Raw genomic sequence first — 57671 nt, forward strand, 5'->3', positions numbered from 1 at the left:
ACCCTCAAACTTGGGGCGCCCGTTATTTTTTTTTTCACGCCCCCGCCGGCGGGGGGGGGGGCGGCCCCGGGGGGGGGGGCGCCGCCCCGGGCCCCCCCCCCCCTCGGGGTCTGTGCGCTCGTGGGTGGAGGAAGGAGCCGCCCGGCTACTTCTTCTTGTCCTTGTCGCCGAACGGCAGCGCGGCCAGGCCGCCGATGATCACGAAGGCCGCGATCGGGATCAGCACGTAAAGGCCGAGGGTCTGGGCGACGCTCAGGCCGCTACCCGGGTCGTCGCCGTCGTCCCGGGTGAGGGCCATGGCGGGCGACGACAGCAGCATCATCAGCGTGACCGTTGCGGTGACCGCGCCGGCTCGCAAAGCGTTCCTCTTGTCCACGATGCCAACTTACCCGTCACTTACGCCGGGCCGCTCGGCGGGGTCGGCCTTTGGGGCATGTCCGGCGATTCCCCGCCCGGCGCCCACCGGGCGCAGCAGGTCCGCGAGGACGCGGACGTCCGGGGCCGCCGCCAGGGTGTCCAGGGTGACCGGCGTCCCGGAGCCGTCGGCGACCGGCAGGCGCCAGTTCGGGTACTGGTCCCAGGTGCCCGGGAGGTTCTGCGGGCGCGGGTCGCCGACCACGTCCGGCAGCCAGACGCCGACCAGTCCGGCCGGGGTGGCGGCCAGGAAGCGGTGCAGCGCGAGGGCCGACAGCGGCTCGTCCGCGCCCAGCAGGCCCAGCCGGACCAGCTCGGCCCGCCAGTCGGCCAGCTCGGCGGCGGCCTGCGCCTGCTCCTCGGCCAGCGGGCGGGCCAGCAGGCCCAGCCGGTGGCGCAGCTCCACGTGCTCACCGGAGAGCCGGGCGGCGGTGGACGGCAGGTCGTGGGTGGTCAGGGTGGCGAGGCTGCCCGCGCGCCACCGCGGCGGCGGCAGGATCCCGCCCCCGGCCTGCCAGTCCCGCTCGAACCAGAGCACGGAGGTGCCCAGCACGCCGCGCTCCGCCAGCTCCTCACGGACGCCGGGCTCCACGGTGCCGAGGTCCTCGCCGATCACCGCGGCGCCGGCCCGGTGCGCCTCCAGGGCGAGCACGGCGAGCATCGCCTCGGCGTCGTAGCGGACGTACACGCCCTCGGTCGGGGCGTGCCCGGCCGGCACCCACCAGAGCCGGAAGAGGCCCATCACGTGGTCGATGCGCAGCGCGCCGGCGTGCCGGGCGGCCGAGCGGATCAGTTCGGCGAACGGCGCGTAGCCGGCGGCGGCCAGCGCGTCCGGGCGCCAGGGCGGCAGGCCCCAGTCCTGGCCATGCGCGTTGAAGGCGTCCGGGGGCGCGCCGACCGAGATGCCGGCGGCCAGGACGTCCTGCAGCGCCCAGGCGTCGGCGCCGTCCGGGTGGACGCCGACCGCGAGGTCGTGCACCAGGCCGAGCGGCATTCCGGCGGTGCGGGCGGCCCGCTGGGCCCGGTCGAGCTGGCGGTCGGTCTGCCAGGCCAGCCAGCGGTGCAGGTCGACCCGGTCGGCGAGCTCGGCGGCCTGCTGCCGGACGTGCGGGGAGCCGGGGTGGCGCAGGCCCTTCGGCCAGTGGTGGTGGTCGGCGCCGTGCCGTTCGGCCAGCGCGTTCCAGACCGCGTACCGCTCCAGCCACTCGCCCTCGCGCTCCCGGTAGGCGTCGAACGCGGCGGTGCGGACGGCGCCGTGCCGGGCCGCGTGGCGCCGGTACTCGGCGTGCAGCAGCTCCAGGGCGCGGCGCTTGAGGGCCCACACCTCGTCGCGGTCGATCAGGCCGTCGTGCTCCAGCACCTCGGAGCGCAGCCGGGCGGCGCGGGCCAGCAGCTCGTCCGCCTCGGCGCGCGGGGCTCCGGTCAGGTAGGCGTACTCGGGCACCTCCTCGACCCGCAGGTGGACCGGGTCGGCGAAGCGGCGGGAGGAGGGGCGGTAGGGGGACGGGTCGGAGGGGACGGCGGGCAGGGCGGCGTGCAGCGGGTTGATCTGGAGGAAACCGGCACCCAGCGAGCCCGCCCAGGTGGCGAGGTCGGCGAGGTCGGCGAGGTCGCCCATGCCCCAGGAGCGGTCGGAGAGGACGGAGTAGAGCTGGGCGAGGAAGCCCCAGCTCCGGCCGGGGAGGGCGGGCAGGCGGTCGGGGGCGACGATCAGGTGGGCGGTGGCGGCGGGGCGGCCGGGGAGGTCGGCGTGCAGGGTGTGCCGGCCGGGCGGGAGGTCGGCGGGCAGCCAGTGGGCGTGGCCGCGCGGCAGCTCCCATCGGCCGCCCTGCTCCAGGGCGACGGCGAGCCGGGTGTCGGCGGGCAGGTCGAGCGCGGTGCGGCGGCCGGCCCGGGCCACCACGGTGGGGGGCAGCAGGCGGGCGCGCTGCTCGGCCCGGTGCCGGGCGAGCGCCGCGCGGGCGGCCTCGGGGGCGGCGGCGTCCACGCCGAGCGCGGCGAGCACGGCGACCAGGGTGCGGGCGCCGGCCGGCACGCCGCCGGGGCCGCAGCGGGTGTCCACCCCGTGGGCCTGCGCCAGGGCCACCAGCTCGGGCGGGGGCGGCGGCGCGTCCTGCGCCGGCACGTCCAGGCCGTCGGCTCCGTCACGGTCGAGATAAGCGGCCACTCGCGGCTCCTGCGATGTCTCGGCAACGCCCAGTCAGGACAGCCACAGTCCTACCCGGGTGACGGCCCGGTGACCCGGTGGACACACGCGGCCGAAGGGGTGGGAGACGGCGGAGGGGAGCGGTCCGGGAGGGCGGAGGGCCCTCTTTAAAGAGGCCTTAAGTCCGACGTAAATCGGACAAAGTCGGCATACCCGTCGACGGCGTTGACACCGGGAAACGTAGCTGGTGGGCTTTGGCGCGATGTGGTTCCGGCCTGGCGAGGAGGCTCCTGTGCAAGCCCGAGTGTCCGAGGTGGCCGGGCGGCGGCTCCGTCAGCAACTGGAGCAGAGCCCGTCGCTGCGCGAGGTGCTCCAGCACCCCGCCGCCCTCGCGGCACGGCGGGCCACCGCGCGGACGTGCCGTCAACTCGCGCCCAGGACGGCGGACCGGCTGATCGCGGACCTCAAGGGCACCGAACCGCTGCTCCGCTCCGTGCGGGTCGAGCGCGAGCTGGCCGCCCGTCCCGGGGCGCCGAGCCGGCGCACCCTCCAGGTGGCGGCCACCCTGTCGGCGGCGGCCGTGGTCGGCGGCCTGCTGGTGAGCGGACCGGCCGCGTACGCGCAGGTCCCCGGGTTCGCCCCCGGGCCGGACGTGGTGAGCAGCGCGCCGCAGACCCCGCTCGGCAGCGTGAGCGACCCCCAGGTCTTCCCCCGCCCGCAGGAGCAGCGGGTGGCCGGCAAGCCGGTCACCGTGCCGGGCTCCGTCACCCTGGTCGCCGCGCCCCGGGCGGACCGCGGCGCGGTCGCCGCGGTGCACGAGGTGCTGGGTGTCGCCGGGGCGGCGGCCGTGACCCCGCTGCCGCCGCCCGCCGCGCCGGTCGCCGGCTCGCTGGTGGTGTACGTCGGCGGCCCCGGCGAGGGCGCGGGCGGCGAGACCGACCGGATCCTGCGCGAGCTCACGGCGGCGGCCGGCGGCAAGGAGGGCACGGCGCCGAGCACCGCCGGAATGCCGGCCGGGGGCTACGTGCTGGCGGCCGGTCAGCTGCCGGTGGCCGGCGGCGGCAGCTACGGCGCGGTCGTCCTGGCCGGTGCCGACGCGGCCGGCACCTTCTACGCGGCGCAGTCGCTGCGCCAGCTGCTGGCCGCCGTCCCGGCCGAGCAGGGCCAGGCGCCGGGCGCGGCCGGTCTCGGCCTGCCCGGGATCACGCTGCGCGACTGGCCCTCCGGCTCCCCGGTGCGCGGCACCGCCGAGGCGTTCTACGGCACTCCGTGGACCCAGCAGCAGCGGTTGGACCAGCTGGACTTCCTCGGCCGCTCCAAGCAGAACCTCTACCTCTACGCCCCGGGCGACGACCCGTACCGCACCTCCCGCTGGCGGGACGCCTACCCGCGGGCGAAGGCCGACGACCTGCGCGCGCTGGCGGACCGCGCCACGCGCAACCACGTCGCGCTCGGCTACGCGATCGACCCCGGGCAGTCGTTCTGCTACAGCTCCGGCAAGGACGCGGACGCGCTGGTCGCCAAGCTGGACGGGCTGCGCGGGCTCGGCTTCACCGCGTTCCAGCTGCAGTTCCTGGACGTCTCCTACGACGAGTGGCACTGCTCCGACGACCGGGCCAGGTACGGCACCGGCCCGGCCGCCGCCGCCAAGGCGCAGGCCGAGCTGATCGCCAAGGTGCAGGACCGGCTGATCACCGCGAACCCGGGCCTGGCGCCGCTGTCGGTGGTCCCCACCGAGTACCACCAGCAGGGCGCCACCCCGTACCGCACGACGCTGGCCGACGCGCTGCCGACGGCCGTCCAGGTGGCCTGGAGCGGGGTCGGGGTGATCCCGGAGCGGATCACCGGCACGCAGATCGGCGACACCTCGGAGCTGTACCGGCACCCGCTGGTCACGATGGACAACTACCCGGTCAACGACGCCACCCCGGACCGGCTCTTCCTCGGCGCCTACACCGGCCGCGACTCCGAGGTGGCCACGCGCTCGGCCGTCATGCTGACCGGCGCGATGCAGCAGCCGGTCGCCTCCCGGATCGCGCTCGCCACGGCCGGGGACTTCGCCTGGAACCCGGTCGCCTACAAGCCGGAGGACTCCTGGCGGGCGGCGCTGCGGTCGCTGGCCGGCCCGACCGGCGCGACGGCGACGCCCACCGGGGAGACCCTGCCGGCGGTCACCGCGCTGGCCGGGAACAGCGTCTCCTCGCCGCTGGCCAAGCAGGAGTCCGGCTACCTGCTGCCGCTGCTGGACCGGTTCTGGGCCACCGCCGAGCCGACCTCGGGCACCGCGCCCGACCTGGCCAGGCTGATCGAGGCGGCCGCCCCGCTGCGGGAGGCGTTCACCGCGATGGCGGGCGCCCAGCAGACCCTGGCCGCCGCCCCGGCGACCGCCCAGCTGGCCACCGAGGCCGCGTCCTGGCTGGCGCCGCTGCGCGACTACGGCCTCGGCGGGAACGCCGCCCTGGACATGCTGCTGGCGCAGCGCGGCGGGGACGGCGGGGCCGCCTGGAAGGCCCGGGTGGAGCTGACCAAGCTGCGCGAGCAGCTGGGCCAGAGCCCGGCGACGGTCGGCGCGGGCGTGCTCGGCCCGTTCCTGGAACGCGCGCTGCGCGCCGCCGACACCTGGGCCGGTGTGCAGGGCGGCGGCATCACCGCGACCACCACGCTGGGCTCCGCGAGCGACCACCTGCCGGCGCTGATGGCCGACGGCCTCGCGGACACCTTCTACTGGAGCTCGGCGCCGCCCCAGGCGGGCGACTCGGTGGGCCTGGACCTCGGCGGCGGGCGTCCGGTGGGCAACGTGACCGTGCTGATGGGCTCCTGGGGCAGCGGTCCGGACGGCCCGAGCGCGAACGACGACTACATCCGCGACGGCGTGCTGGAGTACTCCACCGGCGAGGGCGGCTGGAAGAAGCTGGCCTCGGTGAAGAACCAGAAGTCGGTCTCGGCGCAGCTGCCGGCCGGGACGGTCGTCCGGGCGCTCCGGCTGCGGGCCACGGCCGCGCAGAAGACCGCGGTCGCGGTGCGCGAGTTCTCGGTGACCGCGCCGGACGAGCTGCCGGCCAGTGTCAGCGGCGGTCCGGCCGCGCTGCCCGGCTCGTCGGCCGCCGCGGTGCTGGACGGCAACCCGGACACCGCCTACCGGGCGGCCACCGCGCCGACCGCGCTGGACGAGCCGCTCACCGTCGAGCTGGGCGCCGCCCGGCCGCTGGACCGGCTCACCGTCCTCACCGATCCGGGCGTCCGGGCCTCGGCCACCGTCTCGGTGCGCCACCCGGACGGCTCCTGGACGGAGATCGGCACGGTGCAGCCGGGCTGGAACGAGCTGTCGGCCGGCGGTCTGCCCGCCGACGCGTTCCGGCTGGCCTGGAAGCCGGGCGGGGAGCCGCCCGTGGTCAACCAGGTGATCCCCTGGTACGCGGACGCCCCGGCGGCCCGGCTGAGCCTGACCGACGCCTCGGTGGACGCGGTGACCGGGGAGGCCGAGCCGGTGCAGGCCCGGGCGGTCGTCGAGGCCGGGCGGCCGGAGGGTGTCACCGGGGAGCTGCGCACCGAGGTGCCGGCGGTCGCCAAGGGGCTGGCCGTGGCGCCGGTCACCGGGGTGAGCGTGCCGCGCGGCGGGAAGGTCGGCGTGCCGCTGATGGTCACCGCCGGGCCGGAGACGCCGACGGGGACGTACCAGGTGCCGGTGGTGTTCGTGGCCGGGCAGACCACCGTCCGCCAGGTGCTCCAGGTGCACGTGGTGCCGCCGACCGGCGGCCCGGACCTGGCGATCACCGCGCACGCCACCTCGTCGGCCGACGAGACGGCGGGCTTCCCGGCCGCGGCGGTGGCCGACCAGGACCCGAAGAGCCGCTGGTCCTCGCCGCCCGCCGACGACGCCTGGGTGCAGCTGGAGCTGCCGCAGCCCACCCACCTGGGCTCGGCGGTGCTGCACTGGCAGACCGCGTACGCCGCGTCGTACAAGCTCCAGGCCTCGGCGGACGGCCGTTCCTGGACCACGGTCGCGACGGTGGACAACGGCGCGGGCGGCAACGAGACGGTGCGGTTCGATGCGCCGGGCGCCAAGTTCCTGCGGATGCAGGGCGTGGCCCGGGGCACCAAGTACGGCTACTCGCTGTGGGGCATCGAGCTGTACGCCGTCGCCGGTGCGGGCGGGGCGGTGCCGCCGTCCGTGCCCCTGCCGGTCGTCCCGTTGCCGACGGTTCCGGTGACGCCGCCGACCGGGACCCCGGGCGGCGGGCAGCAGTCGGGCGGCCAGGCCGGCGGCCCGGCGCCGACCGCCCCGCCGGCCGTGCCGACGCCCTCCGCCACCCCGAGCGGCACCCCGGCAGGCCCGACGCCCGGCCCGAGCGGCACCCCGTCCAAGCAGCCGTAACGGGCCTCAACGGCGGGCCGCCGCGCTCCCCGGCTGGGGTGCGCGGCGGCCCATGAGGCGTACCGATGGTTTGACGGGCAAGCCCTTGTGGTGCGGAGGTCAGGCGGAGAGCGGTTCGGGCTGCTCGCCGCGGCGGACGGGTGCGGGGTGGCCGGCATGTGCCCGGCCGAGCGGCACGGGGTGGACGGCGTCGGTATGGTCGTGGTGTTCGTACTCGCCCCACTGCGGGGCGCGCAGCTGGTCGCCGCCGCCGTACGGCTCCAGGTAGGGCCGCCAGCGCGGGTCCTTGATGCCGGTGCCGATGATCCGCCAGGCCAGTCCGGTCGGCGGCGCCGGTGGTCGCTTCATCCGCCAGCCGAGTTCGGTGAGGTGGCGGTCGGCCTTGGTGTGGTTGCAGCGGCGGCAGGCCGCCACCACGTTGTCCCACCGGTGCTGGCCTCCCCGGCTGCGCGGGATGACGTGGTCGACGCTGGTGGCGGCGGCCCCGCAGTAGACGCATCGGCCGTGGTCGCGGGCGAACAGCGCCCGGCGGGTGAGCGGGACGGGCCCGCAGAACGGGACCCGCACGAAGCGGGTCAGACGGACGACGGACGGCGCCGGAAGGGCGCTGGTTGCGCTGTGCAGAGTGACACCCGAGTCCTCCAGGCTGACCGCCTTGTGGTTGAGGACGAGGATGAGCGCGCGGCGCATCGATACGACGCCGAGTGGCTCGTACGACGCGTTGAGGACCAGGACATGCGGCACGGATGCCTCCTTGGACGCCTGCGGCGCGTGGCTCGCGCCGGGACGAGCGGTTGGATCGCGCAACGGGTGCGTGATCTCCCCCAGTGTCGCCTTACGCCTTCGTGCGGCGCCACCACTCCTGTGTAACGGACCTGACGTGAACTCCGGGTGTGGCTTCTGTCATACCCGGTATGCCCGGGGAAGGAGCGGGTTGCACGCCGGTACCCCGGTGGGGTGGCGCTGGGCCGGTCGGAGCAGTGCGGAAAACGGCGCGCAGGCGCTCGAACGGGGCGTTCGCGCGGATTCGCACGCCCTCCGGACAGCCGATCGGCGTGTCAAGGTGCGGGCCGGGCGGCGGCTAGGGTAGTGCGGACGGTCCGCAGGCCATGGGGCGTGCCACCCGGGTGTGCCCGGTGTCGGCGGGCCGTGCCACGACCCCAGCAGGAAGGTCCCGCACGTGTTCCGGTCCGGTGCCGCCGGCCTCCTCGCCGACGCGTCCGCCACGACGCCGGCCTCGACGCCCGTCCCGTCCCCGACTCCCACGGCCCCGCAGTCGCCGCTCGACCTGAGAATCCCGACGAGCGCGCAGGAGGTCTCCGACACCACCCGGCAGGCCGCCGGCTGGTTCGACGAGCACTGGCAGGACTGGCTCGCGAGCGGGATCCGGATCGTCTTCATCATCGTGCTGGCCCTGGTGCTGCGGGCGATGGTGCGCAAGGTGATCACCCAGCTGATCACCCGGATGCTCCCGGACGAGGGCGAGGAGGAGCCGAGCCGCCTCGGCGGACTGCTGGCCAACACCGGGGTGGTCAACCCCGAGCGGCGCCGGCAGCGCGCGGAGGCGATCGGCTCGGTGCTGCGCAGCGTCGCCTCGTTCACGATCCTGGGCACGGCGGCGCTGATGGTGCTGTCGGCGCTCGGGATGAACCTGGCGCCGCTGCTGGCGAGCGCCGGTGTGGCCGGTGTGGCGATCGGTTTCGGCGCCCGCAACCTGGTCACCGACTTCCTCTCCGGGGTCTTCATGATCATGGAGGACCAGTACGGCGTCGGCGACGAGATCGACACCGGGGTGGCCACCGGCACGGTGCTGGAGGTCGGCCTGCGGGTGACCAAGCTGCGCGGCGCGGGCGGCGAGATCTGGTACATCCGCAACGGCGAGGTGAAGCGGATCGCCAACATGAGCCAGGGCTGGTCGACCGCCTCGGTGGACGTCCAGGTCGGCTACAAGGAGGACCTGGAGCGGGTCGAGGCGCTGATCACGGAGACCGCCGAGGCGATGGCCAAGGAGGCGCCGTACGACGAGCTGGTCTGGGCGCCGTTCAAGATCCTCGGCGTGGAGTCGGTCGCGGCGGACTCGGTGGTGCTGCGGATCGAGGCGCGGACCGCCCCCGGCAAGTCGCTGAGCGTGGCGCGGGCGCTGCGCCAGCGGGTCAAGCGGGTGCTCGACGAGGCCGGCATCAAGGTCAAGGAGGAGGTCCCGCTCGCCGCCGCCGTGGCTGCCGGCACCGGGACCACCACCGCCGCGACCGTGCTGGCCACCGCCGCGGTCCCGGGCACCGACGCAGCCCCGCCGTCCGCGCTGTCCGACCCCTCCTCGGCGGGCTACAAGGCCGCGACGCCGATACCGGCCCCGGTCCGCCCGGCCGACGACGCCGCCAAGGCGCCCTGACCTTCGTTCACCGCTCACCGGCCCCGTCTCCGCGCCACTCGGAGACGGGGCCTTCGCGTTGTACGGGTACCGGACCGCCCGAATGCACCTTCCCTACCGGGGGACCGACGGGAGGTTCGTGAGCGTGCGACGAGCCCGATCATGTGGGCGGAAGCCGAAGCTGACGAGGGTGACGCTCTCTCCGGCACCGAGCGGCGTCCGGCCGTGCGGCGTGAGCGCGCCATCGAATACGACACAGTCACCCTCGCCGAGATCGCATTCGAGATAGCCGTTGGCGTTGATGAACACCGTGGTGCTCACCGTGGGCGCACCGGTGACGCGAGCGCGCTTGAGGCAGAGGATCAGGTTGGCCTCACCGAAGCCGGACTCGTCGAGGTGGAAGTCGAGGAACTGCCCTTCCTCGTAGCCGATGTAAACGCCGGTGTGCGGCGGTTCGACCTCCAGGCCGGTGGACCGTGCTACGACTGCGGCCAGATCGACCTGTGCGGCGAACCGGTTCGCGACGTCGCCGACGGGCGCGTTCCACTTGCCGTTGTGGAGGTATCCGTCAGCGGTTACGGCCTTCTCGGCCTCCTCCGCCATGGCGACGATCAGCTCGACGGGAATTGACTGATCACGCAGGTGGCGCGGGCTTACACGTTGGTGTGCGGTGAGCTCGCGCACAGCGTCCCGGAGAACAGCGAAGTCCTCTGCCCACCGGGCCGACGCCCGGACCGTGGTGCAGGCCTGGAGCCATCCGGTCCACCTACGGCTCCACTCGCTCGGTGCCTCGCCGAGCAGCAGCTCGACCCGGACGAGTGCGGCCTGCGTGGACTCGACCAGCTCGGTGTTCCCCTTGGCGATCCGCAGCCTGAGGGCCTCTTGCAGAAGAGTCCGGGCCTCCGCGAGGTCGCCGCGTTCCATCAGGTGCTTGCCGGTGTGCTGGAGGGCGAAGTCGACGAGTTCCGGGTGCCGGCTTCGCGCGGTGTTCAGCGCGCTGCGGTAAAGCGCGTCCGCGGTCTGTACGTCACCGGCGTAGCGGTGGGCGTCCCCGAGGTTGAGCCCGGTGGCGACGACCGCCCGGGTGTTGCCGCTGGCTTCGGCCAGGTCGAGCGACTGCCGGAGGAACATACGCGCTTCATCGTGGTGGCCCAGGCACATCTGGCCGATACCGATCCACCTGGCGAGGACCCGAGTACGACCGGGGTCGGTCTCCTCGGGCAGGGCCCATAGTTCCTCATGGAGGTGCCCGACCGCGCTGGTCAGCTCGTTCCGATCGGTGGGGACCATCCGCAGGTTGTCGTCCTGTGTGATGAGGTGCTGGAGCACGTGACCCTTCCCTCGTTCAGTTCTGCTCAGTGGGTGCTACAGCTGGTCGGTCTGGTGACGCAGGTCCGCCAGTAGCTCCGCCCCGTGGGGGGAGAAGTGCTGACGCAGGAGTTCGAGTTCGCGCATGAGGTAGCGGACGGCCGGCAGGCCCTCGTCGTAGGCGGACTGCAAGCTCGCGCGCTCGTTGGGCGTCAGATCGTCGCGGTTCAGTTCGGTCTGGCGGAACCGCAACAGTTGGTTGTAGACGCAGGTCGCGTGGAAGGCCCGGTCAATCTCCCAGAACTGGTTGCGGGCCACTCCCTGCGCGGCGCGCCACGCAATTTCGATCTTGGGCGAGGTCTGGGACGAGTATCCGTCGGCGAAGACCTGGTTCTGGAGGATGTGGAAGCTGATCGACTGGTGCGTCCCCTCGTGCAGCAGGTTCTCTGCCAGGAAGAGGGAGGACGGCTGCTCGCTGACGGTGTTCGGCGGGATGTGGTGCCGCGCCTTCTCGGAGAACACGATGACGTACGGGAGCGCCGGGTCGCTGGAGCTGGTCAGCGAGGAGGTGCGGACGCCGGACTTGAGGCCCACCCACAGGAGCCCACGGACGAATTCGCGCATGCGGGCGAACCCCTCGGGGTGGACCAGCGACAGGCGGTCCAGTGCCCGGGTCAGCGCCTCGCGGCGCTCGTCGCTGTGGTCGATGATCTCGTAGTCCGTCAGGTTGATCTCGTCGGCAATCTCGTCGGGAAGCTCGGCGTCGAACCAGTCGAAGCTCACCCCGGCCACGGTCACCTTGTCGCTACGCAGGGACCGGGCATACTCGGCGTAGGGGGTACCGGACTTGACGAGGCGCTCCATCAAGGCGAACGGCAGCGCGCACTCCGCGCCTTCCTCGCGCAGACGGATCAGGTCCGGGTCCCTCCGGTCGAGGTCGAAGAAGGAGCCGGCGGGGACGCGAGTGGCGATGGTGGTCTTCAACGCGGACTCTCCTTGGTTGGGGTATGTGCCCTGCCGAGCTGCGGGTCGGCTCGGCAGGGCACGGAGCCGACCCGCCATGCCGGCATTCAAACGGCGACGGTTCGGGACTGCGGTCAGGCCTCGGTAGCCACCGGGGCGAAGTCACCGTCCGGGACCGAGTGGTCCAGGCGGCGGGTCAACGACTCGGCGGGCGCCGCCGGGGCGAAGTCACCGTCCGGGACCGAGTGGTCCAGGCGGCGGGTCAGGTTGGTGACCTCCAGGTCACCGGACTCGATGGTGGTGTCGCTCACGTGCCTCTCCAATCGGGTTGGCTTCAGCTCGCCCGGGAGTGGACGAGCAGTTGTGCCGGGTAGTACGGACCAGCCCGGCAGACACATTTGGAGACGGTAGGAAGCAACGGGATACGCGGTCGACGAACTTGCTTGAGCTTGCTCGCATTCACCCGAGTGCGTTGATGGCTCCAGTGATCAGCGATCTTGCCTTGGCGCCATAGACAGCGATGCTGGCCAGCTCCGCGAATGCCTGACCGTATCCGGAAATCTCGGCCGGCTGGGTGATGGTGAGGTGGGCGGAGACGAGCTCGACGTTCACCTGTGCCTCGTCGTAGATGGTGAAGGACTCAACCGGCCAGCCGGCGCCTCTGGTCGAACCGAGGGGAATCACCCCGAGGCTCACCGATGGAAGAGAGCCGACGGTGATGAGGTGGCCGAGCTGACCGACCAGGATGTCCGGAGTGCCGATGACGGTTCGCAGCACCCACTCCTCGATCAGGATGGCGAACCGGTGGTGGCCCGCGTACAGCACCTTCTGCCGCTCCATTCGCACAGCGACAGCGTCGTCAACATCGTCGAGAGTGCCACGCAATGAAACGATCGTGTTCAGCACTGCCCGCGTGTAGGCCGCTGTCTGGAGCAGGCCGGGGATGACCCACGACTGGTACATCCGAAATCGACGCGTGCGCTCGAAGAGGGGGCGTACGGACTCCTGAGCCAGTTTGAGGCCTGCACGTTCAAGGCGCCGCCACTCAACGTACATTCCTTCAATGTTCCGGGCCGTTGCGATGAGGTCTGCCGCCTGCTCCGGGACGCCGCAGATGGCCGTCCAGGCGCGTAGGTCCGCCTCCGAGGGCATCACCCGGCCGCTCTGGATCTTGGAGCACTTCGATTCATGCCACCCAGCAGCTTCGGCCAGCGCCCGCGCGCTGAGTCCGGAGTCTCGCCGGATGTCGCGCAGACGCTGGCCGAGGGCCTTCCTGGCTTGCTGAACACTGGAAGACTCGGACACGGGTCAGCTCAGCCGGAAGTCCTCGTGTGGGACGGCCCGTTCCCAGACAGTCTCGAAGGCGGAGGCGCAGAGCTTCACGGCCTGCGGATCGGTGGTGACCTCGTCGTCCATGAAGTCACCGTCACCGCTGAAGTGGTGAACCACGAGGGCCTGTCCGTCGATGAGCCAGAAGTCGTTGCCCGGGAGCGCCAGGCCGGACGCCTGTCGACGGGGAAGCCACCTGACCTGCTCGCCGGAGGCGACGTTCCGGAACGTGATCTCGTGCTCGAACCGGATGTACTCACTCACCGGCTCCGAGACCACCCGCGCGCGCCGCACCTCAACGCCGCGGCTCGTGGTCTCCTGGATGAGCTGCAACCAGGGGCTCCACCACGAGGAGTGATCGGCAGGGTCGTCGCGCTGTCCACTAAGCCAGCGGAGGAACAGCGGGTCGTCTCGCATGTAGCCGTCGCGCATCTCCAGATGCAGAGCCGAGCGCGTACACGTCCGCAGCAGATCCTCAAGCGATGGGACTGCTGCCACCGTTCACCTCCGGGAAGAAGCGCATCATTCGCCTGGGGAATTCGATCACGGTCTCGTGCCCGGGAATGTCCATCTGCGCCAGACGTTCCGGGTCGAGCACCTTCCAGCCCTGGAGGACGTAGTTGCCCGTCGCGTCGTCGAAGTAGACCGTCGGGGACTTGCCTTCGGGGCTGTCGGGATCTTGTCCGAGCTTGTGCAGCGCCACGGTGAGCCTCCTAGCAGGTCGGAGCCGATCGCCTTGAACGATCTTGCCGCGCAAGTCGCCACTCGCGCCATGTACTTGCTTGAACTTGCTTAAACTGCCCTGTCACCTTCCTTGAGGCTTCGCGCTTTCATCACGGAGACCGGCAAGGGACCTCCGGACGGATGCACCCCGAACTCCGCCTTCTCGCCTGCACAGGAAGTCGGCTGGGCCGACTTCCTGTGCAGGCGAGATTCCGTCGCCGCTTCGGCCCCGCCGAAGCGGCGACGGGATGACAGCCCACGCGGCAAGGGCCGGCCCTTCTTCGGAGCGGCGGCCTCCTCGCCGGAGGAGGCCGCCACGCCTGTATTCAGAAGTGGCCGATCCGCCCCGCGGTCCCGCCCGGATCGCCGTTCGGGGGAGGCGGGCGGGACCAGTCGTGCGGTGGTGGGATCGGGGCCGCCTGCGGGCCGGTAACGAGTCGGCATCCTCCGGTGTAAGGACCATTGACACCCCGCTGACGGGGCCCGTACGGTCCTGTCCCGAAGCGACTGGAAAGTTTCCTAACAGTTCGCCACGAGCCGTCGGCCGACCAGGGGAGGGAGGATCTTCGCGTGACCAGGAACACCGCCAAGTCCCCCCTCGCCGGCACCCCCAGCCTGCTGCGGGCCATCAATGACCGCGCCGCCCTCGAACTCCTGCTGGAGAACGGGCCGCTGTCCCGCACCCAGATCGGCACCCTGACCGGGCTCTCCAAGCCCACCGCCTCCCAGCTGCTGTCCCGCCTGGAGGCGGCCGGGCTGGTGCTGCCGGTGGGCACCACGGCCGGCGGCCCGGGCCCCAACGCGCAGCTGTACCAGGTGAACCCGGCCGCCGGTTACGTCGCCGGACTGGACGTCACCAACAGCCACGTCCGGGTCGCGGTCGCCGACATCACCGGCACCACGCTCGCCGAGCACGTCGTCCCCACCAAGGGCTGGGCGGCGGCCGAGACGGTGCCCCGGGTCACCGCGGCGGTCGCCGGGACGGCGCGCGCGGCCGGCCTCGCCGAGGGCGCCCTGCACACCGTGGTGATCGGCGTCGGCGGCGCGCCGGACCCGGTCACCGGCAAGCTGCGCTACGCCTCCCACCTGCCCGGCTGGCACGCCCCACGGCTGGCCGAGGGCCTGGCCGCGGCGATCGGCGCGCCGGTGACGATCGAGAACGACGTGAACCTCGCCGCCGTCGCCGAGCAGTCCTCCGGCGCGGCCCGCGGGTTCGAGGACTTCGTCCTGCTCTGGGCCGGCGAGGGCATCGGCGCGGCGATCGTGATCGCCGGCCGGCTGCACCGCGGCTTCACCGGCGGCGCCGGGGAGGTCGGCTACATGCCGGTGCCCGGCGCTCCGGTGGTCAAGGACGTCCGCCGCCGCAACTCCGGCGGGTTCCAGGAACTGGTCGGCGCGCCCGCCGTCCGGGCCCTGGCCAAGGTGCACGGGCTCGGTGCGCCGACCGCCGAGGAGTCGGTCGCCCGGGCGCTGGACACCCCGGGCGCGGGCGACGCGTTCCTCGCCGAGCTGGCCGCCCGGCTGGCCGTCGGACTGGCCGTGATCGTCGCCGTCGTCGACCCCCGGCTCGTGGTGGTCTCCGGCGGGGTGCCGAACGCGGGCGGCGAACGGCTGCGGGCCCTGGTCGCCGAGGAACTGGCCCGGATCGCGGCCGCCCGGCCCGAGGTGCGCGGCAGCGCGCTGACCGGCTCGCCCGTCCTGCTCGGCGCGCTGGAACGCGCGCTGACGGCCGCCCGTGAGGCGGTCTTCTCCACACACTGACGCACCGACGCACCGCACCGCGCTCCCCCGCAGCCCGACGCTCCACCGCACGCCCTGCACCCACCTCTCCCCTACCCCCGAACGCGGGATCCCGAGGCAATGACGCCTGCCCGCGCAGCCCCAGGAGGACCTCGAAGTGCACTCCACCACCTCCCACTCCCGCAGAGGCCGCCGCACCGTCGCCGCCGTGGCCGGCAGCGCCGTCCTCGCCCTGCTCGCCACCGCCTGCACCGGCAGCAGCGACGGCTCCGGCAGCGACGACTCGGCCGGCGGCAAGGACGTCACCATCACCTTCTGGCACGGCTGGAGCCAGGACTCCGAGGTGAAGGCGATCAACGACAACATCGCCGCCTTCGAGAAGGCCCACCCCAACATCAAGGTGAAGGCCGTCGGCAACATCGCCGACGACAAGGTCAACCAGTCGCTGCGGGCCGGCGGCGACGACGCCCCCGACGTGGTCTCCTCGTTCACCACCAACAACGTCGGCATGTTCTGCTCGACCAAGGCCTTCATCGACCTCAAGCCGCTGCTGGCCAAGGACGGCATCGACGCCGCCAAGACCTTCCCGGCCGCGATGCTCGACTACACGCAGTTCCAGGGCAACCAGTGCTCGCTGCCGCTGCTCGGCGACGCCTTCGGCCTGTACTACAACAAGAAGGCCTTCGCCGACGCCGGCATCACCTCCGCGCCGAAGACCTTCAGCGAGTTCACCGAGGCCGCCAAGAAGCTCACCGTCGCCGAGGGCGACGGCTACAAGCAGCTCGGCTTCATGCCGCTCTACCACGGCTACGAGTCGACCACCGAGCACTTCCTCGGCCAGTACGGCCCGACGTACTTCGACGGCTCCGGCAAGTCCACCATCGCCACCGACCCCAAGGTCGCCGCGATGATGAAGTGGCAGAAGGGCCTGGTCGACCAGCTCGGCGGCTATGACAAGCTGGACAAGTTCCGCTCCACCTTCGGCGAGGAGTTCAGCGCCAAGAACCCGTTCAACACCGGCCAGGTCGCGATGGCCATCGACGGCGAGTGGCGCACCGCCTCGCTCGCCACCGACAAGCCGGACATCGACTGGGCCACCGCGCCGTTCCCGGTGCCGGACGACCAGGCCGACACCTACGGCCGCGGCTACCAGACCGGCACCATCGTCGGCATCGCCAGCACCAGCAAGAAGCAGGCCGCCGCCTGGGAGTTCGTCAAGTTCCTGACCACCGACACCGACGCGGTGGTCTCCTTCGCCAACGCGATCCACAACGTGCCGAGCACCCTCGCCGCGCTGGAGTCGCCGAAGCTGATCGCCGACGAGAACTTCAAGACCTTCGTGAACATCGCGAAGAACGCGCACTCCGGCACCACGCCGGCGGTCGTCAACGGCGGCGGTTACATCGTCTCGCTGCAGAACCTCGGCTACGACTACGAGTCGGGCAAGCAGGGCGACCTCGCGGCCGGCCTCGCCGCCACCGCCAAGGAGATCGACGCCGCCATCGCCCAGGCCAAGTAGCGGCCTCCCCCGCGCGTCCGGCCCGTCCACGGAGCACCCATGTCACTCGCGTCCGCCACCCGCAAGGGGGCCGGAGCGACCGCCCCGGCGGCGCCTCCCGTGCAGCAGCAGCTGCGCCGGAAGCGCCGCCGGGCGGCGGCCCGCAACCTGGCCTTCCTCTCCCCCTGGCTGATCGGCTTCAGCGTCTTCTTCCTGTACCCGCTGATCTCGACCATCTACTTCTCGTTCACCAAGTACAACGGCTTCGGCTCGCCCGTCTTCAGCGGTCTGAAGAACTGGGACTACGTCTTCAACGACCTCCCGGCGTTCTGGCAGGGCCTGCGCAACACCCTGTGGCTGGTGGTCATCATGGTGAGCCTGCGGGTGGCGTTCGGCCTCGGCATCGGACTGCTGATCACCAAGATCAAGAGCGGCGTGGGCTTCTTCCGCACCGCCTTCTACCTGCCCTACCTGGCCCCGCCGGTGGCCGCCACGGTCGCCTTCGCCTTCCTGCTCAACCCCGGCACCGGCCCGGTCAACCACTTCCTCGGCGAGATCGGGCTGCCGCAGCCCGGCTGGTTCGCCGACCCGGACTGGTCCAAGCCCGCGCTCACCCTGCTCGCCATGTGGGGCGTCGGCGACCTGATGGTCATCTTCATGGCGTCCCTGCTGGACGTCCCGCGGGAGCAGTACGAGGCCGCCGAACTCGACGGCGCCGGCCCGTTCCAGCGGTTCCGGTACGTCACCCTGCCGAACATCTCGCCGATCATCATGTTCGCGGTGGTCACCGGGGTCATCCAGACCATGCAGTACTACACGCAGGCGATCGTCGCCGCGAAGGTCGCCGGCGGCAACGCGGGCAACTCCGGCCAGCAGTTCGAGCCCGGCTACCCGTCCGGCTCCACCTGGACCCTGCCGCAGATGGTCTACAACCTCGGCTTCCAGCGCTTCAACTACGGTGCGGCGTGCGTCGTCGCCCTGGTGCTGTTCGTCATCTCGATGGCCGTCACCTCGGTGCTGCTGCGCCGCCGGTCCGGCTTCATGGCCAACGACGACTAGCGGGGACACGAAACCATGACTCTCAGCTCGACCCTCCCCGCCGAGGCGCCCGGCAGGCGGACCGGCCGGGGCCCCTCGCGCGGCCCGGCCACCACCGCCGCCCGCACCGCCCGCCGCCGCGCCCTGCTCAACTGGGTGGCCGTGCACTCGCTGGCCGTCGCCGCCGGCCTGTTCTTCCTGCTGCCGTTCGTCTTCGCCTTCCTGACCTCGGTGATGTCGGACAGCCAGGCGCTCACCACCGACTACTGGCCCACCTCCTGGAACTGGGGCAACTACGGCAAGGTCTGGAACACCCCCGGCTTCCTCACCTGGTGGCGCAACACCCTGCTGTACGCGGGCCTCGGCACCGTGCTGACCATCGTCTCCAGCCTGCCGGTCGCCTACGCGCTCGCCAAGTTCCGCTTCCGCGGCCGCAACCTGGCCCTGATGGCGGTCATCGCGATGATGATGCTGCCGCCGCAGGTCACCATCATCCCGATGTACCTGTTCTGGGCCAAGCAGCTGGGCCTGGGCGGCTCGCTCTGGCCGCTGATCATCCCGATGGCCTTCGGTGACGCCTTCTCGATCTTCCTGCTGCGGCAGTTCCTGATGACCATCCCCAAGGAGTACATCGAGGCGGCCCGGATCGACGGCTGCGGCGACCTGCGCACCCTGCTGCGGGTGGTGCTGCCGATGGCCAAGCCGGCCATCGCGGCCGTCGCGCTGTTCCAGTTCTTCTACTGCTGGAACGACTACTTCGGCCCGCAGATCTACGCCAGCAACAACCACGACGCCTGGACCCTCTCCTACGGCCTGGAGTCCTTCAAGGGCGCCCACCACACCAACTGGAACCTCACCATGGCCGCCACCCTCCTGGTGATGGCCCCGGTGATCGTCCTCTTCTTCTTCGCACAGAAGGCCTTCATCGAAGGCGTGACACTGACAGGGGTCAAGGGCTGATGTCCGCACTCAAGCTGGCCATCGTTGGCGGCGGTTCGACGTACACCCCGGAGCTGATCGACGGCTTCGCCCGGCTGCGCGACACGCTGCCGATCGCCGAGCTCGTCCTGATCGACCCGGCCGCCGAGCGGCTGGAGCTGATCGGCGGGCTGGCCCGGCGGATCTTCGCCAAGCAGGGCCACGGCGCGGTCGTCACCACCACCACCGACGTCGCGGCGGGCGTCGCCGACGCCGACGCGGTGCTGCTGCAGCTGCGGGTCGGCGGGCAGGCGGCCCGCAACCAGGACGAGACCTGGCCGCTGGAGTGCGGCTGCGTCGGCCAGGAGACCACCGGCGCCGGCGGCCTCGCCAAGGCGCTGCGCACCGTGCCGGTGGTGCTCGACATCGCCGAGACGGTCCGGCGCGCCAACCCCGACGCCTGGATCGTCGACTTCACCAACCCGGTCGGCATCGTCACCCGGGCCCTGCAGAGCGCCGGCCACAAGGCCGTCGGCCTGTGCAACGTCGCCATCGGCTTCCAGCGGCGCTTCGCCAAGCACCTGGGCGTCGACCCGGAGCTGATCCGGCTCGACCACGTCGGCCTCAACCACCTCACCTGGGAGCGCGGGGTCACCCTGCTCGACGCCCCCGGCGCGGCCGGCGGCCGCGAGGTGCTGCCCGAGCTGCTCTCCGGCTTCGGCAAGGAGATCGCCGAGGACCTGCACCTGCCGCAGCCGGTGATCGAGCGGCTCGGCGTCGTGCCCTCCTACTACCTGCGGTACTTCTACCAGCACGACCTGGTGGTGGAGGAGCTGAGGTCCAAGGGCTCGCGGGCCGCCGAGGTCGCCGAGATCGAGCGGCGGCTGCTGGAGATGTACGCCGACCCGGCACTCGACACCAAGCCGGAGCTGCTCGCCGAGCGGGGCGGCGCGTTCTACTCCGAGGCGGCGGTGCAGCTGATCGCGGCGCTGCTCGGCACCGGCGGCGGCACCTCCGTGCAGGTGGTCAACACCCGCAACGACGGCGTGCTGCCCTTCCTTCCGGACGACGCCGTGATCGAGGTGCCGGCCGAGGTCGACGCGGCGGGCGTGCGCCCGCTGCCGCAGCGCCCGCTGGAGCCGCTGTACGCCGGCCTGGTCGCCGCCGTCACCGCGTACGAGCACCTCGCCCTGGACGCCGCCCTGCGCGGCGGGCGCGACCGGGTCTTCGACGCCCTGCTCGCCCACCCGCTGGTCGGCCAGATCGAACTCGCCGACCAGCTGACGGACCGGCTGCTCGCCCACAACCGCGAGCACCTCGCATGGGCGCGTGCCTGACGGACACGCCCCGGGCCTGAGCCGCCCGACCCCCGGTCCCCGGCCCGCGCTCCGTGGGGGAGTGCGGGCCGGATCGCAGGCGGAGCCACGCCACCCCCGGCCGGGAAAGACCCCCGGCCGGGCCACGTACGACGAGCCGCGGGAACCCCAATGACCCACCAGCCCGAACCGCACCTGCCCGGCGTCCTCGCCATCGACGCCGGCAACTCCAAGACCGACGTCGCCCTCATCGGCACCGACGGCTCCGTCCTCGGCTCCGCCCGGGGCGGCGGCTTCCACCCAGCGACCGTCGGCGCCGCCGTCGCCGTCGCCGGCCTCGCCCCGCTGGTCGAGGAGGCCGCCGCGGCCGCCGGGGTCACCGACTGGACCGGCCCACTGACCGGCCACGTCAGCGCCTGTCTCGCCAACGCCGACCTGCCGGTCGAGGAGGAGGCGCTGCGCGTCGCCGTGGAGAGCCACCCCTGGGGCGCCGGCAACACCGTCCTCAACGACACCTTCGGCCTGCTGCGGGCCGGCACCGACGGCCCGCGCGGCGTCGCGGTCGTCTGCGGCGCCGGCATCAACTGCGTCGGGCTGCTGCCCGACGGCCGCACCGCCCGCTTCCCGGCCCTCGGCAAGCTCACCGGCGACTGGGGCGGCGGCTGGGGCCTGGCCGGCGCCAGCATGTGGCACGCCGTGCGGGCGGAGGACGGGCGCGGCGGGCCGACCGGCCTGGCCGCCGCCATCGCCGAGCACTTCGGCCTGCCCACCACCGGTGCCGTCGCCGAGGCCGTCCACCTCGGGCACCTGCCGTCCGTCCGGCTGCACGAGGTGGTCCGGGTGCTGTTCGCCGTCGCCGGGACCGGGGACGCCACGGCCCTGTCGCTGATAGACCGGCAGGCCGACGAGATCACCCGGCTCGCCGTCGTCGCCCTGCGGCGGCTGGAGCTGCTGGACACGCCCACCCCGCTGGTGCTCGGCGGCGGGGTGCTCGCCTCCCGCCAGCCGCTGCTGCTCGACAACCTGACGGCCCGGCTGACGGCCGCGGCGCCGCTCGCCGAGCCGCGGATCGTGGTCGCCCCGCCGGTCCTCGGCGCGGCGCTGCTCGGGCTCGACCATCTGGGGGCCGGGCCGGAGGCCCAGGAGCGGGTCCGCCGGGCCTACGACCCGACGCACCCGGTCGCGGCGTAGCACCCGCCCGACCGCCCCGCCCCCGCTTCCGTCCCCGCCGGGCCCGCACGCCCGACGGGGACGGTCGTGTCCGGAACCGGTCACTCGGATTCCGCGTCCAGGTGGATGTCTCGTCCGGCCCTGTTCCTGGGAGACTCACCCCATGACCGCGCCCCGTCGCCTCCTCTTCGCCGTGCTGCTCTGTTGCACCGTCACCACCGGGCTTGCCGCCTGCACCCCGATCGACGAGGACCCGACGCTCGCGATGGCCTCGGACGACATCGGGGACCCGGTGGACGCCGAGGACCTGGACGACCCCGCGGACCTCGCGGCCCCCGGCGACGACGAGGAGGACACGCTCGCGGCCACCCCGGACTTCTTCGCCCCCGCCACCCTCTCCCCCGCCCCCTGCACCACCCACGCCGGCCGCCGGGTCGTCCAGGTCCTCGCGGTCGCCGACGGCCGGCTGACCGTCCGGCCCTCCTGTCCGCCCGGCGCCGCCGTGGTCACCCACGCCCTCGCGGCCCATGCCACCGCCACCCTCGTCGACCTCCCGCACGACGAGCCCGCCAAGGAGGTCCAGCTGCCGGTCCTGCTCGACCACCTGGACAGCTGCCTCACCGGCGGCGAGCCCGAACTCCCGTACGCCTGCTACGGGAACGACTACGACCTGACGCTGGACGCGCGCGGCCGGATCACCCGGATCCGGGAGCTGCCGACCCCGTGAAACGCCGGACCGGACCCCCGCCGCCGTGCGGTGGGAGCCCGGTCCGTGGTTGTCCGCCCGGGACTGCGGCGGCCCGGGACTACAGCAGCTCGGAGACCTGCCAGAACCCGTTGTCGGGCCACATGGCGTAGCCGCTCTGGGTGTTGAGCGTGCCGTTGCCGTTGCCGGTCCACAGCAGCAGCGTGCCGTCGGACAGCTTGCCCGCGATGTCGGTGCGGCCGTCGTTGTTGAAGTCGCCCGCCACCAGCTCGTGGACCTGGCCGAAGCCCTTGTCCGGCCACATCGCGTAGCCGCTGTAGGTGTTCAGCCGGCCGGAGCCGTTGCCGGTCCACAGCAGCAGCGTGCCGTCGGACAGCTTGCCCGCGACGTCCGTCCAGCCGTCACCGTTGAAGTCGCCCGCGACCAGGTCGTGGACGTTCTTGAAGCCGGTGTCCGGCCACATGGCGTAGCCGCTGCTGGTGTTGAGCGTGCCGTTGCCGTTGCCCGTCCAGAGCATCAGGGTGCCGTCCGCGGCCTTGCCGACGAGGTCGATCCTGCCGTCGCCGTTGAAATCGCCGGCCAGCAGGTCGTGGACGTCCTTGAAGCCGGTGCCCGGCCACATCGCGTAGCCGCTCTGGGTGTTGAGCGTGCCGTTGCCGTTGCCGGTCCACAGCAGCAGGGAGCCGTCGGACAGCTTGCCCGCGACGTCCGTGCGGCCGTCGCCGTTGAAGTCGGCCGCGACCATCTCGCTGACCTGGCCGAAGCCGGTGCCCGGCCACATCGCGTAGCCGCTGTTGGTGTTGAGCGTGCCGTTGCCGTTGCCGGTCCACAGCAGCAGGGAACCGTCGGACAGCTTGCCCGCGATGTCCTCGTTCCCGTCACCGTTGAAGTCCACCCGCACCCGGGCGCCCGGGCCCGGCGGCGGGGAGACGGCCACGTCGAGGAAGTCCTGGTCGATCTTCAGCGTGTACCCGGCGTAGGTCTCCTGGACGTCGCCGCGGTACTGGCGGACGCGCTCGTGGTTCACCCACACGTTGTCCGGTATGTACGGGTCGCTGGTGGTCTCCTTGCCGTTCCAGTTGGCGCAGAACAGCACGTCCGGGATGGCGTAGCCGCTGCCCAGGTTCTTGACGATGTCGTTGATGCCGCTGGCGCCGCTGCTGTAGACACCCGACTTGTAGCCGCGCTCGTGCAGCCGGTTGGTCCACGCGGAGAGGAAGCCCAGGACCGTGGTGGTGTACTGCGGGGTGCTGTACGCCTCCATGTCGTAGTAGAGGACACTGCCCGGGCTGAGCCCGAGCGCGGCCGCCTTCGCGATGGCGTTGTCCGCCTCGGTGACGCCGTCGGCCGGGCCGGTGATCCGCGAAGCCTGCCGGCCGACGAAGATCGGCAGGAAGCGCCAGCCGTCGGCGGTCTGCTTCTGCATCCACTCGGGGGTGAGGTTCGGCTGCTGGCAGTACATGGCGCTGCCGCCGATGTAGATGCCGATCGCGCCGTACGGCGAGCTCGTCTTCCAGGCCTGCATGAGGTCGGAACTCGGCGCGGCGCAGGCGTCGAAACCGCGGCCGGTGAAGTTGGTGACCTCGGGCGGCAGGGCGACGGGCGCGGCCGCGGCCTGCGGGGCGGCGGCCACGCCCGGCGTCGCGGCGGGCGCCTGGCCGGCCACGGACTTCGGGCTGCGGGCGGCCGTCGACGCGGTGGTCGGCAGGCCCGCGGAGGCGATGATGCCCCGGACCAGCCGCTCGTCGAGGTCGTAGGTGGCGGTGACCCGCAGGCCCGGGGCGGTGGCGGTGAGCTGGTGGTCCACCGGGTCGGCCGTGAAGCCCGCGGCGGTGCCGGCGGCGGCGGGCTCGACGAGCAGCGCCTCGGTGCGGCCCACGGCGCCGGGCGGACAGCTCGCGCCGTCGCCCGGGGTGCCGAGGTAGACCACGTGGCGGTTGAAGCCGACGCAGGTCGTCGGGTCGGCGGCGAGGTCGACCACCGGCCAGTCGGCGGGGACGGTGAACCGGTGCCCCAGGTACGTGACCGGCTTGCTGCCGGACGATGCGGTCGGTGCCGGGGCGGGCGCCGCGACGGCGGTCCCCACGGTGATCGCTCCGAGCGCGAGGCAGCTGCCCGCGGTCAGGAGTATGCGTCGAATACTGATCGTCATCATCCTTTGTGTTCGGCAGGTTTGAGCGTCTCACGTCGCACTGTGGACGAACCGCACATGCTAGCGGCCCGTCCTGACGAACAGCCGTCGCCACGAGCACTTGACCTCAACCGGGGTTGAGGTCGTCTGATGGAGGTCCGGTCGGGACCACGCGGTCGATGCCCGATCCGCGGCGTGGGCCCCGACCGGCCCCGGACCGGGGCCGTCTCCCGATTCCAGTGATCGTGCCGGGGAGGCGGCCCCGCCTCTCGCCGGGCCCGGGGCTTCGTCACGCCCGGGCCAGATGGGCGAGGGACGGCGGCAACGGGTACGGGCGCTCCGGCGGCAGCAGGCGCTGGGCCTGGGCGGTGCGGCCCTGCTGGACCAGCTCGGCGATCCGCCGCACCTGCGGGGTGAGGTCGGTGATCCCGGTGATCCACTCCTCGGCGAAGGTCCGGATCAGGGTGCGGCCCACGCCCACCTGGATGCTGTAGTGGTTGAGCGCCGCGCCGCGCAGGGAGCGCTCCGGGTCCCACTGGACGTGCACCTCGGCGCGGGCGAGCAACGCGGGGTCGCCGGTGGTCAGGACCGCCCGGCCGAGCGCCTCCTCCCAGCCGGCCCGGGTGATCCGGACGGCGAGCACGCGCTCCTGCCCGGGCTTGCGGGCCCAGTTGCTGCGGTGCATCAGCCAGCGGAACGAGGGCTTGATCCAGGTCATCCGCCCGAAGGAGAACGGCGGGACGAACCGTCCGGCGGCGAGCGCCGCGTCGGCCACGGCGGGGGCGTACGCCTGGTAGACGACGAGGGTGGAGGCGTCGTGGTCGGCCCGGATCCCGTACAGCTGCTCCATGGGAGCGGACTCTGCCAGCCCGCCACCGTGGGCGCGACCGGTTTTTGACGCGGGAACAGAACGCGGGAACAGAACGCGGAAGCAGGACGCGAAGCAACGGAAAGCGGGGAGCAGGACGTCGGACCGGCCGACGTCCTGCTCCCCGCGGGCGGCTGCGGCTCAGCCCAGCCGGCCCTCCCGGGCGAGGGCGCCGAGCCAGTGCGCGGAGGGCTTCGGGCTGCGCTCGAAGGTCCGCGGGTCGACCGCCACCAGGCCGAAGGTCGGCCGGTAGGAACCCCACTCGTAGTTGTCCAGCAGGCTCCAGTGCAGGTAGCCGCGCACGTCGACGCCGTCGCGCAGGGCGTCGGCGAGGCCGGCCAGCGCCTCCGTGGTGTAGGCGATCCGCTCGGTGTCGTCGGCGGTCGCGATGCCGTTCTCGGTCACCAGCAGCGGCACGTCCGGACCGACCAGTGCGGCCATGCCCCGGACCGTCTCACCGAGCGCCTGCGGGTAGTACTCCCAGCCCTTGATCGTGGTGCGGACGCCCTCGGCGACCGGGACCGGGCCGTCGACGCCGACCGGGGTGCGGGTGTAGGCCTGCACGCCGAGCCAGTCGTCGCCGCGGGCGGCCTCGACGAACACGCCCTCCCGCCGCCGGGAGACGGCCGCGGCGGTGGCCTCGGCACCGGGCTCCACGGGGTAGAGGCCGAGGCCGCCGACCGTCCAGCCGACCAGCAGCCGGGAGTCGGCCTCGCGCAGCGCCGCGGCCGCGGCGCGGTGGGCCCGCACCAGCGCCTCGGTGATGTCCTCGCCGGGGTCGACCCGGTCGAGGTCCACCCCGGCCGGGCCCTCGGCGAGCATCCCCATCAGGGTGTGCATCCGGGCGAGCACGTTCGGCTCGTTGATGGTGGCCACGTACCGGACGCCGTCGAGCACCTCGGCGGCGGCGGTGGCGGCGTACCGCGCGAACAGCTCGGCGGCGTCCGGGGCGAGCCAGCCGCCCGCCTCGGCGAACCACTGCGGCAGGGTGAAGTGGTGGAGCGTCACCACCGGGGTGAGGCCGCGGGCCAGCGCGCCCTCCACCATCGCCCGGTAGTGGGCCAGCGCGGCCCACGAGTAGCGGCCGCGCGCCGGCTCGATGCGGGCCCACTCGATGCTGAACCGGTAGGCGTTGAAGCCGAGCCCGGCGAGCAGGTCCATGTCCTCGGGCCAGCGGTGGAAGCTGTCCGCGGCGTCGCCGCTGGGCTCGGGCAGGAAGCCGCCGGGGCGCTGTTCGAGGGCCCACCAGTCGCTGGTGGTGTTGTTGCCCTCGATCTGGTGGGCGGCGGTGGAGGCGCCGAACAGGAAGCCCTCCGGCAGCGCTCCGCCGCCGGTCACCGGGTCACCTCGCGCGGGGCGGTCGGGTGGCCGGCGACGAAGAGCGGGTCCTTCGTATCGAAGGGCACGTCCTCGCGGGAGGCCTCGACGGCGGCGTCCGAGCGCGGCAGGTCGAACGGCAGCGAGCCGGTCATCGGGGCGCGGCCGAACACCGCGTCCAGCACGACCTCGTCGGCGGCGCCGAACTCGCCGACCAGCAGGGCCGCGTGCGGCGCCAGCGGGGTCAGCACGGCGGGGCGCTCCAGCAGCGCGACGACGGCGGTGGGGACCGTACCGGCCAGCGCGACGATCCTGGCGGCCTCGGCGGGCTCGAACTCCAGGGTGCCGGTGTGGAAGTGCTGCTCCAGCAGCCCCTCGCGCCGCTCGTACGGCGTGGCCAGGCGGACGACGGCGACGTCGGCGTCCTCGGGGCGCTCGACGACCGTCCCGTAGCGGGCCGCCACCCCGGCGTCCACGCCCTCGACGTAGATCCGCTCGCCGGTCAGCGGCTGTCCGGCGAGGCGGACCAGCGAGGCGGCCTGGACCTTGCGGCCGAGCGCGCGCCCGGCCGGGGCGCCGACCAGCGCGACGGCGGCCTCGACGTCCACGTACGGGTCGTCGAACAGGCCGAGCCGGAACTTGTCGCGCAGGATGCGGCGGACGGACTCGTCGAGCCGGGCCTCGGTGACGGCGCCGGAGCGGACCACGCCGAGGATCAGCTCGGGGTCGGTCTCGCCGCCGAGCTGGTCGGCCCCCGCGTGCAGGGTCATCGCGACCTGCTCGGGCACCGACAGCTCCTCGACGCCCCAGTGCCGCGGCGGCAGGCTGACGACGCCGGGGATCTCCATGCCGGTGATGGCGTTGAAGTCGGTGCAGATCACGCCGTCGAAGCCGTACGTGCCGCGCAGCAGGCCGGTGATGACGTCATGGTTGAAGTTGGCGCCGACCTCGGTGAGCCCGGAGCCGGCCGGGATCGCGTAGGCGGGCATGATCTGCGCGGTGCCGGCCTCGAAGGCGGCCTCGAACGGGCGCAGGTGCTGCTCGAAGGCGCCGCCCGGGTAGGCCAGGCTGCGGCCGGCCGCGAAGTGCGAGTCCTCGCCCTTGTGCTGCGGGCCGCCGCCGGGGAAGTGCTTGGTCATGCAGGCGACGCTGTCCGGCCCGATCCGCTCGCCCTGCAGGCCGCGGATGTAGGCGGCGATGATCCGGGAGACCCGCTCGGGGTCCTCGCCGAAGGTGCCGCTGATCCGGGCCCAGCGCGGCTCGGTGGCGAGGTCGGCCATCGGGTGGATGGCGACCCGGATGCCGACGGCGCGCAGCTCGCGGCCGATCAGCGCGGTGTACTCCTCGACCAGCTCCGGGTCGTCGGTGGCGCCGAGGCCGATCGGCTCGGGGCCGACCGAGAAGCCGCCGCCGGCGAAGGCGGTGGCCGGGTTGGTGGTGAAGCCGTGCCGGGGGTCGGAGGCGAGCGTGACCGGGATGCCGAGGCGGCTCGCGGCGGCGAGGTCCTGGACGTGGTTGTTCCACTCGGCCATGCCGCGGGCGTCGGGGACCATCGTCATGCCGAAGGCGGTGAGGCCGCGCTCGGTGATCAGGTGGTCGCCGGCGGGGAAGGGGCCCTGGTTGCCGGCGAGCATCCGGCCGCAGAACATCTGGGCGGCCTTCTCCTCCAGGGTCATCCGGGAGAGGAGGTCCTCGACGCGCTCCTCGACGGGCAGCCGCGGGTCCTCGTAGGGCTCCATGGTGCCGTTGTGGTTGAGGTCGCGGAACGGCGTGCCGTCGGTGTGGTGCAGCAGGGTCCTCATGCCGTCACCTCGGCGGTCTCGACGGCGCCGGTGCCGGCCTTGGCGCGGAAGGCCTCGATGGTCGCGGCGTCCACCCCGCAGTGGGCGAGCAGGCCCTCGGTGCCGCCGTAGCGGGCCCGGACGAGGTCGAGGAAGGCGGCCATCGAGTCGGCCGGGGCCTCCAGCAGCTGGCGCGGGATGGTCAGCGAGCCGGCGTGGTAGTCGTTCAGGGCGTTGCGGTTGCGCTCGGCCAGGCCCTCGAAGATCTGCGGCAGCGCCGCGGTGGTGCGGTGGTAGTCGGCGACGATCTCCTCGGCGGGGACGCCGAGCAGGTCGAGCAGCAGGGCGGTCAGCCAGCCGGTGCGGTCCTTGCCGGCGGCGCAGTGCACCAGCAGGCCGCCGGGGCGGGTGGCGGCCTCGACGGCGAGCTTGACCGCCCCGGGGGCGGACTCGACCATCAGCAGGTAGAAGTGGCCGAGGTCGGCGTCGGTGGTCATCTCCATCATCGCCGCCTCCAGCTTCCGGTCGGTGGGCTGGACGCGGGCGGCGACCACCTCGATGCCGGCGGCCTGGGACTGCGCCCAGTCGGCGTCGTCCGCCTCGGCCCCGCCGCGCAGGTCGATGATCGTGCGCACGCCGGCGGCGTTCAGCTGCTCGACGATCGAGGCGTCGTCGGCCGGGAACGGCTGGGCGGAGCGGTGCAGCACGCCGTGGCGGACCCAGCGGCCCTCGGGGTCGGCGAGGGCGGCGGGGTCACGGAAGTTGACGAGCGTCATGGCGGGGCCTTTCGGTGGTGCGGGCGGGGGTGGGGGGTGATGACTCGGGACGGCGCAGGAAGGTAAGACATCTAGACGTCTAGATGTCTACCCGCAAGTGGGGCGCCGGGCAAGCGACGACGAGGTGAACTTCCGGACAACCGGGGACAGAAGCCGCCACCCGGCTCCGTAGGATCTGGCACGTGGCAACGCACCGGACCGAAACCCCGCTGTACCGCCGGCTCGCCCGGCAGCTCCAGGAGCGCATCGACGCCGGGACGTACCCGGCGGGCTCCCGGCTGCCCAGCGAGCCGGAGCTGAGCGCCGAGTTCGGCGTCAACCGGCTGACCGTCCGACAGGCGGTGGCCGAGCTGGAACGGGCCGCGGTGCTGGAGATCCGCCGGGGCGTGGGGACCTTCGTCCGCCCGCCCGCGGTACGGGTGTCGATCGCGGTCGACCCGCGCAGCCAGCGGTTCGACCTCGGCAGCGTGCACACCGGGCTGCCGCTCGGCACGGACGCGCCCGGGGCGGCGCAGGACGGCGAGTTCGTGGTGGCCGCGCCGCCGGTGACCGGCTCCGCCGAGGACCACGAGGCGGCCCGTCAGCTGGGACGCGCCCCCGAGGAGCTGTCCCGGGTGGACACGGTGATCCGGCTGGGCGGCCGGCCCCGGGTGGTGAGCAGTTACTGGGTGCCGTCCGGGCCGCTGCCGGACGGGCTGGTGCGACCGGGCCGTCCCGGCAACATGGTGCTCGACCTGGCACAGGCGGCCGGGGTGGAGCTGGAGTACGACTGGCGGGCGTTCGGCGCGGTCGGCGCGGACCTCGCCGACGCGGAGCTGCTCGGGGTGCCTCCGGGCACCGCGCTGCTGGTCCGCGAGGGCGTCAGCTGCACGCCGGACGGCGCGCCCGCGCTGTACCTGCGGCGGCGGATCGACGGCAGCAGCGCGCGGTTCGTGCTGCACTACCGCGAGCCGGGCGGCGGGTCGGGGCCGGTGCGGTAGGAGTTCACCGGGCGACTCCCGCCGGGCGCGGCGGCAGGGCCGGCGGCTCCGCCGGGGCCGGCGTGTCGAACTTCGCGAGCAGCAGCCGGAACGCCTCCGCCCACTCCCGCAGCGAGCGCATCTCGTTGCCGTCGAGGACCTGCCGCCGGGTCATGCCCGCCATCAGCGCCGCGAACGCCTGCGGCCGCAGGTCGACCGCCGGGTCGACGCCCAGCCGTTCGGCCGCGATCACCGTCACCCGCTGCGAGATGGCGTCGATCGTGACCAGCGCGAAGTCGTGCACACTGCGGACCTCGATGAACCGGCGCCGCAGCGCCCGGCGCCGCGCGGTGTGCTCGGCCGGCTCCTCCAGCTGCCCGTCGGTGGTGTCGGCGGCGTGCTCGAAGGCGGCCCAGAGCTCCAGCCCGGCAGGGGCGGTGGCGAAGGCGTCCAGGAAGGCGGCGCCGAAGTCCATGCCGAAGAGCAGCGCCTCCTTGCACTCGTAGTACCGGAAGAAGGTGCGGTGGGCGACGTCGGCCCGGCGGCAGATCTGGTCCACCGTGGTGCGCTCGAAGCCCTGCTCCTCGAAGAGGTCGAGCCCCGCCGTGCGGATGGCCTGCCTGGTCCGCGTCCGCTTGCGGTCGCGCAGCCCGGGCTCCGCCACGGTGTCCGTCCCCTGCCCCTGCATCCTGCTCGCTCCTCGTCAACTGCTGTGCCGCACGCGGCCGTAGTCGTACGGAATCACGCCCGGCGTGGCCCGCTCAAGCCGAGCGCCAAGTCGTCGTCATTTCGTCATGCGAAGTTTGCACAAGTGCCAATTGGCAGTTGTGCCACCTCCAAAGAGTGGGGTCCGGCGGCCACCGGTCCGGCAGCGTCCGCCGGTCTCCCCCCTCCCCCAGCTCCCCGAATCCCCCCGAGGAATCATGAAGCGGCACACGCTCGTCCTGGCGTCCACGGTCTGCACGGCGGCCCTCGCCCTCACCGCCTCCGCCTGCTCCGCGTCCGACGACACGGTCTCCGGCGGCGGCACGGCCGCCTCCGCCGCCAAGGACGACGGCCCCGCCGTCGACGGCGGCACCCTGAGAATCGGCCTCGACCGCCCCTTCACCAAGCTCGATCCGGCGGACTCCACCCTCACCTCGATGCCGCTGATGATCCTGGCCAACGCGCTCTACGACCCGCTGATGGTCAACGGCGACAACGGCGCCGTCCAGCCCTACCTGGCCAAGTCCTTCACCCCGAACGCCGACGCCACCGCCTGGACGCTGGAGCTGCGCGAGGGCGTCACCTTCAGCGACGGCAAGCCGCTCGACGCCCAGGCCGTCATCGACCACGTCAACCGGCTCGCCAAGCCCGAGGCCAAGTGCGGCTGCGCCGTCGACGCCGCCAGCATCGGCGGCATGACGGTGAACTCCCCCACCTCCGTCGGCTTCACCCTCAAGTCCCCGAACGCCGCCTTCCCCGGCCTGTTCACCCGCTCCCTCGGCTACGTCTCCGAGGCGCCCGCCGGCGCGGACACCCCCGCGGTCGGCTCCGGCCCGTACACGCTGGAGAGCGTGCAGCCCGGCGTCTCCGCCACCCTCACCCGCAACCCCTCCTACTGGGGCGCCAAGGGCCACGCCGACAAGCTCGTCTACAAGGTCCTGCCGGACGCCGACAGCCGCTACCAGTCGCTGCGCTCCGGGGACGCCGACCTCGTCTGGGCCGAGACCCCCTCCCAGCTCAAGCAGGCCCCCGCCGACGGCCTGCGGGTGGCCACCGGCCCCGGCTCCACCTCCACCGTGGTGTTCAACACCAAGGTCGCCCCCTTCGACGACCCGCGGGTGCGCAAGGCCCTGCAGTACGCGGTGGACCGCTCGGCCATCGAGAAGGTCGTCTACCTCGACCAGGGCAAGGTCTCGGACGGCCCGATCGGCTCCACCTCCCCCTACCGCGCCCAGGGCACCGCCGACTACCCGGCGCACGACCCCGCCAAGGCGCGCGCCCTGCTCGCCGAGGCCGGCCACTCCGACCTCTCCTTCGAGTACCTCGTCGACAGCCGCCCCGAGGGCCAGCAGCGGGCCACCGCGCTCCAGCAGATGTTCGCCGAGGCCGGCGTGAAGATGACCATCAAGCCGCTGGACCCGGCGAACCTCGGCACCGCGATGTTCCAGCGCAAGTTCCAGGTGATGGACTTCGTCACCAGCATGTTCGGCGACACCGACACCGCCCTGGCCAGCCTCTACATGCCCGACGCCCCCTACAACTTCACCGGCTGGAACAACGCGAAGGCGGGCCGGGCGATCGCCGCCGGCCGCAGCACCGTCGACCCGGCCCAGCGCGCCCGCTCCTACCAGGAGGCCGCGCAGGAGGTCGTCACCGACGCCCCGATGATCTTCCTCACCGAGAACCAGGTCGGCTTCCTGGCCTCCGCCAGGACCGGCGGCCTGCCGGACGTCTCCAAGCGGACCGTCGTCAACGTCTCCCCGGCCCTGCTGTGGGTGAAGAAGTGACGCCCACCGCACTGCGGACCGCGGGACGCACCGCCGGACGGCTCGGACGGGCCGGCGCGGTGCTCCTGCTGGTCACCGTCACCGCCCTCTCCCTGCCGCACCTCATGCCCGGCTCCCCCGCCCTCGCCGCGCTCGGCCCCACCGCCACGCCGGAGCAGGTCACCGCGTACGAGGCCAAGCTCGGCCTGGACGAGAACGTGTTCGCCGCCACCTGGCGCTGGCTCGGCGACGCCCTGCACGGCGACCTCGGCCACTCGCTCTCCACCGGCGTCGCCGTCACCACCGAGCTCGCCGACCGGATCCCGGTCACCCTCGAACTCTTCGTCGCCGCCCAGGTGGTGGCGCTCGGCCTGGCCCTGCCGGTCGCACTCCGGTCGGCCTGGCGGCCGGGCGGCGCCGTCGACCGGATCGCCACCGCCGGCGCGTTCGTCTGGCTCGCCGTGCCCGGCTTCGTGCTCGGCCTGCTGCTGATCTGGATCACCGCCGTCCAGCTGCGGATCCTGCCGGCCACCGGCTGGACGCCGTTCACCGAGGACCCGCTGGAGAACCTGCGCCACCTGGTGCTGCCCGCGCTCACCCTCGGCCTCACCGAGGCCGCGATCTTCACCCGCACCCTGCGCAGCCAGCTGATCGACACCCTCGACCAGACCTACATCTCCGCCGCCCGCAGCCGCGGCATGGGCACCGCGCGGCTGCTGCTGCGCCGCACGCTGCGGCCCTCCTCGCTGCCGCTGGTCACCCTGATCGGCATCGGCGTCGGCACCTCGCTCGGCGGCTCGGTGCTGGTCGAGTCGCTGTTCGCGGTGCCCGGCGTCGGCATGCTGGTCTCCGGGGCGATCAACGGCCGCGACTTCCCGGTGGTGCAGGGGGTGGTGGTGGTCAGCGCCGTCGCCGTGGTGGCCGCCACCTTCGCCGTGGACCTGCTGTACCGCACGATCGACCCGAGGATCGCCGATGAGCGCCGCTGAGACCGTCCCCGTCCCCGCCGCCGTGCCGCGCGAGGCGGCGGCCGGGCGCCGTCGCCCGTCCACCGGGGTGCTGATCGCCGGCGGCTGGCTGGCGATCGTCGCGCTCGCCGCCCTGGTGCTCCCGCTGCTGCCCGGCTTCGACCCGCTGCACGGCGACTTCGGCAACCCCGCCGCCGCCCCCGGCCCCGGCCACTGGCTGGGCACCGACGCCGGCGGGCGCGACGTCTTCCAGCGGACCGTGGCCGGCGCCCGGGCCTCCTTCGCCGTCGCCGGACTGACCATCACCGTCGGCATGCTCGGCGGCGGGACGCTCGGCATCGCGGCCGGCTGGTTCCGCGGACCGGTGGACAAGGTGATCGGCTTCGCCGCCGACCTGCTGATGTCCGTGCCCACCCTGATCCTGGTGATGATCGTGGTCTCGCTGCGCGGGCCCAGCCTGCCGGTGATCGGCATCCTGATCGGCCTGTTCACCGTGCCGGCCTTCACCCGGGTGGTGCGCGCCGTCGTGCTGTCGCTCAGCGAGCAGGGCTTCGTCCAGGCCGCCCGGATGATCGGCACCGCTCCGCTGCGCATCCTGGTGCGCGAGGTGGTCCCGCACGTCGCGCCGATCGCGCTCACCTTCGCGTTCACCGCCACCACCGTCGCCATCGTCGCCGAGGGCTCGCTCAGCTTCCTCGGCTTCGGGCTCCGCCCGCCGGAGCCGTCCTGGGGCGGCATCATCGCCGAGGGCCGGACGACGCTCGGCAGCGCCCCGTGGATCTCGCTCGCCCCGGCGGCGGTGCTCTGCCTGACCGTCCTCGCCCTCAACTACCTGGGCGACAAGTTCCGTTCGAAGGGAGGGCGAGGATGACCAGCCCGGTTCTGGAGGTCCGTTCGCTCGACACCACCCTGCACACCCCCGACGGCCGGACACTGCACGTGCTGCACGGCATCGACCTCACCATCGACGCCGGCGAGTGCCTCGGTGTGGTCGGCGAGTCCGGCTCCGGCAAGTCCGTGCTGGCCCGCACCGTGCTCGGCGTCCACCCGCGCACCACCCGGACCACCGCCACCGGCTCGGTGCGGCTGAACGGCGAGGACCTGCTCACCGCCACCGCCGCCCGGCGCGCCGACCTGCTCGGCACCGGCGTCGCCATGGTCCACCAGGACCCGATGACCTCGCTCAACCCCGTCGTGCGGATCGCCGACCAGGTCACCGAGTCGCTCACCAACCGGCGCCGGATGCCGCGCCGCGAACGGCTGCGCACCGCCGCCGAACTGCTCGCCGCCGTCGACGTCCCCGACCCGGCCCGGCGTGCCCGCGCCTACCCGCACGAGCTCTCCGGCGGCCTGCGCCAGCGCGTCGGCATCGCCGCCGCCCTGGCCGGCTCCCCCGCCCTGCTGCTCGCCGACGAGCCCACCACCGCCCTGGACGTCACCGTCCAGCGCACCGTGCTCGACCTGCTCGACCGGCACCGCGAGACCCGCGGCCTGGCCACCCTGCTGATCACCCACGACATCGGCCTGCTCTACGGCCGCGCCCGGCGGATCGCCGTCATGTACGGCGGACGGATCGTCGAGACCGGCCCCACCGAGGCCGTCACCGAGAACCCCGCCCACCCGTACACCGCCGCGCTGCTGCGCTCGGTGCCCCGGGTCACCGGGCCGCTGCGCCGCACCCTGCCCGCCGTGGCCGGCTCACCGCCGGACCTCTCCAAGCCCATCCCCGGCTGCCCGTTCGCCCCGCGCTGCGAGCGCGCCCAGGCGGTCTGCTCGACGGACGCGCCGCCGCTCCACCGGGCCGGGGCCGGACACACGGCCGCCTGCCACTTCCCGCTCACGCCGTCGGCCGCGCTGCCGGCGACGGCCGAGGAGACCGCCGCATGACCGCCACCCCCACCTCCCCCGACGCGGACACCCCCGTGGTGCTGCGCGCCACCGGGCTGTCCGTGGTCCACCGCACCCGCTCCGGCCCGCTGCACGCCGTCAGCGGCGTCGACGTGGAGCTGCGCGAACGCCGCACCCTCGCCCTGGTCGGCGAGTCCGGCTCCGGCAAGAGCAGCATCGCCAAGGCCCTGCTGCGGCTGCCCCCGCCCACCACCGGCACCGTCACCCTGGACGGCACCGACCTCGCCGCGCTCTCCCCGCGGGCGCTCCGGGCCCTGCGCCCCCGGATGCAGATGGTGTTCCAGGACCCGGTCTCCTCGCTCAACCCGCGCCGCACCGTGCGCGACCTGGTCGCCGAACCGCTGGACGCCCACCCGGACCCGTCGGTCGACCGCACCGCGGTGGTCGAGCAGCAGCTGGAGGCCGTCGGCCTGCCGGTCGCGCTGTTCGGCGACCGCCGGCCCTCCCAGCTCTCCGGCGGCCAGGCGCAGCGGGTCGCCATCGCCCGCGCCCTCGCCGCCGAGCCGCGGGTGCTGATCGCCGACGAGGCCGTCTCGGCCCTCGACGTCTCCGCCCAGGCCACCGTGCTCAACCTGCTGCGCCGGCTCACCGAGGAGCGCGGCCTGGCGAGCCTGTTCATCTCGCACGACCTCGGCGTGGTCCGCGCCGTCAGTGACGACGTCGCGGTGCTCCACCTCGGCCGGCTCTGCGAGCAGGGCCCCACCGAGGAGGTGCTCGCCGCCCCCGCCCATCCCTACACCGCGGCCCTGCTCGCCGCCGTCCCCGAGCCCGGCCGCCCGCTCGGCGACTCCGGGCTGCTGCCCGCCGACCCGCCGTCCCCGCTCGACCCGCCGTCCGGCTGCCGCTTCCGCACCCGCTGCCCGTTCGCCGACGAGCGGTGCGCGAGCGAGGTGCCGGCGCAGCGCGAGGTCACGCCCGGACGGACCGTGGCCTGCCACCGGCCGCTGGTGCCGACGGTCGGCGAGGCGGTTGGCAAGGCGGTTGGGACGACGACCGGATAACATGCCCGGGCTGGGCAGCCGACGGGCCGGCCGACGGCTCGGCGCACCGGCTGACCAGCCGAGAAGCCGATCGGCCGACCGGCGGGCACGCCGGACGGCCGGACCACACCCACGGACCGGGGCGGGACACGACGACATGACGGTGGCCAACGGAACCGGCGCACCCGACATCCCCAGCGAGCTGGCTCCGCACTGCCTGGACCTGCTCACCGACGTCTCCCGCACCGGGCGCCTGCTGCGCCGCTCCGAACTGGAGCGGCTGCGCGAACTCGGCGAGCGCGGCGCCGAGGCCGGCCACGGCCTGCGCGAACTCGTCGGCGCCTGTCTGGGCGCCACCCGTGCCGCCTGGCAGACCCTCCCCGGCCTCACCGCCGCCACCGCCGCCGAGCTGCGGCGCACCGGCGACGCCGTGCTCGCCGCCACCCAGGCCGCGCTGGGCGCCCTCGCCGAGGGCCACGAGCGCGCGCAGCGGATGGCCGTGCGCCAGGAGGAGGCCAACCGGCGCGAGCTGGTCAACGACCTGCTGCACGGCCGCTCCGACCTCGGCGCGCTCGCCGAGCGCGCCGAGCGGTTCGGGCTGCGGCTGGCCGCCGGCTACACCGTCGCGGTCGCCGTCGCCGACGAGCCCTACCTGGAGGGCGCGCCCGCCGCGCACCGGGTGCTGCGCGAGCTGACCGGCCGTTACGACGACCGCACCCTGCTGCTGGCCTCCCGCGACGGGCGGCTGGTCTGCATCGCCTCCGACGGCGAGCAGGCCGTCCTGACCGCGTTCACCGAGCTGGCCCTGCGGCCCGGCGCCGGGTACCTGCCCGCGCAGCGGGTGGCGACCGGCCGCCGGCACGCCGGCACCGGCGGAATCGTCCGCAGCTACGAGGAGGCGCTCGGCGCGCTGGAGTACGCGCAGCGGCTGGGGCTGCCGGCGCAGCGGCTGCGCGCCGAGGAACTGCTGGTCTTCCCGGTGCTGATGCGGGACCGCTCCGCGATGGCCGACCTGGTGCGCACCGTGCTCGGCCCGCTCACCTCCGCGCGCGGCGGCGCCCGCCCGCTGCTGGAGACCATCACCGTCCAGGCGGAGGCCGGCTACGTGAACGCCGAGACCGCCCGGCGGCTCGGCCTGAGCGTGCGCGCGCTGGGCTACCGGCTGGAGCGCATCCGCGACCTCACCGGTTACGACCCGGCGGACGCGCTGCACCGCTACACCCTGGAGACCGCCGTGATGGGCGCGCGTCTGCTCGACTGGCCGAACCGGCAGCTGTGACCGCGGCCGTTCCGTCGTGAACGTTTCAGCGGGCCCCGCGTTGCGTCTGGTTTCCGGATATTTTCAGGTGTCAAAACACCGACAAGATTGCCAGGTCCTGGCAGTGTGCGGACGCTTTCCTCCTGACAGGATCACCACGGCGCCCGGGGGGTCCGGCGCCGATCGGAAAGTCGGAGGGAACGGGCGGATGCGGGGGGACTTCAAGGCCGCGCCGGGCTTTCCGACCCTGGTGGTGACCGCCGAGTACTGGATGCTGGCCCTGCTCAGCGGCCTCGCGGCCGACGTCGTGCCCGGGGGGCACGGCGTCGGCCGCCCCACCGGCACCCGGGGCGGGGGGTGCGGCGCCGACCCCCACGTCGACGCCGCCTCCGGGGAGCTGCCCGACGAGCTGCCGGGGGACCTCCTCGCTTCCGAGCCCTTCCCCTTGGTCGGCCGCGTCTGCGCGGTCCTCCCGGGCGGCGCCGACACCACCTCCGGCTGGGCCGAGGCCACCACCGACGACGGCTCCCCCGCCCTCCTCGCCGTCCGCACCCCGCCCGGCGACGCCGCCGTCCCGGCCGGCCGCACCGCCCTCCTCCACGCCCACGACCCGGCCACCGACACCTACCTGATCACCCCCCTCGACCTCGGCGCCCTCTTCAGCTGATCCTGTCGGCCAGACCGAAGAGCAGGCCATCCGACGTATTCGGTTGATGGCGAGTCACACCCGGCGTGGCGGGTGAACTCTTCCCGGAGTGGGAGAAGTTGAGTGTCCGACCTCCTGCCGGTCCTCCTTGACGGCGCTGTCCGGCTGCTCGTCGGGCCCTGAGGGGCGCGGGGTCGCCCGCGGTTCAGCGGCGGGCGGCGGCGAGGAGGGCGGGGACGGTGGGGAGTTTGACCCGGGGGCGGCCGGTGGCCTCGCCGCGGGCGCGTTCGGCGCGGTCGATGGCACGCAGCTGGCGCAGGCCGAGGGCGTCGGGGCGGCGGGTACGGACCAGGCGGTCGAAGGCCCTGCGGTCGCCGGTGGGGACGGGCAGGGTGCCCGCGACCGCGTCGTCCATCAGGGCGTGCACGGTCTCCTCGGCGCAGGCGCGGTTGGCGCCGATGCCGCCGGAGGGTCCGCGCTTGGCCCAGCCGACCAGGTAGGTGCCGGGCAGCGGCCGGCCGGTCGCCGGGTCGAGGACGCGGCCGCCGGTGTGCGGGACGCTGCCGGCGGTGTCGTCGAAGGGCAGTCCGGGGACGGGCACGCCGCGGTGGCCGATGGAGCGCACGACCAGGGCGGTGCGCAGGAGTTCGCCGGTGCCGGCGAGGCGGACCGCCTCGACCCGGCCGTCGCCGAGGAGTTCGGCGGGCGCGGCGTGGAAGCGCAGCACGATCCGCCGCCCGGGCCGGGGCGGCGCGGTGGCGTCGACGCGCTCCAGCGGGACACCGGCCGGCAGCGCCGCGCCGCGGACCTCCGGGCGGTCGTCCACCACGACGTCCACGCCCGGGAGTCGGGTGAGGGCGAGGAACTCGGGCACGCTCCACGCGGCGTTCCCGGGCCCGCGCCGGGCGAGCAGGACGACCTCGCGGACCGCGCTGCCGCGCAGCGCGGCGAGCGCGTGGTCGGCGATGTCGGTGGCGGCGAGCCGGTCGGGGTCGGAGAGCAGGATCCGCGCGATGTCGACCGCGACGTTGCCGTTGCCGATCACCACCGCCCGTTCGGCGCCGCTCCCGGGCCCGCCGGACAGGGCCACCGCGTCGGCCGGCACCGTCGGTTCGGCGTTGTACCAGCGGACGAAGGTGGTGGCGGGCAGACTGCCGGGCAGGTCCTCGCCGGGCACCCCGAGCCGGCGGTCGGCGGCGGCCCCGACCGCGTACACCACCGCGTGGTGGTGGGCGGCGAGTTCGGCGTGGCCGAGGTCGGTGCCGACCTCGACGTTGAGGTGGACCCGCAGCCGCGGGTCGTGGAAGACGGACGCGAAGCTCTCGGCGATCCGCTTGGTCGACTGGTGGTCCGGCGCGACCCCGTGCCGCAGCAGCCCGCCGGCCACCGGCAGCCGGTCGAGCATGGTGACCTCGGCGCCGGTGGAGCGCAGCAGCGCCTGCGCGGTGTAGCTCGCGGACGGCCCGGTGCCGACGATGGCGACCCGCAGCGGGCCGGGCCCGAGGGCGAGGCCGGCGGGCAGGCTGCGCGGGAAGGCGGGCGCGCCCCAGGCGTGGTCGGCGGGGTGGTCGCGGAAGAAGTCGCGGTTGAGTCCGGCGTAGACGGCGTCGGGCCCCATCAGCCGGTCGACCGGGAAGACCGCGTCCACCGGACAGGCGTCCGCGCAGGCGCCGCAGTCGATGCAGGCGGCCGGGTCGATGTACAGCATGTCGGTGCGGCCGAAGTCCGGCTCGTCCGGGGTGGGGTGGATGCAGTTGACGGGGCAGACGGACACGCACGAGGCGTCGTTGCAGCAGGTACGGGTGATCGCGTAGGCCATGGCGGGGGTGGGGTCCTCGCTGCGCTGGGGCTGGGGCTGGGGGCTGGGAGCGGACGGGCGGGAAAGGGGGCGGGTCAGAGCATGTGGATGCGCCGGTAGAGCCTGGCCGCCGGGCCGGTGATCAGGCCGTTCTCGGCGAGGAAGGCCATCAGGTGGCGGCTGCTGGTGCGCATCATGGCGCGCCGGTGCTCGCTGGCCCGGACCTCGGCGAGCGCCCGTGCGACGTCCAGCCCGGCGGCCTTGTACACGGACGGGTGAACCATGCTGGTGACGATGACGAAGGCGCCGGCCGCGATGCCGAAGGCGGCGTTGCGACGGCGCAGGGCGCCGGCTCCGCGCAGCCGTTCGCGGATCTCCTGGCGGGCGAACTTCATGTGCCGGGACTCCTCGACCACATGGATCCGGGACGTCCCGCGGACGATGTCGAGGACGTTCTCGCCGCGCATCCAGTCGCGCTGCATGACGTCCAGCACCTCCTCGGCCACCAGGATGCCGCCGTAGGCGAGTTCGCCCCGGGCGAGGGACTTGTAGGCACGCCCGGCCTGGGCGACGAGCCGGTTCGGCCGGTACTGGGGGACGCCCATCCGCTCGCAGGCCCGGGCGAACATGATCGAGTGGCGGCACTCGTCGGCGATCTCGGTGAGCGCGAAGCGGAACTCGGCACTGCCGGGGTCCTTGAGGTACTGGTCGCGCAGCACCATCTGCTGCAGGATCATCTCGAACCAGATGCCGGTGGTCATGATCGAGCCGACCTCGTGGCGGGTGAGGGTGACCCGCTGCTCCTCGGTCATCTCCGCCCAGAGCGGGGTTCCGTAGAGGGTGCTCCACTCGGGGTTGAGCCCGTAGTGCCCGGGCGGGAGCGGGGCGTCCCAGTCGATCTCGACGGACGGGTCGTAGGAGAGGGTCGCGGCCGAGGCGAGGAGCCGCTTCGAGACGTCGTCGTCGGCCGCGGTGCGGGTCCGGGTGGGGATGCGTTCCGCCGGGTGAGCCATGGCTGCCTCCGTCAGGTGCGTGGCCTGCGCGGGAACCCGCCGGCCCCGCTTATTGACGGAGATTACAATAAGAGTGGGCGCCCGAGAACCCCCCGTGCAGCGCGCTGTCCGCCGCCCGGAAACTGGCGGGCTCGCCGGGCCGGGGGATGATGGAGGGGTCGCGGCAGCCAACCCGCCGACGGAGAGGAGCGGACCGGATGGACACGGCGGACGCCCTGAACCGCGGCCGATCCCCCTTCGTCGTCAACGCCATGGGCGCCCTGCTCGACGCGGACGGCCGCATCGTCCGCTGGACCCCGGAGGCGGAGCGGCTGCTCGCCCTCGGTGCCGCCCAGGTCCACGGCCGGCCCGTGCACGACCTGCTCGACGACCCCTCGGGGTGGCCGGCGATGTCCGAGCTCACCGCGGAGCAGCAGGCCGAGGGCTGGTCCGGCGAGGCGGTGCTGCGCTCCGGCCGGGGCGAACGGCTCGCGCTCTCCTACCAGGTGCTGCCGCTGGACGCGCCCGAGGAGGACGCCCCGCCGGGACCGGAGGGCACCGGCGCCCCCCGGTACTTCGTGCTCGCCTCCCCCACCGCACTGGTCGCCCGCTCGCGCCAGGACCAGGCCTTCACCCGCGAGCTGTTCCTGCAGGACCGGGTCGGCCTGGCCGTCTTCGACGAGCGGCTGCGCCTGATCCGCACCAACACCCACCTGCTCCCCTACAGCGGCCTGCCGCCGGACCTGCGCGGGCGGCGCCTCGGCGACTTCCTGGAGGCGCGGGACGCCGCCGCCGTCGAACGCGGACTGCAGGACGTGCTGCGCACCGGCCGGCCGCTGATCGGCGCGGAGGAGATCGTCCGCACCATCGAGGACCCGGCCGGCGGGGCGGTGATGGCGATCTCGGCGTTCCGGCTGCAGTCCCCCGACGGGCAGGTGATCGGGGTGACCGCGCTGTTCACCGACGTCACCGAACTGCACCGGTCCGGCGAGCGGCTCGCCCTGCTGCACCGGGCGACGGCGGCCGTCGGCGGCTCGCTGTCGGTCACCGGGACGGCGGAGGAGCTGGCCGCCGTGCTCGCCCCGCCGTCCCCGGAAGGCCCGGGCGCCCCCTCCCCGCCGTCCGCCCAGGGCGGGCCCAAGGCGGGCGACGGGTCGGTGCCCGGGCTCGCCGACCTCGCGGTGATCGACGTCGCCGAGGCCGTGTTCACCGGCGGGGAGCCGTCCCCGGGCCGGGACGGCCGGGTGCCGCTGCGCCGCACCGCGGTCGCGAGCACGGCGTCGGCCTCGGCCGAGGCCGACGGAGCGGGGATCCCGGCGCCCCCGCCCACCGGGGTGACCCTGCACGCCGACCCCGGCGAGCAGACCACCCACACCGCGTTCCCCCCGTCGATGACCGTCCCGCTGCGCGCCGGCGGCAGCCTGCTCGGCCGGGTGAGCGTCCACCGCGCCCCGCACCGGCCGCCGTACCTGCCGGCCGATCTGGAGCTGCTGCGCGAGATCGCCGACCGCGCCGCCCTCGCCCTGGACAACGCCCGCCGCTACGCGCGCGAGCACCGCGCCGCCGTCGGGCTCCAGCGCAGCCTGCTGCCGCCCTCGCTGGCCGAGACCACCGCCGTCTCCACCGCGAGCGTCTACCTGCCCACCGACACGGCGAGCGGGATCGGCGGCGACTGGTTCGACGTGATCCCGCTGTCCTCCGCCCGGGTCGCGCTGGTCGCGGGGGACGTGGTCGGCCACGGGCTCGCCGCCAGCGCGACCATGGGCCGACTGCGGACCGCCGTCCGGACCCTGGCCGATCTCGACCTGGAGCCGGACGAACTGCTGGTCCACCTCGACGACCTGGTCGCCCAGCTGATGGTGGAGGCCGAACGGCCGGACGAGGAGGAGGACGGCCCCGGCGCGGAGCCCGGGGCGACCGCGGCCACCCTGCCCCCGGTGAGCCACGGCGCGTGGAGCGACAGCGCCCACGACACCCCCGACGACCAGCAGACCGTGCCGTTCGGCGCCACCTGCGTGTACGCGGTGTACGACCCGGTGTCGCGGCGCTGCGTGATGGCCTCGGCCGGGCACCCGCCGCCCGCCGTCGCGACGCCGTCCGGCGAGGTGACGTACGTGCCCCTGCGGCCGGGGCCGCCGCTCGGCGTGAGCGGGCTGCCGTTCGAGGTGACCGAGGTCGAGCTCGCACCCGGCAGCCTGCTGGCGCTGTACACCGACGGGCTGCTGCTCGGCTACGCGGACGACCTGGAGGAGGGCATGCACGAGCTGTCCCACCGGCTCGCCGCCACGGCCGCCCCGCCGGACGGCTCCGTTCCCCCGGCCGGCGCCGCGCTGCGCGAGCTCGGGCGGGACCTCGTCGCCGGCCTCCCGGCCCACCGGCTCACCGACGACGTCACCCTGCTGCTGGCCCGGACCCGGGCGGTGCCGCCGGAGGACACCGCGGGCTGGACGCTGGAGGCGGACCCGGCGGCGGTCGCGCAGGTCCGGGAGGCCGCGACCGCGCAGTTGCTGGCCTGGGGGCTGGAGGAGCTGGCGTTCACCACCGAACTGGTGCTGAGCGAGCTGGTCACCAACGCGATCCGCTATGCGGGCGGTCCGGTGGGCGTCCGCCTCATCCGCGCCGAACGGCTCACCTGCGAGGTCTCCGACCCCAGCGCCACCCAGCCCCGGATGCGCCGCGCCCGCCTGACCGACGAGGGTGGCCGCGGCCTCTACCTGGTCGCCCAGCTCACCACCCGCTGGGGAAGCCGCTACACCCGCCAGGGCAAGACCATCTGGGCCGAGCAGGACCTCCCGCCCACCGGCTGACACCCCCTCGGGAACGGCCGGTGCACCCGGGACGGCGGGCGCCGCCGAGGACACGCCCTCGATGCGAGCAATGCGCCGGGATCGCCGCCCCTCACCGGTGTGATGGTGCTCTGATCTGCCAACTCATCCCCTCACAAGGAGAGACATGCGCACTCGCACCGCCCTCGCCGCCGGCATCCTCGCGTCGGCCGCCCTGCTGGCCGGCGGCGGCACCGCCGCCGCCGACTCCGTCGCCGAGGGCATCGCCGCCAACTCCCCCGGCGTCCTGTCCGGCAACCAGATCCAGATCCCGGTCCACATCCCGATCAACCTCTGTGGCAACTCGATCGACATCATCGGGCTGGCCAACCCGGCCTTCGGCAACATCTGCATCAACAAGTAGGACCACCGGCACGGCGACGCGGGTCCGCCCACCCGGGCGGGCCCGCGTCCGCGCGTCCGCGTGTCCGATGTCCGCGTGTCAGCCGCAGAACGAACCGCGCCGCCCGGGAACCCCGGGCGGCGCGGTGTCGATCAGGCGGCCGGTCGTCAGACCGAGAACCAGCCGATCAGGTCGGCGACCACGTCGGTGCCGCCCCACTGGTTGGCGAACGACACGCGTCCGTCCACCACCGGGACCATCACCAGCGTGGAGACGACCTCACCCGGGCGGTAGTTGATGTTCGAGGCGTCGGGACGTTCCTGTCCGTGCGGAAAGACCGTCAGGAAGCTGGTGTTGGTCGGCCACACCACGGTGACGTTCATCAGCACCGAGGTCACCCCGGTCGAGGGCACGCCCTCGACGCCGTCCACCCGCACGCTGAGCAGGTCGCCGTTCCCGCCCAGGGCGCCGATCCGGGCGCCCTCGCCGGTACGGGTGTCGAGCAGCCGCACCAGGTTCGCCGGCGAGTAGGTGGCACCCGAGGCGCCGTAGTAGCCGACGATGTCGACCCCGAGGTCGATCTCGCCCCAGGCGTTGTACAGGTCGACCCTGCCGTCCGCCCCGACCGGGACCGTGACCAGGTTCGACACGTTCTGCCCGGCCGCGAAGTTGACGACCGAGGCGTCCGGCACGGACTCGCCGTGCGGGTAGGCCGTCACGAAGCCGGTCCGGGTCGGGTTGACGGCCGTCACGCTCATCACGACCGCCGTCACCCCGCTCGTCGGCACCCCGGCCACGCCGGTCACCTTGAGCGGCACCACGCCGCCCCAGCCGACCCGGCCGGCCGGCGCGCCGACCCCGAGCACGGTGTTCAGGATGCGGGTCGGCGACACCGGGCTCAGCAGGGAGCCCTGGGTGGTGCTGTCGGTGTAGTAGCCGACGACGTCCACCCCGAGGTCGACCTCGCCCCAGGCGTTGCGCAGGTCGACCCGGCCGTTGGCCAGCGGCACCGTCACCAGGTTGGTGACGTTCTGCCCGGCCGCGAAGCTCACCGTCGGCAGGTCCGGCACCTTCTGGCCGCTCGGGTACGCCGAGACGGCGCTGTTGCGGGTCGGGTTGACGGCCGTCACGTTCATCACGACCGCCGTCGCCCCGGTGACCGGGACCCCGCCCGCACCGGCGACCTGGAGCGGCACCACGCCGCCCTGGCCGACCCGGCCGGCCGGCGCGCCGACACCCAGCACGGTGTTCAGGATCCGGGACGGCGACACCGGCACGAACCGGCCCTTGGCCGCGGCCTGCTCGGGCGTCACCGTGAACGCCTTGCCGAGCGAAACACCGGTGCTCCCGTCGTCGAGCACCACGTCGTACGCCCCCGGCTGGAGGCCGTAGGTGTTGAACAGGACGTGTGCCTCGGTGCCCCCGGGGTTCACCGAGATCGGCGTGACGTCGAACTGGGAGGAGGTCACGCCGCCCTTCAGGCGCAGCTTGCTGCCCAGGGTGAGGCCGTAACCGCGCACCGCGACCTGGATCTGCGTCCCGGCCGCGCCGGTGGCGGGGCTGACCGAGGTCAGTGTGACGTAGCTCGACTGGCCGCCGCAGGTGGAGGAGTAGCGCTCGCACGTGCCCTGGAAGGTGTACTCGATCGGTGTCGCGGCACGACCGGGGGCGGCCAGGAGGACGGCCTGCCCCGCGACCGCGCCGCCGGTGGCGCTGCACTTGGCGCCGAACGCGTTGTAGATGTTGCCGCACCAGTAGGTGGGGCTGTAGTCGTCCCACTTCCCCGGCCCCACGAGGTCCAGGATCGGCTTGGCCAGCGTCGGCGCGGAGGTCGCGCCGAAGACGTTGAAGGACTGCCACTCCTTCATGTCGACCACCGCACAGTACCCCGGCGACGACTCCGTGAACATCCCGCTGCGGAGCGAGAAGCCCGCCACCGAGATCGGATGGGCGGTGCACTCAGGCGCCCAGCCGTTCGCCGTACCCACCCGCCAGCTGTCCACATCGGCGTGGACCGGGGCGCCGCCCTTGTGGCCGACCGCGAGCACGACCATCGTGTACGAGGTCGATCCGGTGACCTTGCAGGAGTCGCCGAACTGGACGCAGATCGTGCGGCCTGCGGCGTCGGCGACCTGGAGCTGCACCGTGCTGTCGTACCGGCCCGCGGCGACCCGGGCGCTCAGCCAGAGCTTGTCGGTGGCCTCGGCGGGCACCCGGATGCAGCGGGCGTCCAGCGCCGAGCCCAGGTCCAGCGGGAGCGACCGGCCGCCGACCGTGGTCGCGTTCGGGGCAAGGCAGTTCGCGGTCGGCGAGATGTCCCGCCGGGCCAGCTTGTAGCCGTCGCCGTAACGACCGGACAGCAGCATCGTGTAGGGCACGCCGTCGGTGAAGGCGCAGGTGAAGGCGCTGCCCAGGCAGGCCACGTTGCCCTGCGGATCGACCACCTTCAGCGAGGCGCCGCCGGTGTTGGTGGCGTTCGTGTAGTCGACGGCCTCGGCGGTGCTGTGCTGACCGGCCGGGAGGCCGAGGCAGACCTGCGGCGCGGCCTCGGTGGGCGTGACCTCCACGCCCCAGCCGCCGTCGAAGGCGCTGCGCGGCCAGGCCGTGCAGCCGGCCGTCTCACCGGTGCGGTGGACCACCAGCCGGTACGTCGCGGTCGGCGCACCGGTCGGCAGCACGCGGAACGGCGCCGTCCCGGTCAGCTTGCAGATCGTGGTGCCGTACGAGAAGGGGTTCTCGCACTGCTTGGTGCCGGCCGCGTCGAGCACCGTGAAGACCGCACCGGTCGTGTCCTTCGGCGGCTGGTTGAGCAGGTAGACGCCGGTACCGGTGGCGGTGGGCAGGAGGAGGCAGGAGGCATGCCCGGAGGCACCGAAGGAGCCGGTGGCCGGGCCGGACACCAGGCCGGTGTCACCGGTCGCCGTGCAGCCCCCGGTCTCCCTGGCCGAACGCAGGACCAGGCCGAAGCCCTGGTCGGCGGGGGTGCCCGGGTCCACCACCCAGGTGTAGCCGCCGGGGGTCAGCTCACAGGTGTAGGCCTCCGAGCAGCCGGCGTACACCCGGCTCCCGTCGGGCGCGAACAGCTCGCCGGTGAGCGCGGTGCCGCTCGCCGAGGTGACGGCGGCGAGGTAGTACCGGTCCTTCTCCGTGATCCGCAGCGTGCGACACCGGGCGGCCTGGCCCAGGTCCGGGGAGGTGCCGTAGGCCTGCGGCTCCACGAGCACGCAGCCCTGCGTGCCGGCGAGCCGTGCCAGGGTGAGGTCGTACGCCTGCGTCGAGCCGTAGCCGGCCTGCACCGTGAACCGGAACGGCGCCTGGCCGGCCGTCGTGCAGTCCAGCCGGAAGGAGTCCCCGCTGTTGGTACCGGAGCAGATCTGTCGGCCGGTGGCGTCGTAGACGGCGCGGGCGGCGGAGTAGGCGCTGATGCGGGTCCGCAGCTGGTCCCCGACGGTGAGGTCGGCGGCGAGGTAGCACTCACCGGCGGAACCGGTCGGCAGCGAGCCGTGGAACACCGCCGGTGCGGCGAGCGAGAGGTCGGCGGCGCTCACCGTCCGGCAGGCGCCGGGCGCGAGCAGCGGAAGGTACGAGACGGAGAGGCCGCCCGCCACGCCGTAGTCCTGCGTGACCTGGAGGGTGTAGTCGCCCGCCTGCGTGGTGGCGCAGCGGCGCATCCCGCCGGACTGGTCCTCGCAGGTCGGCGTCGTGCCGTCGGGCGCGCGCAGGGTCCAGCGCGGCGAGCCGGTGGCGGTCAGGACCCGGACGAACAGCACGTCCTGCGGCTGGGGCAGGGTGAAGGAGAACGACTGCGGCTTGCCCGGTTCGACCGCGCACTCGGCGACCGTGCCGGCCGCGAGCGCCGTCGGGCAGGGGCCGGTCGGGTCGGCCTGCTGGAGCTCCCGGGCGGCGGCCGCGGCCTCGGCCTTCGGGTCCACCGGCGGCGGGGCCGTCGGCCCGGCGGTGGGCGCCGCGCTCGGGGCGGCGGACGGATCGGTGCCCGGAGCGGTGTCAGTGCCCGGAGCGGCGCCGGCGCCCGCCTGCGGCGAGGCGGTGGCCGCCGGCGGCGGGGCGACGGCGGCGGCGGGGCCGGCCTGGCCCACCAGCGTCGCCAGGACGGCGAGCAACAGGGCGCCCGGAGCGGCGATGCGCTTCCTTCTTCGCCCCTGCCCCCCGCGGCTGCCCGATGGCAGCAACTTCATTGATGCCCCCTCATGTTTCACGGCCCCAACTCATATGACGATCACAGAGTTCGTAGGCAGCCGGATTCTAGCGATCGCCGCACACCGTGCCGACCGGAGATTCCGGATGCCACCGGGCGGTGCCGCTCCCTGCCCCGGGAGGGTGCAAGCACCGACCCCCACGAGGGCCACCGAGCACGACGACGCCGACCGGCCGGGGGCCGATCCGCCCGCTCAGGCCGAGGACGCCGGGCGCTCCTCCGCGGGGGCGTCGGGCGCCGGGCGCTGCGCGTCGGGGTCGGGGGTCCACCGCGGGCCGATCAGCAACTCGCCGAGCCGGTCGATGTCGGCGGCCATGTCGATCTCCGGGTCGAGCAGCCACTGGAGCTGGATGCCGTCGACGGCGGCGATGAAGATCCGGGCGAGCCAGGCCGGGTCCACCTCGTCGGCGACGTGCCGCTCGATGCGCTCCGCGAGCCGGGCGCGGAGGTCCGCGTAGCGCTGCTCGAAGAAGTCGTGCGCGGGATGGTCGGGTTCGGCCGCCGCCGCCGCGAGGTCGACGAAGAGCTTGACCAGCCCCGGGGTGGACGCGTTGTGCCGCAGGATCGCCGAGTGCGGCAGTCCGGTTCGCTCGGGGTCGGGTCCGAAGCGTTCCGCGGCCGCCGCGTCCCGGGCCTCCAGGACGGCCGTGAGCAGGGCCTCCTTGCTGCCGAAGTGGTGCATGACCCCGGCGTAGGTCATCCCGACCCGCTGGGCGATGTCGCGCAGCGAGACGTTGCGGCTGCCCGCCTCCGCGTAGGCGGCGAGGGCGGCGTCGATGATCTCCTGCCGCTTGGCCGAGGTCTTGGCGTACGGCCCCCGAGGCTTGCTCATGGCCGGAGTCTACCGGGCGCGGCGCAAAAACATATCGATGCCAGGTTTTCGACGACGAAAGCATTGCACTGTCATGTTTTCGTGCTTATGGTGAGGCACCCCTTGCGCACACGCGGCCGGCCCGGACGGCGGACCGCACCACGGAAGAGAGACCCGCCATGCGCGACGCGCCGATCACCTCCCTGCCCGAGGGCTTCCTCCGGGGCGCCGCCACCTCCGCCCACCAGACCGGGGGCGGCCACATCAAGGAGCCCAGCGGCGACGCCTGCGACAGCTACCACCGCTGGCGCGAGGGCATGGACCTGCTCGCCGAACTCGGCTTCACCGACTACCGGTTCAGCGTCGAGTGGGCCCGGATCGAGCCCGAGCCGGGCGAGTTCTCGCGCGCCGCCCTCGCCCACTTCCACTGGAGCGCCCCGGACACCTACGAGTGGGGCAGCTTCCTCCCCACCTTCGGCCTGATCGCGGTGGACCGGGAGACCTTCGTCCGCACCCCGAAGCCGTCCGCCGCCTGGCTGGGCGCCGCCGGCCGCAGCCGCGTCCTGCCCGTCGCCGGGGCCTGACCCCCCACCACCAACCCGCCCACCGGCCACCCGAAGGAGAAAACCCATGACCGAGCAGAGCCACCACCCCGCGCTGAGCACCGAGCAGCAGGCCGCGCTGACCTCCGGCGGCGACTTCTGGCACACCCGCGCCCTGCCCGAGGCCGGCGTCGAGGGCATCATGCTCACCGACGGCCCGCACGGCCTGCGCAAGCAGCCCGAGAACGGCGACGCCCTCGGCATCGGCACCAGCGAGCCGTCCACCTGCTACCCGCCCGCCTGCGCCCTCGGCTCCTCCTGGGACCCGGCGCTCGCCGAGCGGGTCGGCCGGGCCATCGCGCTGGAGGCCGTCGCCAAGAACGTCTCCGTCGTCCTCGGCCCCGGCGTCAACATCAAGCGCTCCCCGCTCGGCGGGCGCAACTTCGAGTACCTCTCCGAGGACCCGCTGCTCACCGCCCGGATCGGCGCCGCGCTGGTGCACGGCGTGCAGTCCCGGGGCGTCGGCACCTCGCTCAAGCACTTCGCCGTCAACAGCCAGGAGACCGACCGGCTCCGGGTGAGCGCCGAGGTCGACGAGCGCACCCTGCGCGAGATCTACCTGCCCGCCTTCGAGCACATCGTCACCACCGCCCGGCCGACCACCGTGATGGCCGCCTACAACGCGGTCAACGGCGTACCGGCCGCCCGCAACCACTGGCTGCTGACCGAACTGCTGCGCGGCGAGTGGGGCTTCGACGGCCTGGTCGTCAGCGACTGGGGCGCGGTCGCCGACCGGGTCGCCTCGCTCGCCGCCGGGCTCGACCTGGAGATGCCGCCCTCCCGGCGGGAGGCGCAGGTCGTCGCAGCCGTCGAGGACGGCTCGCTGGACCCGGCCGCCCTGGACGCCGCCGCCCGGCGGGTCCTGGAGCTGCTGGAGCGCACCGCGGCCGCCCGGGTGCCCGGCGGGAGCTACGACGAGGACGAGCACCACGCGCTGGCCCGCGCCGTCGCCGCGCAGTGCGCCGTGCTGCTCAAGAACGACGGCGGCCTGCTGCCGCTCGCCCCCGACGGCACCGGAACCATCGCCGTCGTCGGCGAGTTCGCCCGCAGCCCGCGCTTCCAGGGCGGCGGCAGCTCGCACGTCGTGCCCACCCGGCTCGACACCGCCCTCGACGCGATCCGCGCGACCGTCACCGACCCGGAGCGGATCCGCTTCGCCCCCGGCTTCACCCTCGACGGCACGGCCGACCCGGCGCTCGTCGCCGAGGCCGTCGAGGCGGTGCGCGCCGCCCGGCACGCCGTGCTCTTCCTCGGCCTGCCCGAGACCCACGAGTCCGAGGGCTTCGACCGCACCGACATCGACCTGCCCGCCGACCAGCTCGCCCTGCTCGACGCCGTCACCGCCGCCGCCCGGGCCTCCGGCGCCGACGTCACCGTGGTCCTCTCCAACGGCGCGCCGGTACGGCTCACCCCGTGGCAGGACCGGGTCGGCGCCGTCCTGGAGGGCTGGCTGCTCGGCCAGGCCGGCGGCTCGGCCCTCGCCCGGCTGCTGTTCGGGCTCGACAACCCCTCGGGCCGGCTCGCCGAGACCATCCCGCTGCGACTGGAGGACAACCCCAGCCACCTGCACTTCCCCGGCGCGGACGGCAAGGTCCACTACGGCGAGGGCGTGTACGTCGGCTACCGGTACTACGACACCCTCGGCCTGCCGGTCGCCCACCCCTTCGGCCACGGCCTGAGCTACACCACCTTCGGCTACGACGGCCTGGAGGTGACGCCCACCGGGGACAACCGCTTCGACGTCTCGTTCACGGTCACCAACACCGGCACCCGGGCCGGCGCCGAGGTCGCCCAGCTGTACGTGCACGAGTGCGCCCCGCGGCTGCGCCGCCCCGAGCACGAGCTGAAGGGCTTCGCCAAGGTCCACCTGGAGCCCGGCGAGAGCGCCCGGCTGACCATCACCCTGGACGGGCGCTCCTTCGCCCACTGGTCGGTGCGCGACCACCGCTGGCGGGTCGAGGGCGGCGAGTTCGAGCTGCGGATCGGCGCGTCCTCCCGGGACCTGCGGCTGCGCACCACGGTCGGCTGCCCCGGCGACGGCTACGTCCCCGGGCTCACCGCCGAGTCCACCCTCGGCGAGTGGCTGGCCGACCCGGTCGGGGCGCAGATCATCGGCGCGGCGATGCGGCCGATGGCGGAGTCCATCGGCATCTCCGCCGACGACCCGATCGCCACCACCATGGGCGGCAGCCTGCCGGTCGGCCGCATCCCGGCGTTCGTCGACAGCGTGACGCCCGAGGACATCGAGCGCCTGGTCGCCGCCCACCGCGAGCTGACCGCCGCCCGCGCCGCCGAGGCCCGGGCCGGGGCCGGCCGGGTCTGACGTTCGGCCCCCGCCGTTCAGCCCCCGGCGCCGTCCGGTCGCGGCTGGTCCCGGTCCGGCCGCACCTCGATGTGGTCGGCCGCCAGGACCAGCCGCGGCCGCGTACCGCGCCGGACCTGCGCCGGCGGCGAGCCGTTCGTGTCCGTCCGGGCCGATCCCCCGCCCGGACGGACAGTCAGCCGGGGATCAGTCCTGGAGGCCCAACGAGCGGGTCAGCTGGGTGAGTTCGGCGCGGAAGAGCTTGTCCGGCGCGGAGGTCTGGGCCCGCAGGTGGCCGTAGACCTCGAGCACGACCAGGCCGTGCAGATGGCCCCAGATCCGCAGCGCCAGGGCCACCCCGGCCGGCGGCAGCGCGGGGAACGCGGGGCGGACCTTGTCGAGCAGGCCGGGATCGAAGTCCTCCCAGCCGAAGCCGTCGCCCGCACCCGCACCCGCACCCGCACCCGCACCCGCGGCACCGTCCCAGGCGGTGTCGGCGAGCGCGGCGATGCCGACGCAGACCCGCCGGGCGGCGTCGGGCGCGGCGCCGCCCTCCGGCGCGCGGTAGCCGGGGACGGGATCGCCGTAGATCAGCCGGAAGCCCTCGGGGTTGGCCAGCGCCCAGCCGCGGAAGGCGTGCGCCCAGGCCTGGATCCGCCGCGCCGGGGCGTCCTGCGCGGAGGCGGCCCAGGCGGCGTCGAGGGCGTCGGCGAGCGCCGTGTAGACGTCCGCGACGAGGGCGGTGACCAGGTCGTCGCGGGTGGCGAAGTAGCCGTAGATGGCGTTGGCGGTCATGCCCATCTCGCGGGCGATGGCCCGCAGGGTGATCGCGTCGGGGCCGCCGGAGCGCATCAACTCCAGTGCGGTGCGCTTGATCTCGGCGGTCGTCTCGATCCGCAGTCGCTCGCGTCGTCCGGTGCTCGGGGTGCCTGCCACGGCGCCACTCTACAGCGTCACCTCGCTGATTGCCGTGGGAAAACTTCACGCCGTATAGTTCCCACACGGCGTGAGGGGCGGGCGTGAGGAAGTGCTGTCCCGAGCCGCCGTTTCGGCCTTGACCGTGGCATGAACCAAGGGGAGAACCATGCACATCGGCATCATCGGAGCCACCGGCACCATCGGCAGCCGGATCGTCACCGAGGCCCTCGGGCGCGGACACCGCGTCTCGGCGTTCAGCCGGGACGCCTCCGCGGTCACCGACCGGCGCGAGAACCTGAGCTGGGCGAGCGTCGACGTCCTGGACCCGGCGGCCGTCGCCGCCGTCCTGCCCGGCCTGGACGTCCTGATCAGCGGCTTCCAGCCCGGCAACGCGGCGAAGGACTTCGCCGACACCGTCCGGCGCTCGATCGCCGACCCGACCGTCTACGCGACCGCCGCCCGGTCGCTGCTCAAGGCGCTGGACAGCCACCCCCGCACCCGGCTGATCGTCATCGGCGGCGCCGGCAGCCTGGAGATCGAGCCGGGCGTCGTCCGCGCCGACCACGACGAGCTCTTGCACGCCGCGCTGGACGAGCTCGGTCTGCCCCGCGAGTACGCCGCCGCCGTGCGCGGCCACCGGGAGGCGCTGGACGTGCTGCGCCTGTCCAACCGGCTCTGGACGTACTTCAGCCCCGCCGAGCGGATCGGACCCGGCGAGCGCACCGGCCGCTTCCGGATCGGCGGCGACCAGGTCGTCCTGGACGCCGACGGCCTGAGCCGGATCTCGGCGGAGGACGCCGCGGTCGCGCTGGTGGACGAGGCGGAGCTGCCCCGCTTCGTCCAGCGCCGGTTCACCGTCGGCTACTGAGCCGACGGCAACCGCCGGGCCGGCCCCGGCCGCGCCGCCGCACGGCCGGACCGGCTCCCCGGATCAGGGGAGGGCGGGAAAGGCCGGGTCGAGCACGGGCCCGGTCGGGACGAGGACGGGCCCGTCCGGGTCGGTCACGGGCCCGGTCGGGATGACGGGCCCGGTCGGGACGTAGACGGGATCGATCGGGACGTAGTTCGCGTCACCGGCGAAGAAGATCTGCGCGCCGGTCGCGAGGGTGGCCGGCGCGCTGAGGCAGACCTTCAGCTGGGTGACGGCGAACGGCCCGCCGCCGACCCAGTAGTTGACGTTGTACGAGGCCATGCACTGCTGCTTCCGCGTGAGCTGCAGCACCGAGGGGTTCGACGGCAGGATCGTGAAGTCGGGTGCGGGCGCCACGGCGTTCACGGGCCCGGGGTCGGTGGCGGGGCCCTGCGCGGCCTGCGCGGTTCCGGCGGCCAGCGCCAGCAGCGGGGCGAGCACCGCCACGGTGGCCACCGCGGAGACCGATCGGCGAAGACTCATGGGACGAACACTCCTTCGGGAGAACGGAATCGGCGGCGCCCGGCACCTGCTCGGCGACCGACGCCATGGACCGAATCCTCGCTGTCCCGGCCGGTGCGACGACATCCCATGTTTCTGGGCCGTTTCCCGGCACGACGGGTAGGACGCATCACTCGGTCGGGATCCTTGGCGGTCCGCAGTCATTTGACTGATGCCGCCGCCTCCCCCGCACGGGCAGTCTCGTGGTGCGGCGAGCCCGACCCGGGGCCCGCCGCGCACGAGCACTGTCACCCGCCCGCGTCACAGCCGCGGACAGACCCCGAAAGCGAGTTCCACCATGGCCCTCAAATCCTTCAAGCTGGCGACCACCGCCGTCGCGGGTGCGATCGCCGGGGCGATGATGTTCCTCTCGGCCGCGCCGGCCTCCGCCGCCAACCCCCCGTACGACGGGTGCCCGGGCTGGGCGCTCTGCCTCTACCAGAACAGCGGCGGCACGGGTTCGAAGGCGATCGTGACCCCGCCCCCCGCCGGCAGCGGCAGCCTGATCGTGCGGCTGAACCAGGTCCACTTCCTGAACGGGGTCCTGGCCGACAACCAGGTGTCCTCCTGGATCAACAACTCGCAGTGCTCGGTCGAGTTCTGGGACGACCCCTACGGCGAGCTGCACCCGTCCCAGGTCGACTACGCCCAGGCCTGGAGCTGGGGCACCAAGGGCGACTACGACGCGGGCGGTTCCGACTACTACAAGAACGACCGGATCTCCAGCCTGCGGTTCGGCTGCTTCAACAACTAGTCGTCGCCGGTCCGCGGGCACCACTCCCGGCGGACCGGACCGTCCAGCACACCGCCCCCGTCTCGCCCAAGGAGCCGGGGGCGCTTCTGCGACCCCCCGGAACGAGGTCCCGTGAAACGTCTACGACCATCGGCCGCGCTGCTGTCCGGCCTGCTGCTCTCCCTCACCCTCCCGGCGCTCGCCCCGACGGCACCGGCCTCCGCGGCCCAGGCCGGCTCCGTCGCGGCCGGCTCCGTCACAGCCGGTCCCGGGGCCGAGGGCCCGGACCTGAGCTACGCCAACCGCACCGGACCGGCCCCCGGCATGCCCGACTGGTCCCGGGTGGGCTTCCGCGGCGGCCGGCCGCTGCCCGGCGACGGCGACCTGACCACGAACGCCGACTGCCGCATCACCCCCGACCGGCTCGCCTCCCAGTACGGCGTGCGGGCGGACGACGGCGCCGACGACACCACCGGCCTGCAGCGGGCGATCGACGACATCAAGGCCAACTGCTCGCCGGGCGCCAACTTCAACAGCCTCTCGCTGATCTCCCTGCCGGCCGGCCGGATCGACGTCTCCCGGCAGATCTACGTGGACGCCGACTTCCTCGTCCTGCGCGGCCAGGGCTCCGGCGCCGGCGGCACCCGCCTGGTGTTCCGGCCCGACGCCGACACCCGCTACGACACCCTGGTCAACGGCCGCTGGGACCAGGACAGCATGAAGGCCGGCAGTGGCAGCGACGTCGGCACCGGCGGCTGGATCTGGCCGGGCCGCGGCCTGTTCCGGGTCCAGACCCGGGACATCGCCGAGCGCTACCAGGACGACTGGGCCGCCGCCCCGGCGAACCGCAAGGACATCTTCGAGGGCAGCGTCAACCAGCACTGGGCCTCCGGCATCAAGGTCGCCGCCAAGGCGGCCGACCCCGGCTGGGCGGGCCGGCAGGGCCAGGACGTCGTGCAGCTGGACCCCAAGGCCGACATGAAGAGGTTCTCCCTGGGCGGCTACGTCTGGGTCGGCGCGGCCAACAGCGTCAAGTTCTACGAGCAGCAGGGCGTCTCCGACCGCAGCCAGATGGACAACCTCCACATGCGGCAGCAGATGTTCCGGGTCAACGCGATCGACGCCGCCGCGAGGACGGTCACCCTGGACCGCCCGCTGGAGTGGGACCTGCCGGTCGACTCCACCTCGGACGGCTCCACCCCGCTCGGCGACAAGCCCTACGCCAGCAAGGTCACCCCGCTCAAGGTGGTCGAGGGCGTCGGCTTCGAGGACTTCGCCTTCACCCAGGACATGAACGGCCTGCCCAAGCTCGGCGGCGGCACCTACAGCCTGACCCCCGCCCAGGCCGTGCACAACTACGGCAACATGGCGCCCGAGTACGCGATGCACGGCATCGTCTTCAAGTGGGCCGCCAACGACTGGGCCCGCGGGCTGAAGGCCGAGATGACCGGCTCGCACCCGATCGTCACCGAGGACGCCCGCAACGTCCAGATCGAGCGCAACAGCTTCGACGGCGCGTGGAACAAGGGCAAGGGCGGCAACGGCTACCTGCGCGGCAGCCGGGTCTGGGACTCGCTGTACGCCTACAACCTCAGCCGCAACCTGCGCCACTTCACCTTCCAGTGGTCGGCCGGCGGCAACGTCGCCTTCCGCAACGACCTCGACTCCGACCTCAACCTGCACGGCGGGTGGGAGCACAACAACCTGTTCGAGCAGAACACCCTGCGCGTCCCGTACGAGCACCGCTCGGGCAGCTGCACGACCAACTGCGGCGGCGAGGGCGGCGAGATCGACGAGGGGACGTGGTACCCGATCTGGTGGGCGGCCGGTCCCAAGGCGGTCAAGTGGTCCGGCTCCTCGGGCCCGCAGAACGTCTTCTACGACAACACGATGGTCAAGCAGGCGACACCGGGCGGACCGTACGAGCCCTACACCCCGTACGGCACCCGGTCCGGCACCGCCTTCCAGTTCGGCTCCGCCAACGGCTCCCCGAGCAGGTTCCAGCCGCTGAGCCAGGGCGGGCAGGCGATCCCGGACTGGACCGGCCGGGAGACCCTCGACTTCACCGGCCAGGGCGTCGTCCCCGCCGACGTCGGCAAGCGGCCGTCGCTGTTCCTGCGGGACACCGGCGGTGATCTCGACCCCCGTGCGGGCAACCGCCGCACGATCGCCACCTGGAACATGCAGGGCGCGGGCACCGGCGGCGGGACGGGCGAGGACTCCTCCGCCTACGAGAGCAAGTACACGCTGGGGGTGAACCAGCTGGCACGGCAGAACCAGGCCGACATCGTCGCCCTCCAGGAGGCCGGTGCCCCGCCCAGCGGCGCCGTGTTCGAACAGGACATCCCGCAGAACCCGCCGGTCTTCTTCGACTGGGCCGGCCGCACACCCCCGGTCCGCGAGTACCGGTACGGGGGAACGGGCGCCAGGCCGCAGGGCTACCTGTACTGGCTGCACACGGACACCGACCCCAACACCGAGACGGGCCGGGTCAACCTGGCCGTCCTGAGCCGTACCCGGGTCCAGCCGCAGGACGTGTACGTCATCGAGGCGGGGCGGGACAACGGCTTCACCGGCCGGCCCGCGCTCGGCGTCAACGTCGACGGCGTCGTGTACTTCACGGTGCACGGCCTCTCGGGCAG

The 57671-nt window shown here is 73.6% G+C and carries 44 protein-coding genes and 1 pseudogene (1 of these 45 cut by a window edge); 24 read left to right on the forward strand and 21 right to left on the reverse strand.

Translation table 11 applies throughout. The annotated features are described in order from the left end of the window. Nucleotides 1–145 precede the first annotated feature (145 nt). Together ACFVUH_RS19730 and malQ are read right to left on the reverse strand one after the other, a co-directional pair. Complete coding sequence (locus tag ACFVUH_RS19730) at nt 146–376, reverse strand: hypothetical protein (protein ID WP_355368356.1); 231 nt, start codon at nt 374–376, stop codon at nt 146–148. 9 nt (nt 377–385) lie between these two features. Beyond that, on the reverse strand, nt 386–2581 hold the full coding sequence (malQ, locus tag ACFVUH_RS19735; protein WP_387914579.1) for a 4-alpha-glucanotransferase: 2196 nt from the start codon (nt 2579–2581) through the stop codon (nt 386–388). A gap of 271 nt (nt 2582–2852) precedes the next feature. On the opposite strand from malQ, the gene ACFVUH_RS19740 reads away from it, so the two are divergent. Continuing rightward, nucleotides 2853–6935 carry a beta-N-acetylglucosaminidase domain-containing protein gene (locus tag ACFVUH_RS19740; protein ID WP_387914581.1) on the forward strand — a complete coding sequence of 1361 codons (4083 nt, stop codon included), beginning with the start codon at nt 2853–2855 and terminating at the stop codon, nt 6933–6935. A 99-nt stretch (nt 6936–7034) separates the two neighbouring features. Here ACFVUH_RS19740 and ACFVUH_RS19745 read toward each other — a convergent pair whose 3' ends face one another. Next, entirely contained in the window at nt 7035–7679 is a 645-nt protein-coding gene (locus ACFVUH_RS19745) for an HNH endonuclease (RefSeq protein WP_355368362.1), read from the reverse strand. 436 nt (nt 7680–8115) lie between these two features. On the opposite strand from ACFVUH_RS19745, the gene ACFVUH_RS19750 reads away from it, so the two are divergent. Beyond that, complete coding sequence (locus tag ACFVUH_RS19750) at nt 8116–9327, forward strand: mechanosensitive ion channel family protein (protein WP_387914582.1); 1212 nt, start codon at nt 8116–8118, stop codon at nt 9325–9327. Nucleotides 9328–9420: 93 nt separating this feature from the next. Here ACFVUH_RS19750 and ACFVUH_RS19755 read toward each other — a convergent pair whose 3' ends face one another. The 6 genes from ACFVUH_RS19755 to ACFVUH_RS19780 all read right to left on the reverse strand — a co-directional run bounded on the left by ACFVUH_RS19755 (nt 9421) and on the right by ACFVUH_RS19780 (nt 13609). Continuing rightward, nucleotides 9421–10635 (reverse strand): tetratricopeptide repeat protein, encoded by a 1215-nt coding sequence (locus ACFVUH_RS19755; RefSeq protein ID WP_387914584.1) that lies wholly within the window; start codon nt 10633–10635, stop codon nt 9421–9423. A gap of 36 nt (nt 10636–10671) precedes the next feature. After that, nucleotides 10672–11598, reverse strand: coding sequence for a hypothetical protein (locus ACFVUH_RS19760; protein WP_387914586.1), 927 nt, complete (start codon nt 11596–11598; stop codon nt 10672–10674). 113 nt (nt 11599–11711) lie between these two features. Then, a complete protein-coding gene (locus tag ACFVUH_RS19765) occupies nt 11712–11888 on the reverse strand; it encodes a hypothetical protein (RefSeq protein ID WP_387914588.1) in 177 nt (58 codons plus the stop codon). Between the two features lie 148 nt (nt 11889–12036). Continuing rightward, nucleotides 12037–12882 carry a helix-turn-helix domain-containing protein gene (locus tag ACFVUH_RS19770; protein ID WP_387914590.1) on the reverse strand — a complete coding sequence of 282 codons (846 nt, stop codon included), beginning with the start codon at nt 12880–12882 and terminating at the stop codon, nt 12037–12039. A gap of 3 nt (nt 12883–12885) precedes the next feature. Then, complete coding sequence (locus ACFVUH_RS19775; protein WP_387914592.1) at nt 12886–13404, reverse strand: DUF6879 family protein; 519 nt, start codon at nt 13402–13404, stop codon at nt 12886–12888. Further along, nucleotides 13382–13609, reverse strand: coding sequence for a hypothetical protein (locus ACFVUH_RS19780; protein ID WP_387789460.1), 228 nt, complete (start codon nt 13607–13609; stop codon nt 13382–13384). The genes ACFVUH_RS19775 and ACFVUH_RS19780 overlap by 23 nt, the downstream gene beginning before the upstream one ends. Before the next feature lie 590 nt (nt 13610–14199). On the opposite strand from ACFVUH_RS19780, the gene ACFVUH_RS19785 reads away from it, so the two are divergent. From ACFVUH_RS19785 to ACFVUH_RS19815, 7 genes are all read left to right on the forward strand, one after another. Then, nucleotides 14200–15390 (forward strand): ROK family transcriptional regulator, encoded by a 1191-nt coding sequence (locus ACFVUH_RS19785; protein WP_355368383.1) that lies wholly within the window; start codon nt 14200–14202, stop codon nt 15388–15390. Nucleotides 15391–15526: 136 nt separating this feature from the next. Next, nucleotides 15527–16888, forward strand: a complete 1362-nt coding sequence (locus ACFVUH_RS19790; RefSeq protein ID WP_355368386.1) for an ABC transporter substrate-binding protein — start codon at nt 15527–15529, stop codon at nt 16886–16888. Nucleotides 16889–16927: 39 nt separating this feature from the next. Further along, the gene (locus ACFVUH_RS19795; RefSeq protein WP_355368389.1) at nt 16928–17926 is read left to right on the forward strand and encodes a sugar ABC transporter permease; all 999 of its coding nucleotides are present in this window, start codon (nt 16928–16930) and stop codon (nt 17924–17926) included. A 15-nt stretch (nt 17927–17941) separates the two neighbouring features. After that, nucleotides 17942–18865, forward strand: a complete 924-nt coding sequence (locus ACFVUH_RS19800) for a carbohydrate ABC transporter permease (RefSeq protein ID WP_355368392.1) — start codon at nt 17942–17944, stop codon at nt 18863–18865. Then, nucleotides 18865–20160 carry a 6-phospho-beta-glucosidase gene (locus ACFVUH_RS19805; protein WP_387914595.1) on the forward strand — a complete coding sequence of 432 codons (1296 nt, stop codon included), beginning with the start codon at nt 18865–18867 and terminating at the stop codon, nt 20158–20160. The genes ACFVUH_RS19800 and ACFVUH_RS19805 overlap by 1 nt, the downstream gene beginning before the upstream one ends. Before the next feature lie 150 nt (nt 20161–20310). Further along, nucleotides 20311–21330, forward strand: a complete 1020-nt coding sequence (locus ACFVUH_RS19810) for an N-acetylglucosamine kinase (protein ID WP_387914597.1) — start codon at nt 20311–20313, stop codon at nt 21328–21330. A 142-nt stretch (nt 21331–21472) separates the two neighbouring features. Continuing rightward, nucleotides 21473–22036 (forward strand): hypothetical protein, encoded by a 564-nt coding sequence (locus tag ACFVUH_RS19815; RefSeq protein ID WP_387914599.1) that lies wholly within the window; start codon nt 21473–21475, stop codon nt 22034–22036. A gap of 79 nt (nt 22037–22115) precedes the next feature. Here the strand turns inward: ACFVUH_RS19815 and ACFVUH_RS19820 are convergent, their stop codons facing one another. The 5 genes from ACFVUH_RS19820 to ACFVUH_RS19840 all read right to left on the reverse strand — a co-directional run bounded on the left by ACFVUH_RS19820 (nt 22116) and on the right by ACFVUH_RS19840 (nt 28888). After that, a complete protein-coding gene (locus tag ACFVUH_RS19820) occupies nt 22116–24167 on the reverse strand; it encodes a glycoside hydrolase domain-containing protein (protein WP_387914601.1) in 2052 nt (683 codons plus the stop codon). A 268-nt stretch (nt 24168–24435) separates the two neighbouring features. Then, nucleotides 24436–24996, reverse strand: coding sequence for a DUF4291 domain-containing protein (locus ACFVUH_RS19825; protein WP_387914603.1), 561 nt, complete (start codon nt 24994–24996; stop codon nt 24436–24438). A 159-nt stretch (nt 24997–25155) separates the two neighbouring features. Further along, the gene (locus ACFVUH_RS19830) at nt 25156–26352 is read right to left on the reverse strand and encodes a family 1 glycosylhydrolase (protein WP_355368407.1); all 1197 of its coding nucleotides are present in this window, start codon (nt 26350–26352) and stop codon (nt 25156–25158) included. Then, nucleotides 26349–28133, reverse strand: a complete 1785-nt coding sequence (locus ACFVUH_RS19835) for a glycoside hydrolase family 3 protein (protein WP_387914604.1) — start codon at nt 28131–28133, stop codon at nt 26349–26351. Before ACFVUH_RS19835 ends, ACFVUH_RS19830 begins: the two co-directional genes overlap by 4 nt. Beyond that, a complete protein-coding gene (locus ACFVUH_RS19840) occupies nt 28130–28888 on the reverse strand; it encodes a tyrosine-protein phosphatase (RefSeq protein WP_355368413.1) in 759 nt (252 codons plus the stop codon). Before ACFVUH_RS19840 ends, ACFVUH_RS19835 begins: the two co-directional genes overlap by 4 nt. Nucleotides 28889–29070: 182 nt before the next feature. Here ACFVUH_RS19840 and ACFVUH_RS19845 point away from each other — a divergent pair, with 182 nt between their 5' ends. Then, nucleotides 29071–29868, forward strand: coding sequence for a GntR family transcriptional regulator (locus ACFVUH_RS19845; RefSeq protein WP_387914605.1), 798 nt, complete (start codon nt 29071–29073; stop codon nt 29866–29868). Nucleotides 29869–29872: 4 nt separating this feature from the next. On the opposite strand, the gene ACFVUH_RS19850 is transcribed toward ACFVUH_RS19845, so the two are convergent. Beyond that, nucleotides 29873–30535 (reverse strand): TetR family transcriptional regulator, encoded by a 663-nt coding sequence (locus tag ACFVUH_RS19850; protein ID WP_387914606.1) that lies wholly within the window; start codon nt 30533–30535, stop codon nt 29873–29875. A gap of 235 nt (nt 30536–30770) precedes the next feature. Between ACFVUH_RS19850 and ACFVUH_RS19855 the strand changes: the two genes are divergently transcribed. From ACFVUH_RS19855 to ACFVUH_RS19885, 7 genes are all read left to right on the forward strand, one after another. Then, a complete protein-coding gene (locus tag ACFVUH_RS19855; RefSeq protein ID WP_387914607.1) occupies nt 30771–32339 on the forward strand; it encodes an ABC transporter substrate-binding protein in 1569 nt (522 codons plus the stop codon). Then, nucleotides 32336–33307 carry an ABC transporter permease gene (locus ACFVUH_RS19860; RefSeq protein WP_387914608.1) on the forward strand — a complete coding sequence of 324 codons (972 nt, stop codon included), beginning with the start codon at nt 32336–32338 and terminating at the stop codon, nt 33305–33307. The genes ACFVUH_RS19855 and ACFVUH_RS19860 overlap by 4 nt, the downstream gene beginning before the upstream one ends. Then, nucleotides 33294–34157: an ABC transporter permease gene (locus tag ACFVUH_RS19865; RefSeq protein ID WP_387914609.1), complete on the forward strand. Its 864-nt coding sequence runs from the start codon at nt 33294–33296 to the stop codon at nt 34155–34157. Before ACFVUH_RS19860 ends, ACFVUH_RS19865 begins: the two co-directional genes overlap by 14 nt. After that, the gene (locus tag ACFVUH_RS19870) at nt 34154–35173 is read left to right on the forward strand and encodes an ABC transporter ATP-binding protein (RefSeq protein WP_355368431.1); all 1020 of its coding nucleotides are present in this window, start codon (nt 34154–34156) and stop codon (nt 35171–35173) included. The genes ACFVUH_RS19865 and ACFVUH_RS19870 overlap by 4 nt, the downstream gene beginning before the upstream one ends. Continuing rightward, complete coding sequence (locus ACFVUH_RS19875) at nt 35170–36195, forward strand: ABC transporter ATP-binding protein (protein WP_387914610.1); 1026 nt, start codon at nt 35170–35172, stop codon at nt 36193–36195. Before ACFVUH_RS19870 ends, ACFVUH_RS19875 begins: the two co-directional genes overlap by 4 nt. 136 nt (nt 36196–36331) lie before the next feature. Beyond that, nucleotides 36332–37453 (forward strand): PucR family transcriptional regulator, encoded by a 1122-nt coding sequence (locus ACFVUH_RS19880; RefSeq protein ID WP_387914612.1) that lies wholly within the window; start codon nt 36332–36334, stop codon nt 37451–37453. 187 nt (nt 37454–37640) lie between these two features. Beyond that, nucleotides 37641–38099: a hypothetical protein gene (locus ACFVUH_RS19885; RefSeq protein WP_355368440.1), complete on the forward strand. Its 459-nt coding sequence runs from the start codon at nt 37641–37643 to the stop codon at nt 38097–38099. Between the two features lie 184 nt (nt 38100–38283). Here ACFVUH_RS19885 and ACFVUH_RS19890 read toward each other — a convergent pair whose 3' ends face one another. Further along, nucleotides 38284–39897 (reverse strand): 4Fe-4S binding protein, encoded by a 1614-nt coding sequence (locus ACFVUH_RS19890; protein ID WP_387914614.1) that lies wholly within the window; start codon nt 39895–39897, stop codon nt 38284–38286. A 74-nt stretch (nt 39898–39971) separates the two neighbouring features. Continuing rightward, nucleotides 39972–40889, reverse strand: coding sequence for a diiron oxygenase (locus ACFVUH_RS19895; protein WP_387914616.1), 918 nt, complete (start codon nt 40887–40889; stop codon nt 39972–39974). A 197-nt stretch (nt 40890–41086) separates the two neighbouring features. Between ACFVUH_RS19895 and ACFVUH_RS19900 the strand changes: the two genes are divergently transcribed. Next, nucleotides 41087–43675 (forward strand): SpoIIE family protein phosphatase, encoded by a 2589-nt coding sequence (locus ACFVUH_RS19900; RefSeq protein WP_387914617.1) that lies wholly within the window; start codon nt 41087–41089, stop codon nt 43673–43675. 145 nt (nt 43676–43820) lie between these two features. After that, nucleotides 43821–44057, forward strand: coding sequence for a chaplin (locus ACFVUH_RS19905; RefSeq protein ID WP_355368452.1), 237 nt, complete (start codon nt 43821–43823; stop codon nt 44055–44057). Between the two features lie 146 nt (nt 44058–44203). Here ACFVUH_RS19905 and ACFVUH_RS19910 read toward each other — a convergent pair whose 3' ends face one another. Beyond that, the gene (locus tag ACFVUH_RS19910) at nt 44204–48232 is read right to left on the reverse strand and encodes a hypothetical protein (RefSeq protein ID WP_387914619.1); all 4029 of its coding nucleotides are present in this window, start codon (nt 48230–48232) and stop codon (nt 44204–44206) included. Between the two features lie 213 nt (nt 48233–48445). Next, complete coding sequence (locus ACFVUH_RS19915; RefSeq protein WP_387914621.1) at nt 48446–49084, reverse strand: TetR/AcrR family transcriptional regulator; 639 nt, start codon at nt 49082–49084, stop codon at nt 48446–48448. A 158-nt stretch (nt 49085–49242) separates the two neighbouring features. On the opposite strand from ACFVUH_RS19915, the pseudogene ACFVUH_RS19920 reads away from it, so the two are divergent. Both ACFVUH_RS19920 and ACFVUH_RS19925 read left to right on the forward strand, forming a co-directional pair. Beyond that, nucleotides 49243–49488, forward strand: a pseudogene (locus tag ACFVUH_RS19920) (family 1 glycosylhydrolase); the annotation flags it as partial. Nucleotides 49489–49693: 205 nt separating this feature from the next. Beyond that, nucleotides 49694–51988, forward strand: coding sequence for a glycoside hydrolase family 3 C-terminal domain-containing protein (locus ACFVUH_RS19925; protein ID WP_387914623.1), 2295 nt, complete (start codon nt 49694–49696; stop codon nt 51986–51988). 186 nt (nt 51989–52174) lie between these two features. On the opposite strand, the gene ACFVUH_RS19930 is transcribed toward ACFVUH_RS19925, so the two are convergent. Beyond that, nucleotides 52175–52903: a TetR/AcrR family transcriptional regulator gene (locus ACFVUH_RS19930; RefSeq protein ID WP_387914624.1), complete on the reverse strand. Its 729-nt coding sequence runs from the start codon at nt 52901–52903 to the stop codon at nt 52175–52177. A gap of 148 nt (nt 52904–53051) precedes the next feature. Here ACFVUH_RS19930 and ACFVUH_RS19935 point away from each other — a divergent pair, with 148 nt between their 5' ends. Next, complete coding sequence (locus tag ACFVUH_RS19935; protein WP_387914626.1) at nt 53052–53753, forward strand: NAD(P)-dependent oxidoreductase; 702 nt, start codon at nt 53052–53054, stop codon at nt 53751–53753. Between the two features lie 63 nt (nt 53754–53816). Here ACFVUH_RS19935 and ACFVUH_RS19940 read toward each other — a convergent pair whose 3' ends face one another. Next, on the reverse strand, nt 53817–54278 hold the full coding sequence (locus ACFVUH_RS19940) for a hypothetical protein (protein WP_387914627.1): 462 nt from the start codon (nt 54276–54278) through the stop codon (nt 53817–53819). A 316-nt stretch (nt 54279–54594) separates the two neighbouring features. Between ACFVUH_RS19940 and ACFVUH_RS19945 the strand changes: the two genes are divergently transcribed. Both ACFVUH_RS19945 and ACFVUH_RS19950 read left to right on the forward strand, forming a co-directional pair. Further along, a complete protein-coding gene (locus tag ACFVUH_RS19945; RefSeq protein WP_355368467.1) occupies nt 54595–55050 on the forward strand; it encodes a peptidase inhibitor family I36 protein in 456 nt (151 codons plus the stop codon). 111 nt (nt 55051–55161) lie between these two features. Further along, a protein-coding gene (locus tag ACFVUH_RS19950) for an endonuclease/exonuclease/phosphatase family protein (RefSeq protein WP_387914629.1) crosses the window boundary here: on the forward strand, nt 55162–57671 show its 5' portion. Its footprint extends 1273 nt past the window's final position; only the first 2510 of its 3783 coding nucleotides appear in the window; the start codon lies at nt 55162–55164; its stop codon lies beyond the right edge, outside the window.

This window comes from Kitasatospora sp. NPDC058032 (assembly GCF_042885845.1).
Lineage (GTDB): Bacteria > Actinomycetota > Actinomycetes > Streptomycetales > Streptomycetaceae > Kitasatospora.

Excerpts from the sequence above, each read along its gene's own strand:
- ACFVUH_RS19925 (WP_387914623.1), top strand. The coding sequence starts at position 49,694 with ATGACCGAGCAGAGCCACCACCCCGCGCTGAGCACCGAGCAGCAGGCC.
- ACFVUH_RS19855 (WP_387914607.1), top strand. The coding sequence starts at position 30,771 with ATGAAGCGGCACACGCTCGTCCTGGCGTCCACGGTCTGCACGGCGGCC.
- ACFVUH_RS19870 (WP_355368431.1), top strand. The coding sequence starts at position 34,154 with ATGACCAGCCCGGTTCTGGAGGTCCGTTCGCTCGACACCACCCTGCAC.
- ACFVUH_RS19840 (WP_355368413.1), bottom strand. The coding sequence starts at position 28,888 with ATGACGCTCGTCAACTTCCGTGACCCCGCCGCCCTCGCCGACCCCGAG.
- ACFVUH_RS19875 (WP_387914610.1), top strand. The coding sequence starts at position 35,170 with ATGACCGCCACCCCCACCTCCCCCGACGCGGACACCCCCGTGGTGCTG.
- ACFVUH_RS19900 (WP_387914617.1), top strand. The coding sequence starts at position 41,087 with ATGGACACGGCGGACGCCCTGAACCGCGGCCGATCCCCCTTCGTCGTC.
- ACFVUH_RS19835 (WP_387914604.1), bottom strand. The coding sequence starts at position 28,133 with ATGAGGACCCTGCTGCACCACACCGACGGCACGCCGTTCCGCGACCTC.
- ACFVUH_RS19820 (WP_387914601.1), bottom strand. The coding sequence starts at position 24,167 with ATGACGATCAGTATTCGACGCATACTCCTGACCGCGGGCAGCTGCCTC.
- ACFVUH_RS19895 (WP_387914616.1), bottom strand. The coding sequence starts at position 40,889 with ATGGCTCACCCGGCGGAACGCATCCCCACCCGGACCCGCACCGCGGCC.
- ACFVUH_RS19890 (WP_387914614.1), bottom strand. The coding sequence starts at position 39,897 with ATGGCCTACGCGATCACCCGTACCTGCTGCAACGACGCCTCGTGCGTG.
- ACFVUH_RS19815 (WP_387914599.1), top strand. The coding sequence starts at position 21,473 with ATGACCGCGCCCCGTCGCCTCCTCTTCGCCGTGCTGCTCTGTTGCACC.
- ACFVUH_RS19885 (WP_355368440.1), top strand. The coding sequence starts at position 37,641 with ATGCGGGGGGACTTCAAGGCCGCGCCGGGCTTTCCGACCCTGGTGGTG.
- ACFVUH_RS19935 (WP_387914626.1), top strand. The coding sequence starts at position 53,052 with ATGCACATCGGCATCATCGGAGCCACCGGCACCATCGGCAGCCGGATC.
- ACFVUH_RS19825 (WP_387914603.1), bottom strand. The coding sequence starts at position 24,996 with ATGGAGCAGCTGTACGGGATCCGGGCCGACCACGACGCCTCCACCCTC.
- ACFVUH_RS19800 (WP_355368392.1), top strand. The coding sequence starts at position 17,942 with ATGACTCTCAGCTCGACCCTCCCCGCCGAGGCGCCCGGCAGGCGGACC.
- ACFVUH_RS19905 (WP_355368452.1), top strand. The coding sequence starts at position 43,821 with ATGCGCACTCGCACCGCCCTCGCCGCCGGCATCCTCGCGTCGGCCGCC.
- ACFVUH_RS19865 (WP_387914609.1), top strand. The coding sequence starts at position 33,294 with ATGAGCGCCGCTGAGACCGTCCCCGTCCCCGCCGCCGTGCCGCGCGAG.
- ACFVUH_RS19850 (WP_387914606.1), bottom strand. The coding sequence starts at position 30,535 with ATGCAGGGGCAGGGGACGGACACCGTGGCGGAGCCCGGGCTGCGCGAC.
- ACFVUH_RS19940 (WP_387914627.1), bottom strand. The coding sequence starts at position 54,278 with ATGAGTCTTCGCCGATCGGTCTCCGCGGTGGCCACCGTGGCGGTGCTC.
- ACFVUH_RS19910 (WP_387914619.1), bottom strand. The coding sequence starts at position 48,232 with ATGAAGTTGCTGCCATCGGGCAGCCGCGGGGGGCAGGGGCGAAGAAGG.
- ACFVUH_RS19810 (WP_387914597.1), top strand. The coding sequence starts at position 20,311 with ATGACCCACCAGCCCGAACCGCACCTGCCCGGCGTCCTCGCCATCGAC.
- ACFVUH_RS19945 (WP_355368467.1), top strand. The coding sequence starts at position 54,595 with ATGGCCCTCAAATCCTTCAAGCTGGCGACCACCGCCGTCGCGGGTGCG.
- ACFVUH_RS19915 (WP_387914621.1), bottom strand. The coding sequence starts at position 49,084 with ATGAGCAAGCCTCGGGGGCCGTACGCCAAGACCTCGGCCAAGCGGCAG.
- ACFVUH_RS19805 (WP_387914595.1), top strand. The coding sequence starts at position 18,865 with ATGTCCGCACTCAAGCTGGCCATCGTTGGCGGCGGTTCGACGTACACC.
- ACFVUH_RS19880 (WP_387914612.1), top strand. The coding sequence starts at position 36,332 with ATGACGGTGGCCAACGGAACCGGCGCACCCGACATCCCCAGCGAGCTG.
- ACFVUH_RS19795 (WP_355368389.1), top strand. The coding sequence starts at position 16,928 with ATGTCACTCGCGTCCGCCACCCGCAAGGGGGCCGGAGCGACCGCCCCG.